Origin of the sequence: Tenacibaculum sp. L6, assembly GCF_028823685.1 — a bacterium.
Taxonomy (GTDB): domain Bacteria; phylum Bacteroidota; class Bacteroidia; order Flavobacteriales; family Flavobacteriaceae; genus Polaribacter.
The window spans coordinates 1-57,671 of sequence record NZ_JAPEHZ010000004.1 but is presented as its reverse complement, the minus strand read 5'-3'; the positions used below and the strand labels follow the sequence as shown (position 1 = coordinate 57,671).

Below are 57,671 nucleotides of genomic sequence, written 5' to 3'. Positions count from 1 at the left end.
AGTTCAAAAAACTTCCGAAATCATTTTATGATTTAAAAAATTTAAAAAGAGTCGAAATACAAGGAAGTAATATAATAAGTATTGATAATGAAATAGATAAACTATCTAGTTTAAACACTTTAAAACTTTATTACAATAGAATAAAAACCCTTCCTAAGAGTATTGGAAAATTAAAGCTTCTTAAGCATTTTTCAATTAATAACAATCAACTCAAAAGTTTGCCTAAAGAAATAGGGGATTTAAAAAACATTACGTTTTTTAAAATTAACAATAATAAGTTAACTTCTGTTCCTAGATCCATAACAAATCTTAAAAATCTAGACACTTTATTTTTAGAGGATAACTACATAAAAGAACTACCTAAAAATATCGGGAATCTTAGTTCTTTAACTTACTTAAATCTTTCTCAAAACCTACTATACAAATTACCTAGCTCTTTTTCTAAACTTCATAATTTACAAACTTTAAATATTACTGCAAACGACATTACTTATCTTCCAAAAAAGTTTGGAAATTTAAAAAAGCTATCTACCCTACAAGGAAACTCGAACTTTTTAACCACACTACCTGATAGTTTTGGTGACTTATCTTCTTTGGAAAGGCTAGAACTCTCTCATAACAACCTTACAAGTTTACCTGATAGTTTTGGTGGACTAAATAGCTTAAAAAAGTTATACTTAAATAACAAGAAAAATCATGCTTTTAGAGTTGAAAAGTACAATCATCTTAAAGGTAAATTTATTAAGGATACAACTTATACTAGACTAGCTAGAAAGAAAAATATGTTAACTACACTTCCAGATAGTTTTTCTAAGCTAAACAAACTTGAATTTATTGATTTATCTAACAACACTATAGACTTCAATAATGTTGTTAACATATTAGAAAATAGTAACTCTTACAACTACACTTTAGATGTTTCGAATTGTTCCATAAAGAAGTTACCTGTCCATAACTGGAATACTTTTAAAGTAAAAGATTTAAATCTTTCTGATAATTTAATCACTGAATTACCTAAAGACATTAAAAATGCTCAATACTTAACTTCTCTCAATATAAGTAGGAACTCAAAAAATTTAAATACTTATAGAAATAATAAAAATCAGATTAGTTTACTACTGTTAGAACACAATATAATTTCTGAAAATGATTTACCTAAAACGGACGAAATGGCAATTGCTTTTGCTAAAGTTGCTAATAAGAAAAGCTACTCAAGTAAAAAAAATAAATATGAAGAATATATTACCTATGCAAACAAAGCTATTGAAATAAATAAAGAAGCTGCTTTAAAAACCTTGTATGATGATAGCTATATAGAGGCTTTATACAAAACAAAAAACTATAAAGACTGTATTCATTACGCAGATATCACCATTAAAAAAGACACAAGCCAAAACATTCGATTTTTAAACTCAGTTGTTCCTAACTTTAGATTTAAAGCTTTAAGTCACCTACGATTAAAAGACACTATCAGTGCTATCAAAACATTTAAAACATTAGCTGATAAATTCTCTCCTCAATACTGGTCAAGAACCGCTCTATTGGCAAAAAAAATCAACGATTCAAATTATAAGTTATACTTTGATAACCAAATAGCTTTTTATAATAAGCAAACTCAACAAAACCCTAAATCTTGGGGAACTCATTTAAGTTTACTTGAAGTTTACATCATCGCAGGAAAACATAAAGAGTTTGATGAATTCAACAAAGAATTGTCAACCTTAATTCCTAAAAACTCCAATTACTTACTACTAAAAGAATATCTTGAATTTGTAGAAAAGATATCAGTAAATAATTATTCTAATGAAAACCTTGAAGAACTAAAGCAAAAAATTCAAGCTAAAAAAACCAAGCTTAAAACTTGGTCTTTTGAGTTATTGCTCCTTTGGAATGATTTAAGTGATCTTTCGAATAAACAAAAAAATGATATTAGAACTATCACCTATTTATTTTCTATTTAAAAAACGAGTCTACAAATTCATGCTTGTTAAACACTTGTAAATCGTCGATACCTTCTCCTACTCCAATATATTTTACAGGAATTTGAAATTGGTCAGAAATACCTATAACTACTCCTCCTTTGGCAGTACCATCTAATTTGGTTACTGCTAACGAAGTTACTTCCGTTGCTTTGGTAAATTGTTTCGCTTGCTCAAAGGCATTTTGACCTGTAGAACCATCTAAAACCAACAATACATCATGCGGTGCATCTGGTACTACTTTTTGCATTACTCGTTTAATCTTTGTCAACTCATTCATTAAGTTAACTTTATTATGTAAACGACCTGCGGTGTCAATAATAATTACATCTGCATCTTGATTAACTCCTGACTGAACAGTATCGAAAGCTACAGAAGCTGGATCAGACCCCATTTCTTGACGTACAATTGGCACATCTGTTCTGTCTGCCCAAACTTGTAATTGATCAATCGCAGCTGCTCTAAACGTGTCAGCAGCTCCTAAAACCACTTTTAAACCTTTCTTTTTAAACTGTGAAGCTAACTTACCAATCGTAGTTGTTTTACCTACTCCGTTTACTCCAACCACCATTAACACATACGGTTTCGTGTTTGCTGGAATCGTAAAATCGGTTTCATCACCAGTATTGGTTTCTGATAATAAACCTGCAATTTCTTCGCGTAGAATTTGATTTAACTCATCGGTACCCAAATACTTATCACGAGATACTCTTTCTTCAATTCTATCAATAATTTTTAAGGTAGTTTCTACTCCTACATCAGACGACACGAGTACTTCTTCTAAATTATCTAACACATCATCATCTACCTTTGCTTTTCCTGCAACTGCTTTTGATAATTTAGAGAAAAAACTTGATTTGGTTTTTTCTAATCCCTTATCTAAGGTTTCTTTTTTCTCTTTTGAGAAGATTTTCTTAAAAAAACTCATTGTTAAATTTTATAATGGCTATTATAGGTTAAAAACTATACCATTTTATTAATACAGTCAAATTGTCATTAAACGGTTACTCTTGCGTTAGGGATTGAGGCATTTTTTGGAGCTCTCCCGATGCTTCGGGAAGCGACTGCCGAAAGCCCGACCCTTTAGGGTAACGCCCAAATTTTTAACTACACACAGAGTACTAATTTGTAAATATAAAAAAAAAAAGCTACTCTCTAACGAAAGTAGCTTTTCTTTAAACTGTATACAAGAATTACTTTTTTGCAAAAAAGTCGTTTACTTGTGTTGGATCCATAATAGCCTCAACAAATGTGTAAGCTCCTGATTTTGGAGATTTTACCATTTTGATAGCTTTGGTTAATCTTTTCGAACCTGTTTGTAACGTTGCTACTGATTTCTTTGCCATTTTATATAAAATTTACGCCGTAGCTAATTATTTAATTTCTTTATGAACTGTCATCTTCTTTAAGATTGGATTAAATTTCTTTAATTCCATTCTATCAGGAGTATTCTTTTTGTTCTTAGTTGTAATATAACGAGAAGTTCCTGGTTGCCCAGATGCTTTGTGCTCAGTACATTCTAAAATTACTTGAACTCTGTTTCCTTTTTTTGCCATCTCTCTAAAATTTTATCTAAGTAAGGAATTATTTAGTTAAGAAACCGTTAGCTCTTGCTTCTTTGATAACCGCAGAGATTCCTTTTTTATTAATATTTTTTAATGCAGAAGCAGATACTTTTAAAGTAATCCATTTATCTTCTTCTGGAATATAAAAACGCTTAGTCATTAAATTAGCGTTAAATCTTCTTTTAGTTCTATTTAAAGCGTGAGATACATTGTTACCTACCATCGCTTTTTTTCCTGTTAATTCACAAACTCTAGACATCTTCTTGACAGTTTTTAGTGTTATTTCTAAACGAGGTGCAAATTTATGCAATTTAATTTATTGCACAAAAATATTCTCGATTAAATTTTAAATTATTTTAATCCATTCAAAACTTAGGTTCAGCATCTAACCTATTTGGAAGCGTAACGGCGGCAAAAATACTAATTATTTTAATATGATTGACTGTAAAAGTTCTAAAGATTTAGTTACCGTTCTATTGATTACTTTTTCTCTAGGTTGCCCAAAGTTAAACTCTTGCACTTCTACTCCGTTTTTACTAGCAATGGCAATATACACCAAGCCTACACTCTTATCATTATGATCGGTAGTTGGTCCTGCATTTCCTGTAACTGCTATGGCATAATCCGTTTTTAATTTACCTAAACATCCTTTTGCCATTGCTTCAGCAACTTCTTTACTTACTACAGTAAACTCATTAATTATTTCTTTTGAAACTCCTAATAGTTGTTGTTTTAAATCAGCTGTATAGGTTATAAATCCGCCCGTAAAATAATTAGAAGCCCCTGAAACGGAAACAATAGTGGATGCAATTTTTCCTCCTGTCAAACTTTCAGCAGTTGAAACTGTTTTTCCGTATTGTTGCAGCAACTTCCCTACTTCTTTTTCTAATGAAGTTTCATTATCATCGCCAACAATAATCTCTGGAATCAGAGTATACAGCGTTGCAACTTGCTTCTCCATCTCTTGGGTTAGTAATTCTTTATCATTTCCTTTTGCTGACAAACGCAAACGAACACTACCAAAAGATGGTAAATAGGCTAGTTTTATAAAATCAGGTAAATTATCTTCCCATTCAGAAATTCTTTCAGCAATAATGGTTTCACCTGTACCTGCCGTCATAATGGTTCTATGCAAAATAAAAGGTAACTTAAAAGTTGATTGAAGTCTTGGTAATACTTCTTCTTTCATCAATCCTTTCATTTCATAGGGAACTCCTGGTAGCGATACAAAAACCGTATTATTTTCATAAAACCACATTCCAGGTGCCGTTCCAAAACGATTCATTAACAAGGTTGCTTTTGAGGGAAGCTGCGCTTGATATTTTTGAACTTCATTAAATGGATGATTGACCTTCTTGAATAAATGTTTAATATGGTTGATTACCTCTGGATATTCAACAACCTTTTCATCTTGAAAATATTCAGCAATTGTTTTTTTTGTGATGTCATCTTTGGTAGGTCCTAACCCTCCAGTAATAATGACTATATCTACCCTACTTTCTGCTTCTTTTAACGCATTTAATATGTGCTGTTTTTCGTCCTGGATAGAAGATATTTGATAAACCGAAACTCCAATTTTATTGAGTTCCTGACCAATCCATTGTGAATTGGTATCCACTATTTGCCCGATAAGAATTTCATCTCCTATCGTTATAATTTCTGCATTCATTTGGTTATCTCTAAAAAAGAATCCCGCCGAAGCGGGATATTTTATTTTACTTTTATTTCAAAAGCTTGTCTTCCTTCAATAGTTCCTGTTAATATGTCGTTTTCTACTACTTTACCAACACCTGCTGGGGTACCTGTAAAAATAATATCTCCTTTTTTTAAGGTGAAATACTGCGACACATAACTTACCAACTCATCAATCTTCCATAACATACTAGACGTGTTTCCATCTTGAACCACCTCATCATTCTTTTGTAGTTGAAAAGAAATATTTTCTAAATCAAACTCTTCTTTCGGATAAAACTCTCCAACAATGGCACTGCCATCAAAAGCTTTCGCCTTTTCCCATGGCAACCCTTTTTCTTTACACTCTGCTTGTACATCTCGTGCAGTAAAGTCGATTCCTAATCCGACAGTATCGTAATATTTATGAGCAAATTTTGGAGAAATATGTTTTCCTACTTTGTTTATTTTTACCAATACTTCTACCTCATAATGTACATCATTTGAAAATGGTGGGATAAAAAATGGCATTTTCTTTGGAAGAATAGCCGAATCTGGTTTTAAGAAAACTACAGGGTTTTCTGGTTTTTCATTCGCTAATTCTTCTATATGTTTTGCGTAATTGCGACCAATACAAATTATTTTCATAAGCCCCTTTTAATTTCCCCAAAGGGAAAAATAATACTCTTTTATTTTTATAATTTACTCAAACTAACGCCCTCCCTTTGGGAGGGTTAGGGTAGGCTTTTAAGGTATCCAAGTTTTTGGGAAGTTAGGCTTACGTTTTTCTAAAAACGCATCACGTCCTTCTTTAGCTTCATCGGTCATATAAGCTAAACGTGTTACTTCTCCTGCAAATACTTGTTGTCCAACCATTCCATCGTCTGTTAAGTTCATTGCAAACTTTAACATTTTTATTGAAGTTGGTGACTTTGCTAAAATTTCTTGTGCCCAATCAAAAGCTGTTTGCTCTAATTCGTCATGAGGAATAACAGCATTTACCATTCCCATTTCATACGCTTCTTGCGCTGAGTAATTTCTTCCTAAGAAAAAGATTTCACGCGCTTTCTTTTGTCCTACCATTTTAGCTAAATATGCTGATCCATACCCTGCATCAAACGAAGTTACATCGGCATCTGTTTGTTTAAAAATCGCATGCTCTTTACTTGCTAACGTTAAATCACAAGTTACATGTAAACTATGTCCACCACCTACTGCCCAACCAGGAACCACACAGATTACTGCTTTAGGCATAAAACGGATTAAACGTTGTACTTCTAAAATATTTAATCGGTGGTAACCATCATCTCCTACATAACCTTGATGTCCACGTGCATTTTGATCTCCTCCAGAGCAAAAACTCCAAACCCCGTCTTTGGTTGATGGTCCTTCTGCTGATAATAATACAACTCCAATATTGGTGTCTTCATGCGCATCTTGGAAAGCATCTAATAGTTCAGATGTAGTTTTAGGACGAAATGCATTACGCACATTTGGTCTGTTAAATGCTATTCTTGCTACATTATGTGATTTTTTATAGGTAATATCTTCGTATTCTTTGGCAACTTTCCAATCTGGTTGTATCATAATTTTAAAATATTGTCGTTATTTAGATGTACAAAAATAACATAATAACTTTATTTTTCTTTTCTATATTTGAACGATCTAATTTACCCCTAATATGAGACAACTATATTTATTATTCGCCCTTTTAATTAGTACCACTCTTTTCTCTCAAAAAATAATTTCTCAGAAAGTTAATTCTGATGAGTTAATTGGAAGCAGAAATGTTAAAATTTATCTTCCTCAAGGTTATGATGCCAACGAAACTACTAATTATCCGTTAGCAATTGTATTAGGAGATGAGTACCTTTTTGATTTATATGTAGGAAACGCAAAACTGTATGCTAATGTAGATAAAGCGCCTAGACAAATTGTTGTTGGAATTGACATGAAAGAAACCTACGGAAAGGATGTTTCAATAATACCTGCTAACAATGCTTTAACTACTTCTGGGGCACATTTTTTCAACTTTATAAAACACGAGTTAATTCCTTTTATGGAAGGTAATTTTAGAACTTCTCCTTTTATGACAATTGTTGGTGAAGGTAAAGCAGCTAACTTTATAACTCATTACTTAAAAGATGAGCAACCTGTTTTTAACTCACTTATTTGCATTACCCCAGAGTTTCCTCAATTTGCTCCTGCTATTATAGAATCTTATTCTTTAAACAGATTAGGTTCTATAGATAACACTTACTTTTTATACACTAGTAATAACAAGAAATATATAGACTCTAAGCAATACAATTTGTTCAGTGAAATCAAAACATTAGTAACTTCTTACGAAGCTAAAAACTTACATGTTAATTTTGATGAATTCCCTAATGCTCCTAACCACCTAGCGGTTATTGCCGAAACAATTCCAAGGGCATTCAATCAAATGTTTGCTTTGTATTCAAAAATCACTAAAGAGGAATTTGAAGCGAATGTTAAAGACTTAGCTCCGCTAGACGCTATTAAATATGTTGAGAAAAAATACTTAGATATTCAATATTTATATGGATCAAATTTAAATGTTCGTTTGGATGATATTTTTGTTATTGAAGATATCGTTATTGACAGACAAGATGGTGATTATCTTAGAGTTTTAGGCGACTTTGTTATGATAAAATACCCAGACTCACACATGGGAGATTTTTACATTGGTAAGTATTATGAGTTAGGAAAAGAATATGAAAAAGCAGATTTTTACTATAAAGCTGCTTACGGAAAAATGGATCCTTCAAACCCTAATGCGGATGCTTTTTATGAAAATATTAAACGTGTAAACGATTTAATGAAAACGGAAAAGAAAGAAAATCCTACTGAAGAAATAATCGAAAATGAAAACATAGAACAACAAGAAGAAGAAGGTCAAGAATAGGTTATTTTAACACTATTCTATCCTCTTCTAATTCTATCTTTTTGTCTTTATACAAACTGCCAATAGCTCTCTTGAATGCTTTTTTACTCATTTGCAAGTGAAATTTAATTGATTCGGGAGAGCTTTTATCTGTCAATAATAAAAAGCCTTTCTCTTCTAGCTTTCGTAATACTTTATCTACATCAGAATCAATTACATTCTTAAAACCTTGCGGACGTAACGATACATCTATCTTTTCATCTTCACGTATCTTTTTTACGTAACCCACGGTACGCATTCCTTCTTCTACATCGCTAAAAACCTCGTTATTATACAACAAACCTTCATACGATTCATTAATTAAAACCGTATAACCTAAAGCTGTTTGAACTCCAATAACTAAATCTACCTTATCACCTTCTTTTAATTCCATCTTATAAGTTTTTAAAATAGTTCTTTAAAACTACATCATTTATTTCTTTTGGAGTAAATATCTCCATTATTTTTGGTTGTTCAGTTTCTGAATAAAACTCATTTAACTCTGCATTCAACTCTTTTAAATCTGCTACCTGAACATATTCAAAGCCATACATTTTTGCCAAATGTTCTGCCGTTAAGTTATGAGGAGTTTCAAAATAATCTGCCGCATTCGTCTTCAATGGCCCAGGAATAAACCTAAAAATGCCACCTCCTGCATTGTTTAATATTATAATTCTAAAATTCTTCGGAATATTTGTATTCCACAAAGCATTACTATCGTAAAAGAAGCTTAAATCTCCTGTAATAAACGTTGTTGGTTTCTCATCGGAAAACGCTGCACCAACAGCAGTACTTGTACTACCATCTATACCACTTGTTCCTCTGTTACAAAATACTCTTAAAGTAGAATTCACATCAAATAATTGAGAATATCGAATCGTTGAACTGTTACTAATTTGCAACTGTGATTCGTTAGGCAATTTTTCTAAGATTGCTTCAAAGACTTTTAAATCTGAATACTCACATTTTTGCATGTACGCTTCATGTTTCTCAGCCCTTCTACCCTTTTCTTCTAACCATTTTTGCTGATAATCGCTTTCAACATTTTCGTTCGTTTCAAACAAGCTTGTTAAAAATTCAGCAGAATTAGTTTGTACAAATTCTGACAAACAATGATAAGTATCCATTGCTCCAAGCTCATCAATATGCCAATGATGTTTTGGCGGTGATTTTCGTAAGAGCTGTTTAATTTTCTTTGAAATCACCATTCCTCCTAAAGTTACCAATATTTCAGGTTTAAATTCCTCAAACTCCTCAGAAGACACAGGAAAAATTACCTTATCAATACTATTAATAAACTTCGGATGATATATATTAGAAGTCGTTTCAGTTAAAATTATTACGGAATCATCTTCTGCATACTTCGATAAAACCTTTTGTAATTCAACATTAGGAAAACTACTTCCTACTAAAATCATTTTTCTAGTTGAAGCATTCCAAATTGAAGCTAATTTTTCTAAATCAAAAGATGATTAGTTCTTCTACTGTTTCATATAAAGGCTCATCAAACGGAACATTGATATGAACTGGCCCTTTTTGAGTGATAGCCGTTTGCATCGCTTTTGTCAATAAGTCAGCGTTATTTTTTAACTGCTCATCTTCTTCTATCAAATTCGCTGAAAACAAAATATGATTTTCAAACACATTCTCTTGGCGAATGGTTTGTCCATCACCAATATCAATTAAATGTTTTGGTCTATCCGCAGAAATTACTATTAACGGAATTTGACTATAATACGCCTCAGCAATTGCTGGATAATAGTTTAATAAAGCCGAACCTGAAGAACATGTAATTACCACAGGTTTTTGAGTTTGTTGCGCTATTCCTAACGCAAAAAAAGCAGCACAACGTTCATCTACTACACTTAATGCATTTATTTTTGGATGATTTGAAAATCCGACAGTAAGTGGTGCATTACGAGAACCTGGAGAAATAACTACATTATCAACATCAAATTCATGACATGCAGTAATAACAAGTTGTGCGAGTTCCTTTTTTGGGTACATATCTTTTAAAAAATGAGATTCCCGCTTTCGCGGGAATGACAAAATACTAAAACCAACTTTGTTGGTTAGTTTCCTTTTTTATAATCTTCTAAAAACTTAGCTAAACCAATATCTGTTAATGGATGTTTTAATAATCCTTCAATTGCACTTAAAGGACCTGTCATAACATCGGCTCCTAATTTAGCACAATCGATAATATGCATTGTGTGACGTACAGATGCCGCTAAGATTTGTGTATCAAATAAATAGTTATCATAAATTTGACGGATTTCTGAAATTAAATTCAATCCATCTGTAGAAATATCATCTAAACGACCAATAAATGGAGACACATAAGTTGCTCCTGCTTTTGCCGCTAACAATGCTTGACCTGCAGAAAACACTAAAGTTACGTTTGTTTTAATTCCTTTATCAGAGAAATATTTACATGCTTTAACACCATCTGCAATCATAGGTAATTTTACCACAATTTGTGGATGTAATGCAGCTAACGCTTCACCTTCTTTTATCATTCCATCAAAATCAGTAGAAATTACTTCAGCAGAAACATCTCCATCAACAATTTCGCAAATAGCTTTGTAATGGTTGATAATGTTTTCTTCACCTGTAATTCCTTCTTTTGCCATTAATGAAGGATTGGTTGTTACTCCGTCTAAAATACCTAAAGCTTGCGCTTCTCTAATTTGGTCTAAGTTAGCCGTGTCAATAAAAAATTTCATCTTGTATATATTTATCTAGTTGTGTTCAAAAATTTATATAAAAAACAAAGATAGTTATGAAAAATCAATCCGCAATTTTATTTAGTTTGAAACGATAAGGTTTTTTTATAAAACCAGATAAGATTATGCTTTCAGAATCTACTTCGTCTATTAGTAAAATTAACTCACGCTTCCCATTACCATAAGAAGACACTACAAAAGTATCATCTAACTTCTCTATAAAGAACTCATTTTTTAAATAATTTAAAGATTTGCTTTCTTTCTTAACTTCAGCTAAATACTCTTCTATTTTTCTACGAAACTTAATCTCTATTTTTTTATTATTAAAATTACCAGAATAAATAACCTCCTCTATCTCTTCCTTCTTTAAAGTAGTTTTTGTTGGTAAAACTCTCACATAAAAAGATGGAAGAACAGTATCTCTTTCATTATAAATAACATTGTGATAAATTTTAAGAACGTTTTCCTCTAAGAATTCAAACCTCTCTTTTTCCTCTTTTGCATTCCTTTTAATTTCGATGTAATCCCCCTTTACCACATATGTATTTTGATTAATTTCATAATCCGGCTCATCAAAATCATAGAAATTAATAGTGTTATTAGTAAATTCTAGAATTGGGATGGTAGGTACAGAATAGGTATCACCATCTTTCATCATTAACCACTTACCTTTTAATTCTTGCGACATAGAAATTGATGAATAAAAGATTAAAATAGTAATTGTAATTACTTTTCTCATAGCTTATAATGATTCATTAAGAGTTTTTCGTAAACTTTATCAGGCAATACTCTTTTTAAAACTATCGAGAATTTCTCCATAAACCCACCCACTTTATAATGAATCTTCGGATTTTTATTTTGTATAATTTGATGAATTGCTTTCGCCATTACTTTTGGGTCTGCGCCAGAATCAACATGGGCATCCATCAACGCTAAGTTTTCAGCATATTTTTCTTTGTATGCAGAGTTTTCAAAAACTGGCGTATGATATCTTCCTGCCGCAATATTCGTAGCAAAATCACCTGGAGCTACATTTACCACTTTAATTCCGAAGCTTTTAACCTCCATACTCAATGCTTCTGTTACCAATTCTAAAGCTCCTTTACTCGAAGAATAAATTCCTCTAAAAGGTAATCCCATATAACCAGCAATCGATGTAGTGTTAATAATCATTCCAGATTTCTGCTCGCGCATATAAGGTAACACAGCTTTAATCACATCAATAACTCCGAAGAAATTCGTATTAAAATTCTCTTTCATTTCTTCTGTCGGTGTATCTTCAATAGGGCCAGTAATTCCTTTTCCTGCATTATTAATCAACACATCAATTTTTCCTACTTTCGTTACTACTTCTAATACCGCATTTTTAATCGACTCTTCATTCGTAACATCTAAAGCTACCATTTGAAATGGGACATTAACCTTATCAGGATTCCTGCTTGTTCCAAACACCGTATATCCTTTGTCATGCAGATATAAAGCGATAGATTTCCCTATTCCTGAAGAAGCTCCTGTAATGAAAACTGTTTTTGACATGCTTGTAATTTTAAGCAAATATCTTAAAGTTAGTTCCAATAAAAAAACTTTAAAACTTATCTTAGCGTTTTATCTCTCAAGAACAAACACTATGTATAAAAAAACATTTTCCTTATCTGTTTTTATGACATCTTTGGCTTTTTTAATTGCTGGATGCTCTTCTACAACCGCTCAAAAAAGCACTTCATTATTTTCAAAAAGTGAAACATTTACACGTCAAGATTCTTTACGTGGATCTATTACACCAGAAAGATCTTGGTGGGACTTAACCTACTATCATTTGAATGTTACTGTTAATCCTGATAAAAAATTCATTGAAGGAAAAAACACCGTACAATACAAAGTTTTAAAACCTCATCAAGTTTTACAGATAGACTTACAATCTCCTTTAAAGATTACTAAAGTTACCCAAAACAATAAAGAATTAAAAGTTGTTTCTGAAGGAAATGCGCATTTCATTCAGTTACAAGATTCTCAAAAGACAGGAGAAATTCAATCAATTGATATTTATTATGAAGGAAATCCTAAAGAAGCGATTAGAGCTCCTTGGGATGGAGGTTTTTCTTGGAAAAAAGATAATAATGGAAAACATTTTGTTGCTACTTCTTGCCAAGGTTTAGGAGCTAGTGTTTGGTGGCCTAACAAAGACCACATGTACGATGAAGTAGATAGTATGGCAATTAGTGTTCGCGTACCTAAAAACTTAATGGATGTTTCTAATGGTCGCTTACGCAATATTGAACAACACAATGACAACACAACTACATACCACTGGTTTGTAGACAATCCTATTAATAACTACGGAGTAAATGTGAATATTGGAGATTATGTTCACTTTTCTGAGAAATATCAAGGAGAAGATGGTGAATTAGATATGAACTACTATGTACTTAGAGACAATTTAGAAAAAGCAAAAGAGCAATTTAAAGATGCTCCTAAAATGATGAAAGCTTTTGAGCATTGGTTTGGTAAATACCCTTTTTATGAAGATGGATTTAAACTTGTAGAAGTTCCGTATTTAGGAATGGAACATCAAAGTTCTGTAACTTACGGAAACCAATACAAAAATGGATATTTAGGTAGAGATTTATCAGGAACTGGTTGGGGATTAAAGTTTGACTTCATCATAATTCATGAAGCAGGTCATGAATGGTTTGCCAACAACATTACTAATGTAGATATTGCGGACATGTGGATTCATGAGAGTTTTACTGCCTATTCTGAAAACTTATTTTTAGATTATTACTACGGAAAAAAAGCAGCTTCGGAATATGTTATAGGAACTCGTGATGCTATTCAAAATGACAAACCAATTATAGGTCATTATGATGTTAATAACGAAGGTTCTGGCGACATGTATTACAAAGGAGCTAACATGTTGCACACCATTCGTCAACTAGTAAATAATGATGAAAAATGGCGACAAATTTTACGCGGATTAAACTCAGATTTTTATCATCAAACAGTTACCACTCAAGAAATTGAAAAATATATGATTGAAAAATCAGGAATTGATTTAAGTAAAATTTTTGACCAATACTTACGTACGGTTGATATTCCTGAATTTGAATATCATATTGAAAACAACAAGTTAAAATATCGTTGGACTAATGTTGTTAAAGGATTCAACATGCCTTTACGAATAACTATTAATGGAAAGTCTGAATTATTATATCCAACAGAAGACTGGCAAACAAAAACGATGAAAGGAACTTCCATTGAAGTTGATGAAAACTTTTATGTGTATTCTAAATCTGTTTAACAACAGTTAAACAAAACAAAAAAACTCGAATCAATTTGATTCGAGTTTTTTTGTTTTGTAAAATTACATCTGATTAGTAATCTAATCTTTTTAAGTAGTCTAGTTTTTCTTGCCAAAGGTCTAATTGGTCTTTAAACTCTTGGATTCCCTTACGAACATTTTTTACTAAAGGATTATCTTCTGTGGCGTTAGAAATAAAGCTTAAATTATTTTCTAACTGCTGCATTTCCCTTACAGTTTCATCAATCTTCTTACGGATAAAGAACTGCTCGCTATCTAACTTTCTGTAATCTTCTTGTGATAAATATGAATCTACTACATTCTTAAACTTCATCATTTCAACATCTACTCTATTCAGATCCAATTTTTCTAAATGAGCATCCATCGCCTTGTTGAATTTCTCGTCTAAATGACGAGCGTTTCTAGGTAAAGCTCCTAAATCTCTCCACTCTCCTAACACTCTTTCAACATCTTCTTCTGTTTTAATGTCTTGAGATTTTACTTGCTCAATATAATCTTTCTTAGCTTCTACAGTAGCTAATTGTTCTTTGTTTTGCTCATTTTTTAAAGCATGTAACCTATCAAAATAATGATTACACGCATTTTTAAAACGTTTCCAGATATCATCAGAAAATTTTCTAGGCACGTGTCCTATCTTTTTCCAATCTGATTGAATACGCTTCATGGTATTAGTTGTTTCATTCCAGTCTTCACTGTCTTTTAAACTTTCAGCAAGTTCAACCAATTCCATTTTTCTTTTTAAGTTGTCATTCTGCGCACTTTTTTCATTTTTATAAAAAGCATTTTTCGCAGTATTAAACTTTTTCGTCGCAGCTTTAAACTCTTGCCAAACAGCTTCGCTCTTGCTATATGGAAGTTTTCCTATATCGAAGTATTTCTTACGTAGTTTTTCTATTTCTACTATACTCTTTTGCCAATCGTTATGCGTTTTATTTTTAGAAGTATCATAAGCTTTAATTTCAGCTGCTACTGCCAATTTAATATCAATCATTTCTTGATATTTTGATTTTAGCTCTCTAAAATACTGATGACGTTTATCGTGTATTTTCTTGGTGGCTTCGCTAAACTTACCCCAAACTTCTTCTCTATTTTCTTTTGCAACAGGTCCTACTTCTTCCTTCCATAAACGGTGTAATTCTTGTAACTCTTTAAAAGCTACATTTACATCTTCAATCTCATTTAAAGCCTCTGCTCTTTCAATTAATCGTAGCTTTTCTTCTAAATTATGCTTAAAATCAAGCTCTCTAAAATCTTTATTTAGGTGTAATAAATCGTAAAAACGCTCTACGTGATGGTGATAAGTTCTCCAAGTATCGTTATACTTTGTTTTAGGAACTGGACCAATGCTCTTCCAACGATTTTGAATTTCTTGAAAATCGTTATACATTGTTTTTGGATCAGCGTTTTCGATTAAATTCTTTAACTCTTCAATTAAATTATTTCTTCTTTCTAAATTCTCTTTTAATTGCTTTTCTAATTGAGAATAATACGCGTCTCTTCTGGTTTTATATTCTCCAAGTAATTTGTTGTACTCTGTTTTAACAGGACTAGAAAACTGAAAATCAATAGAATTACCTCCTTCAGCTAAAAAAGCTTCTTTTTTACTAGCAAGTAAAGCTCCAAACTTTGAGTTGAATGCTGTTTTTAAAGCATCTACATTTGATTTTAATTGTTGTACTGGATGATCTTTTAACAACTTTTTTAATTCATCAACCAATTTTTCTAATTCCATCGAAGCATAATCAAGCATTGGGATTTCGTGCTTTTCATCTGCCTTTTCAGATTCATTAGCCACTTCATTTTCTACTTCATTAACTGCGTTTTCAGTTTCCTTACTTGCGTTGATTTGTTCTTCTGTAATTGGGTTTTCTACTTTCTCTTCGTTATTTTCTAACATATCTACAATGTTTAAGTTCCTTTGATTTAGATTATAAAGATACGGATTCTAATATAATAGCAAATTTTATTTTCGATTTTAAAGGATTAGTCCTCATTCCATATTTTCCAAGCTTTTTCGGCTTGAAGCTCTAACATTTCTAATCCGTTTTTTATAATTGCTCCTTTTTCTTTTCCTTTCTTCAAAAAGGTAGTTTCTGCCGGATTGTATATTAAATCGTATAACAAGTGTTTTTCTGAAATAAACTCGTAAGGAATATCAGGACAATTTTCTACATTCGGATGTGTTCCTAATGGTGTACAGTTTACAATTAGATGATATGAGTTCATCATTTCTTCAGTAATATCACTATAAGAAATTTGCTTTTTACCTTCTGGAGCTCTAGAAACTTGTTTGTATTTAATTTCTAACATTTCAAGCACAAAGGCTACAGCTTTAGCTGCTCCGCCTGTTCCTAGAATCAATGCTTTTTTATGATTCTTTTTCAGTAATGGTTTTAGTGATTTTTTAAACCCGTATACGTCGGTATTGTATCCTTTTAATCTTCCCTTTTTAGAAATTTTTATAGTGTTTACTGCACCAACCTTCAACGCTTTTTTATCAATCCTATCTAAAAAATTAAAAACTTCTAGTTTATAAGGAATGGTAACATTCATTCCTTTTAACCTTTTTTTATTTTCTTTTATCTTTTGAGGAAGTTCATGTATTGATTGAATATCAAAATTGATGTACTTATGATCTTCTAAGTCTAATTTTTCAAATTTTTCTGTAAAATATCCACGAGAAAATGAGTAGGAAATATTTCTTCCTACTAAAGCATACAAATGCTTATTTTCTTTTTCTGTCATAAAAATCAATAATTAAGATTAATGAGATTCCAATAATAATGAATCCTGTTGAAATCCATGTTTCTTGATTGTTAAAATTAGGAATAAATCTTTGGTAGTTTTCGATGATCTTATTTCCGTTCTGATCTAACAAAAAAGAAGCTCCATCCGTTTTATATATTGTTTTTTTCCAAGGCCAAACAACCCCTAGAGATCCTGTTATAAATCCGATAATAATTGCTGTTACAATCTGGTGCCATCTTTTTAAAACGTATCCTAACACATGTGAAATAGAAACCAATCCGAATGCTGAACCCGCAGTAAAAACTGCTATTATTTTTAAGTATTTTACTTTAACCTCATCTTGCAACACTTCAAAATTACCCGAAATTAAGTTCGTAATTACGTTTCCTAAAACGTTTACACTATCCACCAACAACAACACATAATTCCCTAGTAATATCAGAATAAAGGATCCTGACAATCCCGGTAATGTCATTCCTGAAACACCAATAATTCCGCACACAAACACAAACCATAAGTTATCGTTTTCTGTTGCTGGCGTCATAAAACTAATAGACATACCTACTGTAGCACCAATGAGTAAACCAATTACTGTTTTAAGCTTCCAATCACCAAAGTCTTTTGAAATGTAATAAATTGAGCCTATGATCATTCCAAAGAACCATGACCAAACATATAACTCGTAATTTTTTAGAAAATAATCTAGTACCAAAGAAACGCTAAAGTAGCTAAACATACTTCCAGCCATTACCCATACTAAAAACTGTAAGTTGGTATAATCTGCAAAGCTTTTAAACCTACCATTAAAAAGCAGTTTAAAAGCTTTACCGTTTATTCTTTGAAATGTATAAATAAGCTCTTCATAAAACCCCATAACAAAGGCTACCATACCACCAGAAACCCCTGGTACTTTGTTGGCACCTCCCATGATTAAGCCTTTTAAAAAAAGATGGATTTTTTGTAGTAGCGTACGCTCTTTATACATATTATTTGATTAGAACGCTAAGTTACTTATTTTCTATTGCTTTTCTACTGCTAATTTTTCGAGTAATAATATCAATCCGAAACCTATTAACGCTAATAAAACTGAATACATTAATTGCGGATCTCCTTCAAAAGAAAATGGCGAAATTGACAATTCATTAAGCGGAACTTGCTCTCCATGTGAGTTTGTACGATAGGTCAACACTTTTTTCCATGGCCAAATCTTATTTAATGAACCAATAATAAAGCCTGTCAATACGACCAACGTGTAGTTTTTATAATTAGCAAATAAATATTTTAAAACCCTTGAAAAAGATAATAATCCAACAATTGCTCCAACCCCTACAACTGCTATCGTTGTTAAATCTCGATTATTTACAGCTGCTAAAACAGGTTTATACGCTCCTAAAAGCACCAAAATAAAGGATCCTGAAATACCTGGTAAAATCATCGCACAAATTGCTATTGCTCCTGCTAAGAACATAAACGACATAGAAGAATGTTCAGAAACTAACGGATTTAATGTAGTGATATAGTAAGCTACAATTGCTCCCACAATTAGTAAAACTCCTGATAAAACGTTCCATTGTGTTACTTGCTTTGCAATATAAATAACACTTGCTAATACCAATCCGAAGAAAAAAGACCACACTAAAATTGGATGGTTCGTTAATAACCAAGATAATACTTTCGCTAATGAAACAATACTAATAAAAACCCCTGTTAAAAGTGCTGCTAAAAAGTTTCCATTAGCTTGTTTCCATGCCGCTTTTAATCCTTCTCCTTTTAACGTTTTTAATAATTTTAGATTGATGTTACTGATAGTTCCCAGCAGTTCTTCATAAATACCCGAAATAAATGCAATTGTACCTCCTGAAACTCCAGGAACAACATCAGCAGCTCCCATGGCAATTCCTTTCAACATGATTACCATGTAATCTTTTACTGTTCTACTCATAAAATTGTTTGGTTATTTTTCTTCTTTAGACTTAAAGTTGATCAATCCTTTTTTCTTTTTTGGTTGAATACTGTCTTTTATAGTGTCTTTCTTTTCTCTTTTTTTGTTCAACCCTAGTTTTCTTCCTAACTGGCGCAAGTTATTAAAATTAACTTGATACGAAATACCTACTCCTTGCGTATATCCTTCTTCTTCGGTAGAATATTGTACTTCATTTTGACGGTTAAAAACGGTACCTCTTAAATTTCCTTCTTCATTTAACAACACCTCAATTTTTACCTCACCTACAACACTAGTTTGGGTATTTGTTCCTACTGGTACACCAACCTTACCATTTACTAAAACTCCATCACTTAATTGCGTAGAAACAGAAATATCAACTTGATCATCTGAATTAAGATTATCTACCTCACCTCTATCTCCTTGTGTATACCCTACTCCTAATTGGAACTTATTTCCATCACTATTTAACATATTTGTTAATATACTCGAGGCAATTCCTGATGCTGTTCCTGCTATTCCTGCACTTGCACTATTTCCAATTGCATCCGCATTATAGAATGTTCCAAAAGCTAGTAAGAATGAAAAATGCTGCATTTTAGTGTTCAAGTCATTTTCATTTAGAATAAACTCTAACTCTGAAGTTACCGTTGAATTCGCATTAGGTATTTTAATATCGAACTCTTGTGTTGAGCTAAATAAACCACCAGTAATTTTTGTGTATAAATCGATAGGAATTTTACGGTTGGAATTGATATTATCTAACAATTGGGCTGGATTCGCCTTAGTTCTATATACTGCAGTAATATCTAATTCTGCATCATAAGGATCTCCATTCCATGAAATCGTTCCTCCTTTTTGTACTATAAATGGCTTGGTGATTCCTGCGTACTTAAAGTTATAAAAACCATTATCTACCGTGAAGTCTCCAAACATATTAAACTTACCTCGGGTATCAATATCTATAAATAAATTCCCTTCTCCACTACCTTTTAACTCACTTCCAGAAACTTTATCTATTACTACTTGCGCAACAGCATCTTTCGTTACCGCTAAATTTAAGTTTAAATCTAACCCTTTAATATCTTTAATTATTCTTCCTTTGGTTTCTTCTCCTTCTTCTCCTGTTTTAAATCGAATTAGCTTATAATTATCTATCGTTTTAACATCACTTAAAGGTATTACGAATAAGGTTCCTTTGTTGGTTCTACCATTTACGTCAATATTTAAATTACTTGTAAGTCCTCTAATTTTAGCTTCTCCATCTAAAAAACCTGTTCCGTAGTATTGAGACTCTTCTTTTTCTTGTGTGTCTAGCACTAATAAATTTCTGGTATTGATATCAAAATTCAAATACCATTCTTTAAAATTTTGATGCGCTATACTTCCTGATAAATCTCCTTGTGTTAGATATTTTGTATCTTCAAGAATAATATCTTTGAAAACAAATTCTTGTCCTTCTAAGACAACATTAGAGTTTCCTTTTAAGTCAAAATCTACGTTTAAATAAGGAAATGCCAATCCTGCATTTTCAAAATTAAGTTCTCCTTGTAAATCTGGACTCCCTAAATAACCCCTCGCTGTAAAATCTCCTGTTACTTTTCCTCTCAACTTAGATAAAACATCTTCTCCTAAAGGGCTAAAAGCTGCTATATCATATTCTTTTAGATAGATTTCTAAATCTATCGTTGGTCTTTCTCCTGAAAAATCTACCCCTCCCGTTGCTGAAATACTTTTAGCATTGTCATTTTCTAAAGTAAGATCAACATTATATTTTTCATACGAGTTGTTTCCTATAACATTTAAAGCTAGATTTCCTTGGGAGTAATCATTAATAAAAAAGTCTTCTATATATAGATTTCCTTTAGGTGTTATCGTTTCTTGATCTTGTTTGTACTCTAGGTTTCCGTTTAACTTTCCATCTAACTTCAAACTATCTATAGGTTGTAAAAAACTACCTAATTTTACTTTATCAAAGTTGGCGTGTAAATCTTTATAAGTACTATCCTTTACAATTCCTTTGAAATCTATTCGTTGCTCTCCTGATTTAAATACAAATGGACTAATGTTAAAATCGTCTTTTCGTAAATCAAAAGTTACTTTGTTATTTTTATCATCGTTTGGATTCACAACCCAATCAAACCCTCTATAGTGTAAGGTTGATTTTTGAATTCCTACAACCGATTTTTGAAGTTCATTAATCGTGTAAAAGAAATCTAAATTAAAACTCTCTGCATAATCTTTACCTCCTTTAAAAACCGATTTAAAAAACAGTGTATCGTTTTGAGTACGGTTTAACAAGTTGAGCTTTTCAATATTATAATACTTTGTATTAATTTTATTGGCTGTTAGGTGGGTATTATATAATGGATTTTTATTGTCTAACCTTAAAACAACTCCTTCAATTATATTCTTGTAAGCGTTAATTTCAGGCGATTCAAATGTAAGTTTTAAGGAGTTTTTATCAGAATTGATTCTTCCTTTTAATCGCGTATTGCTACCTATTGAAATGCTAGGTAAAAAGATATCGATAATTTGATTATAAATAGTAAAATCAAAATCTAAAAATTGATTTGGAGCTACTTCGTGCGGACGATAGTTCGTATACACACTACCCAATGCATTTTGAGTTATCGGTAATAATTCTTCAAAAGAAAATTTTCCTCTTAACTCTCCTTTTACAATATCTTCAGAATTTACTTCTATCGTTTTAATACTATCTTTTACCGATGAATTTACTTCAAAACTCTTAAAAGGATAACTCTGTTTTTGATTTGTATACACCAAGTTTTTAAACGTTGCCTTACCTACAATATCATCAAAAGTGTTTCCTGAAATATTCAAATTGATATTTCCTTTTAACACAGCAATACTATCTCTTGTAAACAGATTTGTTTTTTTCAAATCAACCCTATCGACATTTGCTATAAAATCAAACTTATTTATTTCTGATGAAAAATCTGCCAATCCTTCAAAATTCAATTTAAAATTATCGTCCTCAGCATTTAATAATCCATCAAACTTTTTATTTTGAAACTGTCCGTTCACCAGTAAATTCTTGTATTCATAATTATTAAAATACAAGCTAGTTACTTTTCCTATGATAATAGTATTTACATTCTCTACATTAAATCCACTTCCATTTACATCAGCTTTTAATGATACCGTTCCTAGCACAGGATCGTTTGCAAAAACTCCTAAATCAAAGTTCTTAAACTCAATTTCACCGGTGTATTCAGCATTATCTATATTATCTATATTGGTTAATTGAAGGTCTGAGATAGCAGTTCCTATTTCAGATTTTACCGACAAAGTAGCATCCATTTGATCTGGAGTTACTTTTACCAAACCATTCATTGTAAAAGCGCCTAATCGCTGAAATTCTGTTGGTAATGTCTTACCTAATAAATTCGGAAGTACATTTCTTAATTGATGATAATTTGCTGTAAGGTTTTCTAAATCTGCATCAAAAACAAAACCTCTATCAGTATTAAAGGAATTAACAAATCCCATATCGCCAATAATTCGCATACCTCCTTTAGAATGTATTCGAACACTATGTGCACTAAAATTATTAAGAACCCCATTAATACTTCCGCTCAGATACAGAAAATCATTCCCACCAATTTCATTATAGAGTTTATTCAAGTCTTTAACCGATATCGTACTTTCTTGAAACTTCGCTTTAATTTTTACTTTGTCGTTAAAGTTCACGAAGTCTTTTCTGTCATAGGTAAATTTTATCCCTGCTTGTAACTTGGTTTCATTATCTGTTTCAAGTACTGTTTCTGCAAAATCCATTGATGATTTTGTGTACGTAAAATCCGTGGATAGATTAGATATATTTATTCCTCTATTCTCTGTAAAATGTAGATTTCTAATTTTTGCAGAAACATCTGGTCCTATAATAGAAAAATCTTGTAATTCTCCTCCTCCATCATACGCTGCAAATTGAAGTAATTCGCTTTTATTTTCATCCATCAGTTTAAAAGTCAAATCTTCCAAAGCGATTTTTTCACTTTTAAGAATAAAAGGAGTTGCTAAACTGTCTCTAGGCTTACCATCTTCAAAGCTTTCAATAAAAATAGACATGTTATCATTTTTCTCTCCTTTATAGGTTTTCATATAAAAATGAACTCCCGTTAAAGACGCTTCACCTAAGTCTACTTTATTATCTAATATCCGCTTTACATTCGACAGAGAAGTACTTAGTTTATTAACAAAAATGAGGGTATCTTTATGATGGTCTCTAATTTCAATTTCTTTTAATTGAACTTTACCTAACCAAGATAAATCTATTCGTTTTACTACAATATTCGTATTAAACTCTTTGTTTACCCAATTTGTAGCTTGCTTGGCTATTTTACTTTGCACAAAAGGAAGCGATAACAAAATAAAAAGCAAGAGTAGAAAAAGCAGCGTGTACTTTAGTATTCTACCTATTATGTTACCTACTCTTTTAATGATTTCCCTTTTTATAATCTTAATAAACAAAAGTAATCAGCAAACTGCAAAAATGTTGCCTTATTTTAAAGAAATATTGATTTTAACGAAAATCTAACGTAATATCAATATTTTTGTAGTCTAAATCCGAAATAATTTGAGTAACAAAACTGTTTATATTTTAGGAATTGAAAGCTCTTGTGACGATACAAGTGCCTCAGTAATTTGCAACGGAAAAGTACTAAGTAATGTTGTTGCTAACCAAGAAGTACACGCTAAATACGGCGGTGTAGTTCCTGAATTAGCTTCAAGAGCACATCAACAAAATATCGTTCCTGTAGTTCAACAGGCTATTGAGCAAGCAGGTATTACAAAACATGACTTAAATGCTATTGCTTTTACTCGTGGCCCTGGGCTTATGGGTTCATTACTTGTCGGAACTTCTTTTGCTAAATCTTTAGCTTTAGGATTAAACATTCCTTTAATAGATGTAAACCACATGCAAGCGCATATTTTAGCACATTTTATTGAAGAAGAAGGTAGTAAGATTCCTCCTTTTCCTTTTGTTTGCTTAACTATTAGTGGAGGTCACACTCAAATCGTAAAAATCACCAATCATTTTGAAATGGAAATTTTAGGAGAAACGATTGATGACGCTGTTGGTGAAGCTTTTGATAAGTCTGCAAAAATATTAGGCTTACCTTACCCTGGTGGTCCTTTAATTGATAAATACGCGCAATTAGGAAACCCTAAAGCTTTCAAATTTACCAAACCAAAAGTTGGGGATTTAGAATTTAGTTTTAGTGGATTGAAAACAGGAATCTTATACTTCATTCAAAAAAACACAAAAGAAAATCCTGATTTCATTAAAGAAAATCTACACGATGTTTGTGCGTCTATTCAACATACCATTATTGAAATTTTAATGGATAAACTAAAAAATACTGTAAAACAAACAGGCATAAAACACATAGCTATAGCTGGTGGTGTTTCTGCTAATTCTGAAATTAGAAAACGATTAACTACAGCTCAAAAACATTGGGGATGGACAACCTATATCCCTAAATTCGAATACACCACAGACAATGCAGCTATGATTGCTATTGCTGGATATTTAAAATATTTAAACAATGATTATTCTGATATTTCAGTAACCGCTCAAGCACGTTTAAAAGTCACAGAATAACTCCCCTTTTACCCTCACTCTATGAAATGGATTTTAACTTTTTTACTACTATCTTCTTTAGGAGTTCAATCACAAAACCTACCTAAAGGTTTTTCATACATAAACGATATTTCTCCCACAATACAAGCTGATTTAAGATATTGCCATAACAACAACTTTATGGGGGTTCCAGTTAATGGATACGAAGAAAATATATTGATTACTACCACTCCTACTGCTCAAGCTTTGAAAAAAGTACAAGATGAGTTAGCTACCAAAAACTTAGGCTTAAAAATTTACGATGCGTATCGCCCACAAACAGCTGTTAATCATTTTGTAAAATGGGCTCGAATAGTAAACGACACTTTAATGAAACAGCAATACTATCCAAAAATAAACAAGCGCCATCTGTTTAAAAAAGGATATATTTCTTCTAAATCTGGACATTCAAGAGGTAGTACTGTTGACCTTACCATCATCAATTTAGAAACTGGAGAAGAATTAGACATGGGAAGTCCGTATGATTTCTTTGGAATTTCATCTCATATCGCTTATGATAGTCTTTCTGATCAACAAAAAAAGAACAGACAATTACTACAAAAAGTTATGAATAAACATGGATTCAGGTCTTACAGTAAAGAATGGTGGCATTTTACTCTTAGAGGTGAACCTTTCCCTAAAACTTTTTTTGATTTCCCTGTAAAATAATTAATTTTAACTCTTTATTAAAAGAATCTCTTAAAAATCGGCATTATATTTGTTTAGTTTTTTTGCAATGATGAAAATTATACCAACACTCGCTATCATTTTTTTATTCAGCATAACATCTAATGTTGTTGCTCAAATGGATGGTACAATAGGCGGTAAAGAAAAAAGAAATACTTCCTTCGGAATTATTACTGCGCCTGCAAAAGAAGTTACTAAACCTAAGAGCTTAGAATTTAATAGTGATAGTGGTTTTAAAACTGCACATAACGACCTACAAAAAGAACTTGAAAAACAACGAGCTAAAAGTGAGTTTGAGAATAAAGGAATTTTAACAAGAGCTAAAATTGCCGAAGAACGACACCTAAACGCTTTTAAACAAGTAAACGGAATGTATCAATACCCTGTTATTGATCAAGATTTAGGAAGTTTCAGAACAAAAAGTGGTAGTGTAAATATTATTTGTAGAGATTACCAATATCCTGATGGAGACAGAGTAACCATCTATATAAATGACGTACCTGTTGTAAGTAACCTAACACTTCAACAACGTTATCAGTCTTTCAACCTTCCTTTAGATGAAGGTATCAACACCATAAAAATTGTTGCCCTAAACCAAGGAACTTCTGGTCCTAATACTGCTGCTTTTAAAATTTACAATGATGCTGGCATGCTAATTTCATCAAATGAATGGAACTTAGCTACAGGAGCAAAAGCTACAATCATTGTTGCAAAAGAAAAATAAATCGTAAAAGTTCTAAAAAACTTATCATAACTTTTATGAATAACCCTTTTTTAAATTACTAAAAACTACTTACTTTTGTAGCTACGTTTTTTAATAAACAAACTTTAAAATAAACAACTAATATATAATGAAGAAAATCACCAAAGAAACCTATATCAACTGGTATAGAGATATGCTATTTTGGAGAAAGTTTGAAGATAAACTAGCAGCTGTTTACATTCAACAAAAAGTAAGAGGTTTTTTACACTTATATAACGGTCAAGAGGCTGTTTTAGCAGGTTCATTACATGCAATGGATTTGACTAAGGATAAAATGATTACTGCATACCGTAACCACGTACAACCAATTGGTATGGGTGAAGATCCAAAACGTGTTATGGCAGAGTTATATGGTAAAGCTACTGGTACTTCACATGGTATGGGTGGTTCAATGCATATTTTCTCTAAAGAGTACCGTTTTTATGGTGGTCACGGAATTGTAGGTGGACAAATTCCTTTAGGTGCTGGTATTGCTTTTGGAGATAAATACAAAGGTAGCGATGCTGTTACTTTATGTTATTTTGGTGATGGAGCTGCTCGTCAAGGTTCTTTACATGAAACTTTTAACATGGCAATGAACTGGAAGTTACCTGTAATATTTATTGTTGAAAACAATGGATATGCTATGGGTACTTCAGTTGAAAGAACTGCAAACCACACAGATATTTGGAAATTAGGTTTAGGGTACGAAATGCCTTGTGGACCTGTTGACGGAATGAATCCTATTAAAGTTGCTGAAGCAGTTGACGAAGCTATTCAAAGAGCACGTCGTGGTGACGGACCAACTTTCTTAGAAATGAAAACGTATCGTTATAGAGGTCACTCTATGTCTGATGCGCAACATTACCGTACTAAAGAAGAAGTTGAAGAGTACAAAAAAATAGATCCTATCACTCAAGTTTTAGATATCATCAAAGAAAAGGAGTATGCTACTGAAGATGAAATCAAAGCGATTGATAAAGAAGTAAAAGATTTAGTAAAGGAATGTGAAAAGTTCGCTGAAGAATCTCCATATCCAGAATTAAATCAATTATACGATATGGTATACGAACAAGAAGATTATCCATTCATAAAATCTAAGTAAACTATGGCTACAATTATAAACATGCCTCGCTTAAGCGATACGATGGAAGAAGGAGTAGTAGCTTCTTGGTTAAAAAATGTTGGAGATAAAGTTGAAGAGGGTGATATTTTAGCTGAAATCGAAACGGATAAAGCTACGATGGAGTTTGAATCTTTTCACGAAGGTACTTTATTACATATCGGAGTTCAAGAAGGTGAAACAGCCCCTGTTGATAGCCTATTAGCTATTATTGGCGAAGAAGGTGAAGATATTTCTGGATTATTAAACGGAGGAAATACTTCGGCTCCTGCAGAAGCAAAAACAGAAGAAGCTCCTAAAGTTGAAGAGCCTAAAGCAGCAAGTTCAAACACAACTATTCCTGAAGGAGTAAAAGTTGTTACGATGCCTCGTTTAAGTGATACGATGACTGAAGGTACTGTTGCTTCTTGGTTGAAAAAAGTAGGAGACAAAGTTGAAGAAGGTGATATTCTAGCTGAAATCGAAACTGATAAAGCTACCATGGAATTCGAGTCTTTCAACGAAGGAACTTTATTACATATCGGTGTTCAAGAAGGTGAAAGCGCTCCTGTAGACAGTTTATTAGCTATTATTGGTGAAGCTGGAACTGATGTTTCTTCATTAGTAGATGCACATAAAGCAGGTACTTTAACAAATTCTACTTCTGCTGAAACACAAGAGGAGGCTCCTAAATCTGTAACAGAAAACAAAACAGAAACAGTAGCTGCTCCTGTAGCAACTGAATCAAATACTAGTGGAGGAAGAATTTTTGCATCTCCTTTAGCTAAGAAAATAGCAAAAGACAAAGGAATCAATTTAGCAGATGTTAAAGGTTCTGGAGAAAACGGTCGTATCGTTAAAAAAGATGTAGAAAATTATACGCCAGCAGCTAAAGTTGAAGCTCCTATAGCTACAAGTACTGCTTCTACTCCATCAGCTGTAACTAATTTTGCAATTGCAGGAGAAGAAAATACTTCAGAAGTTAAGAATTCTCAAATGCGTAAAGCGATTGCTAAGGCATTAAGCAACTCTAAATTCTCTGCTCCTCACTTCTACTTAAATATTGAAGTAGATATGGACAATGCAATGGCTTCTCGTAAAACCATTAATGCAATTCCTGATACTAAAATATCTTTCAACGATATGGTAGTAAAGGCATGTGCAATGGCATTGAAAAAGCACCCACAAGTAAATACTAGCTGGACAGATAACGATACGTTATTCCACAGCCACATTAACGTAGGTGTTGCAGTTGCTGTAGATGAAGGCTTAGTAGTACCAGTAGTAAAACATACTGATGCTTTAAGTTTAACTCAAATTGGGGCTGCAGTACGTGATTTAGCTGGTAAGGCTAGAACTAAGAAAATTACTCCTGCAGAAATGCAAGGAAGTACATTTACGGTTTCTAACTTAGGAATGTTTGGTATTGAAAGTTTCACTTCAATCATTAACCAACCTAACTCTGCTATTTTATCAGTAGGTGCAATTGTACAAAAACCAGTAGTTAAAAACGGAGAAATCGTTGTAGGTAACACAATGAAATTAACCTTAGCATGTGACCACAGAACGGTTGACGGTGCTGTTGGGGCTCAGTTTTTACAAACTTTAAAAACGTATATTGAAAACCCTGTTACGATGTTAGCATAGTTTTCAATAAAATTATAACTAAAAAAGCTCACCAATGGTGAGCAAAGCTCACCAATGGTGAGCTTTTTTTTATTAAAACAAAATTGTTAGATTGATTTGATATTTGTCAACTTTAGAAGTTCAGCTTAAAATTATCCATAAACATTTAATCATAATTAAAGAAAAGGTTTGATAAACAAAAAAACTGAACAATGCCCATCTTTAATTTATATTCTTCTAGTTCTGTCTAACAACCAAAAATCCGCTAGTACCAAAGCTGTCAACGCTTCTACAATAGGCACCGCTCTCGGCACCACACAAGGATCGTGGCGTCCTTTTCCATGAATATCGGTAGCTTCTCCTTTTGAGTTTATTGTTGCTTGATTTTGCATGATGGTAGCCACAGGTTTGAACGCTACGCGGAAGTAAATATCCATTCCGTTAGAAATTCCTCCTTGAATACCTCCTGATAAATTAGATTGAGTTGTTCCGTCTGGATTAAAAATATCGTTATGTTCAGAACCTTGCATTTTCGCTCCGCAGAAACCGCTTCCAAACTCAAATCCTTTTACTGCATTGATAGATAACATTGCCTTCCCTAACTCAGCATGTAACTTATGAAAGATAGGTTCTCCTAAACCTACAGGTACATTTTGTGCCACACAAGTAATAGTTCCTCCAATAGTATCACCAGCTTTACGTATTTCATTGATTTTATCAATCATGATTTCAGCAGATTGTTCATCAGGACAACGAACTATATTACTTTCTGTCTTTGAAAAATCTAAATCTTGGTATGGTTTCATCATAAATACATCACCTACAGACGAGGTAAATGCATTAATATTTATATGATTGATTAACTGTTTTGCCAACGCTCCAGCTACTACCCAATTGGCAGTTTCACGCGCAGAGGTTCTTCCTCCACCTCTATGATCTCTAATACCATATTTTTTGTCGTAGGTATAATCAGCATGTGAAGGGCGGTACACGTCGGTATTATGATTGTAATCTTTACTTTTCTGATTGGTATTCTTAATTACAAAACCAATAGAAGCTCCTGTAGTAACACCTTCAAAAACCCCTGATAAAAACTCAACTGTATCTGGTTCTTTACGTTGAGTTACAATTTTTGACTGACCTGGCTTACGACGATCTAATTCATACTGAATTGCTTCAAAATCTACTTTCATTCCTGCGGGGAATCCATCAATAACACCTCCTATTGCCACTCCGTGAGATTCTCCGTAAGTAGTCACTTTTAAAATATTTCCAAACGAATTAAACATACTTATTAAATTTAAGAACGAAGGTAGAATTATTTTATAAAAAATCTACATTTAAAGGTCTATTATTTCCTTACAAAGCTACTGTTTTACCTAACCCATCATTAGATTCAATAAAAAAAACAGTATTTTTTTTCTTCTTCAAGTTAAAGCAAACTAACTGATTGCAAAAGTGTTATAATTACCTTTACTTTTTGATTGAAAAAAAACTTAAAAAAAGTAGGTAAAAACTTTTTTAGAATTGAAAAAAGGTCATATATTTGCACCCGCAATCAGGGAATACCTGATGAGACGCTCAGGAGAAATGGCAGAGTGGTCGAATGCGGCGGTCTTGAAAACCGTTGACTGTAACAGGTCCGGGGGTTCGAATCCCTCTTTCTCCGCTAGTCCGAAGCGAAAGCTTCGGATTTTTTTTTAGGGGATTAAAGAAAAAAAAGCTTACAATTACGTAAGCTTTTTTTGATTTTAATAAGTATTTAAAGTCTTATACTACTCTTGTTCTTTTACTAATCCTAATTTCTTTTCTAAGGCTGAATATCCGAAGTAAAACAATGTTCCTAATATGATTCCTGTAACATACCCTGTTGTTACATCTACAGGGAAATGCACTCCTAAATAGATACGACTGTACCCAAATATTAAAGGAAATAAAATCATTAAGTAAATCATCTTAAAATGCTTTCTTAACAATAAAATCATAAACGTTGTTACTGTGGTTGACAATGACGCGTGTCCTGACCAAAAGCTATACCCGCCAGATCTGTATTTTATTTGGCGTAAATACTCTTTTATACCCTCTGCATTGCAAGGCCTTACTCTTTCGGTAGTGTTTTTTATTAAGTTGGTAAACTGATCTGAAAAAGCTACAATAACAGCTATAAATAAGACTGTAAACAAACCTTTCTTCCACCCAAATTGCTTAAACACTAAAAAGAGCACAAAAACAAATAAAGGAGTCCAAGTAAACTGATTGGTTATTGTTATCCAAAAACCGTCCCATTGTTCACTTCCTAAATTATTAAGATAAATTAAAAGCTCTTTATCTTTTTGTATAATATTCTCTATCAAAACTACTTTCCTACTTTTAAAACTTCTATTTCAAAAATTAAATCTGATTTAGGAGGAATTGGCCCCATTCTTTGGTCTCCATATCCTAAATAATAAGGAATAAATAAACGTACTTTATCTCCTTCTCTCATCGTTTTTACCCCTTCTTTCCAACCAGCTATTAACGGAAAATTTTCATCGTCAACTGTAAAAACAAAAGCTTCACCTTTATCTAAACTAGAATCTATTTTTCTTCCGTCTGTTAAATATAATGTATAATGTGCAGTGGTAGGCAAAGCTGGATTTACTTTTTTCCCATTTCCTTTTTGTAACGATAAAATTTTCAATCCTGAATTAGTAGTAATTGCATCGTTAATTCCTTGCTCTTCTTGGTATTTCTTTTTTAGCTCTTCTAATTTTTGTTTACGCTCTACCTCCATCTTCTCTGCATTTGCTAACTCTTGCTCAAACACTAATGGTGCATCGAATTTTTTTGCATTCTCTCCTATTCTTAGAATCTCTACTTTATTAATAACATCCCCTTTTTGGATAGTATCTACCACCATTTGACCTTTTAAAACACGTCCGAAAACAGAATGTCCATTATCTAACCAAGGAGTCGCTTTATGTGTAATAAAAAACTGACTAGAGTTTGTTACTGGTCTTGAGTAGTTAGCCATAGATAAAACACCTGGCCCATCGTGCTTATGTAATAACTCCCCTTCTTCGTTCGTAGGAAACTCATCAGGAAACGTATACCCTGCATCTCCACTTCCTTTACCAGTTCTATCTCCTCCTTGTATCATAAAATCTTTAATCACCCTATGAAATATAACCCCGTCGTAAAAAGGAGTTCCTTTTAAAGAATCGGTCATTTTAGGGTGCGTTCCTTCACTTAAAGCTACAAAGTTAGCCACCGTCATAGGTACATCTTTATCAAACAATTTTACTAAAATATCACCTTGATTGGTTTGAATATCAGCATACAATCCATTTTCTAAATCAGAATATTTTGTTGTTTTACATGACACAAACAACACTGACACAAACAACACTGACACGAATAGTAGAATTTTAAATAGTTTCATTAATTTGTTTTTAAAAAATTACTTTTATAAACAATTAATTAGGTTAACAACCAGTGCTAACCTAATTAATTATCAACCTTTTGAGTTTAATTTTATTTTACCTCTAATAACTCAACTTCAAAAACTAAAGCTGAAAAAGGTTTAATATGCTGCCCTCTTTGTTGTGCTCCGTAAGCTAAATCTTGAGGGATGAAAAACTTGTATTTTGCTCCTGGTTTCATTAACTGTAAACCTTCTGTCCATCCTTTAATTACCTGACCTACTCCAAACTCACTTGGCTCTCCTCTTTCAACTGAACTATCAAAAACAGTTCCGTCAGTTAAAGTACCATGATAATGAACCTTAACTCTAGAACTTGCAGTAGGAGCCTCTCCTTCACCTTCTTTTAAAACGATGTATTGTAAGCCACTTTCAGTAGTTTGTACTCCGTCTTTAGTTTTGTTTTCTGCTAAAAACTCTTCTCCTGCTTTTTTGTTATCTCCAAACTCAGCTTCTGCTTTTTTAGCTTGCTCTTCTTGCATTTCTTTCATTCTTTCTTGTTGTTTCTTTTGAAAGAATGTTCTTAAAATATTGTTGATGTCTTTTGACTCTATTAATAAGTTGGTAGAATCCATTCCGTTTTTAAAACCTTGAACGAATAAACCTTGATCCATATCATCAAAGTTTACTTTAATTTTATTTGCCATATCTAACCCTAAAGCATAGCTTACAGAATCTACTTCTGTTGCTAATGAACTTTTTTGTTGGAATTGGCCGTTGCTACAAGATACAACTGATAAACCTACTACCGTAGCTGCTAAAATATTAGTTAATTTCATTGTCTTTTTTTGATTTAATATCGATTAGTGTTACTGTACTCTGTATTGGCTGATTAACAGCGATTTTATTTCCATCACCTGTAACCCCAAAAGCTCTATATGATGGAATTACAAATGTAATAGTTTCTCCTTTTTTCATCAACTTTACTCCTTCTTGTAATGCAGGAATAAAATCTTCTTTATCTACTTTATAAGTTTTTTCTCTTCTTTCATAAATAAGTCCGTTGCTCATATCTGAAATACTATATGATAATAAAACTACATCTTCTGGTTCAGGGCTACTTAACCCTAAGGTATCTTTTGTAACATAAGTATACCAAAAACCATGAGGCGACGCTAATAATTTTTTATTCTCTTTAAGAACTTCATTATAAAAATTTGTTGTACCGTGTTGCTTAGGTCTTCTTGCTTCAGGTTTTTCACACGCAACAACCACCACTAAAGTTATAAGAATAAAAAGTATTGTTTTATGCTTCATACGAATTCTGTAATTCTTGTTGATACGAAGTTAATAACGTTTTAAATCTTACTATCGTATCCTCTAAACTTTCATCACTTCTTCCACCTGCAGCATTGTCATGCCCTCCTCCATTAAAATAGTTACGAGCAAACTGATTTACTGAAAAATTCCCTTTAGATCTGAAAGATATTTTTATAATTCCTTGCTCTTCATCTTCAATAAAAATAGCAGCAAATACAATTCCTTTCAAAGATAGTGCATAATTCACAACTCCTTCCGTATCTCCTTTTTCGTAATTAAACCTTCTCTTTTCTTCCTCTGTAAGTGTTATAAATGCTGTTTTATATTCTGGCAACACCTTCATATTGCTCAAAGCTTGCCCTAACAACAACAACCTATTGTACGAGTTCGAATCATGCACATTGCTGTGAATTCTATCATTTTCAGCTCCTTTATCTATTAAGTCAGCTATAATTCTGTGGGTTGTACTCGTTGTAGAACGAAAACGGAAAGAACCAGTATCCGTCATAATACCCGTATACAAACAAGTAGCAATATTTTTATCTATCAACTCAACATCACCCATCATTTCTATGAAATTATAGACCATTTGACAAGTAGAAGACATTGAAGTATCTGAATACATGTACATAAATTCATCTGGTTGTTGATGATGATCTATCAATGCAAATTCATTTTCATATTGCTCTAAGGTATTTTGCATATCATCTCCAACCCTATGCAAAGCATTAAAATCTAATAAAAAAACGATCTCTGATTTTGCTAAAGCTTTAACAGATTGCTTGTTTTGTCTATCAAAACGCTTAACTGTTTCTGAACCCGGAATCCAATGTAAAAAATCAGGATATTCATTTGGCATCAACACTTGAGTAGTATGTCCTTTTTTATCTAAATAATGTTTTAACCCTAAGGTTGAGCCAATTGCATCTCCATCAGGATTTCTATGTCCTATAATCACAATATTTCTAGATTGTGATAAAAATTGCTTTAGTTCTGTAAAGTGCTTTAAAATCATAAGTGGCGAAGATACAAATTAATGCTTTATTAACCTTTTTAAGCTTTTCTTTTTGTTTCTTCGTATAAAATTTAAAACATCATGACATTTATGAAATCTATAATTTCATTTGTACTCTTAGTTACTTTTTCTATCACCTCATTTGGACAAGAAAATTTCACCATTGCTTTTGGATCATGTAACAACCAAAAACTTGACAATCCTTTTTGGCAAGATATCGTTTCATTACAACCCGATGTATGGATTTGGGGGGGTGATAATATTTATGCCGACACCAACAATATGCGTAAAATGAAACGCATGTATAAAACTCAAAAAAACATAAAAGGTTACAAAGAATTAAGTTCTGCAACTCCTATACTTGCTACTTGGGATGATCATGATTATGGTAAAAACGATGCTGGAGTAGAATTTGTGATGAAAGATGAAAGTCAGCAGTTATTTTTAGATTTTTTAGATGTACCTAATGACTCTCCAAGAAGAAAACAAAAAGGCGTATATCACTCCGAAACATTTAATACCAAAAATGGAGATGTTAAAGTAATTGTACTTGACACACGCTACTTCAGAACCGCTTTAACTAAGGGAACTAACGGACAACGTTTTCAACCAAACAACTATAACGAAGGTACTGTTTTAGGGGACATACAATGGAAATGGCTCAAAGACGAACTTACCAACTCTACCGCTACTTTCACAGTAGTTGTAAGCAGTATTCAAATATTATCAAAAGAACACGGTTTTGAAAAATGGGGTAACTTCCCTCATGAAGTAGATAAGTTATTCAACTTAATTAAAGAAGCTAAAAACACAAATGTAATCCTTCTTTCAGGAGATAGACATATTTCTGAATTCTCTAAAACAACTGTCGAAGGATTAAAATACCCTGTTATTGATTTCACTTCAAGCGGTTTAACACATGCGTATTCTTCTTTTACTTCTGAAAAAAATGACTACCGAATTGGAAAAGTTGTAAACTCTTTAAGCTATGGCACGTTACTTTTAAATTTAAAAACTAAAAAAGCTACCTTACAAATGCGCGGTAAAGATGGAGCTATCTTGCAAGAAATCAACGAAATATACCCTTAACTTGTAGATAACATTAAAAAGTGTATTTTTGCGCCGATTTATACAAAGTTTGTATAAACAACAACAATTAAGGAATTTATCATTTTATTGATAATTATTACATTTAATAATGGCAACAAATAGAACTTTTACAATGATTAAACCAGATGCTGTTGAAAACGGACACACTGGTGCAATTTTAGAAAAAATTAATGCTGCAGGATTTAGAATCGTAGCTATGAAGAAAACTCAAATGACTAAGCGTGATGCTGAAACTTTTTACGGAGTACACAGCGAACGTCCTTTCTTTGGTGAATTAGTTGAGTTTATGACTCGTGGACCAATCATCGCTGCTATTTTAGAAAAAGATAACGCTGTTGAAGATTTTAGAACTTTAATCGGTGCTACTAACCCAGCTGAAGCTGCGGAAGGAACTATCCGTCAGTTATACGCTACTTCTATCGGTGAAAATGCAGTACACGGTTCTGATTCTGATGAGAACGCAGCTATCGAAGGTGCTTTCCATTTTTCAGGAAGAGAAATGTTTTAATCTGTTTAGATTACTAGATTTTTAGATCGTTAGATTCTTAGAATTATAGATATTAAAAACTCGTTACAAAAATTGTAACGATATTTTTTTTTTACGCTTAATTCCCAACACAATTCCTTCAAAATGCTATACCTTAGTCTTCAATAGTTTCTTAAAAAGAAAACCGAAAAAGATGAATTCAAAAGTTGATGATTATATAAAAAATCTTGAAAAATGGCAGAAAGAAATAAAACTATTAAGAAAAATAGCTCTTGAATGTAACCTTATAGAAGATTATAAATGGATGCACCCTTGCTATACTTTTCAAAAAAAGAATATTGTGTTACTACAAGATTTTAAAAATTATTGTGCTTTAGGTTTTGTTAAAGGCGCTTTATTATCAGACTCTCATAAAGTACTGGTGAAAATAACAGAAAATGTTCAAGCTGCTCGTCAAATAAGATTTACAAATCTTACAGAAATTGCAAATCAAAAAACCATTATAAAACAATATATTTTTGAAGCAATAGAAATTGAAAAAGCTGGCTTAGAAGTTGCCATGAAAAAAACTACTGACTTTGAGGTTCCTAAAGAACTAACAGAGGCCTTTGAAGAAGATGTAACTTTAAAAAATGCTTTTAACAATTTAACTCCAGGAAGACAAAGAGGTTACCTCTTACATTTCTCTAAACCTAAGCAAGCTAAAACACGAACAGCAAGAATTAAAAGCTGTACTAATAGAATTTTAAATGGTAAAGGGTTGAATGATTGCGTTTGCGGACTTTCTAAAAGAATGCCTAACTGCGATGGCTCTCACAAGCAACTTAACTCTTAAAAAAGTAAAACTACACCAACATTAACTTTTTAACAAGCTCTTCTCCCATTTCTTCGTTAATCATACGAACAATTTTGTCTTTTCCGTAACTTAACTCTTCTCGTAACACAGAGGAAGATAAACGAACAATTAAGGTTCCGTTTTGTAGCTTTACCTCACTTGTATATGAAGCAACTCCTGCACCCATCAATTTCGCCCAAGCCTCGTCTATTTGAATTTTTTGAAATCCCTTTTTTAAATTATTCTCCTCAATAAAACTTCCCATTAAGTCTTTTAACGAAAAACTATCGTTTTCTCTTTTAGCCATTTATTCTACTTTGTGCCTTGCTCCTAGCAACGCCTTTATAATTTAAAAATCTGATATTCTTGATTACTCTGTTTAATCACATCCTCTGTGCGTTCTGCATGGGTGTCAGTAATAAAAATCTGACCAAACTCATCACTATTCACCAAATCTACAATCTGAGCTACCCTATTTTCATCTAACTTATCAAAAATATCATCTAACAACAAAATTGGTGTTACGTTAGATTGCTGTTTGATAAACTCAAATTGCGCTAACTTTAACGCTATTAAATATGATTTTTGTTGTCCTTGCGACCCAAATTTCTTAATCGGATGCTCTCCTATTTCAAAACTTAGATCATCTTTATGAATTCCTGCCGATGTGTACTGCAAAATTTTATCTTTCTCTAAATTTTGTTGCAATAACAACTCTAAAGACATATCATGCAACTGACTTTTATAACGCAAATTCACCTCTTCTTTCGCTCCTGAAATAATTTGATGCTTTGCATTAAAAATAGGTACAAATGCTTCTAAAAATACTTTTCGTTTATTATAAATAATCGTTCCATATTCAATCAACTGTTCATCGTACACCTTAAGGTTCAGTGCATCAAACGTTCTGTTTGCAGCAAAGTATTTCAACAAGGCATTTCGTTGACTTACAATCTTTGTGTACGATATTAAAGCTTGTAAATACTGTTTGTCTTGTTGCGAAATTACACCATCAATAAACTTACGACGCGTTTCGCTTCCTTCAACAATTAAATCTCTATCAGCAGGAGAAATAATTACAAGTGGTAATTGCCCAATATGTTCAGAAAACTTTTCGTAGGCTTTACCGTTACGCTTTAACACCTTTTTTTGCCCTCTTTTTAAAGAACAAATAATCTTCTCTTGTCTATCATGCAGTAAATAATCGCCTTCAATCATAAAAAATTCTTGACCATGACGAATATTCTGTCCAGCTATCGAATTAAAGTAACTTTTAGCAAAAGACAGGTAATAAATTGCATCTAATATATTGGTTTTACCAATACCATTATTTCCCACAAAACAGTTTATTTTCTTTTGAAAATCAAAAGTTTGCGATTCGATATTCTTAAAGTTAACCAATGATATTTTCTGCAAATACATGAATAAGCGTTGTTTCAAAAAAGAATGCGCAAATTATCGAAAATTTACGAAAAAACGACTTTTAAAATCCAATTAAAAAAACTATTTTTGTCGCCACTAATTTTTTAAGCAACTATGGCTACATACAAGAAAAGAGGTTATAAACCTAAGAAAGAAAAGGTTACACAAGAAGTAGAAGAAACATTTGATGAAACGCAAAGTACTACCGCTGAAGTATTTAATACTTTAGACGAAACTGCAAACAAATCAGAGGAATGGATTGAGAAAAACAGCAAGCCATTATTTTACGGATTGGTAGCTATTGCAGCTTTAATTTTAGTGTACTTAGCTTATAGCAAGTTTATTGCTGAACCTAAGCAACAAGAAGCTTCAAATGAATTAGCTTATCCAAGAGCTTTATTTGATGAAGCTGCTACTTTTGCTGGTACTAAAGCAGATTCTATCTACAACTTAGCTTTAATAGGAGGAGTTGATGGTAAATACGGTTTTATTGATATTGCTGATCAATTTAGCGGTACAAAAGCAGGTAACTTAGCAAACTATTATGCTGGTATTTCTTACTTAAAAATGAAAAAGTATGAAGAAGCTATAGACTATTTAAGCAGCTTTAAATCTGACGACGAATTATTAGGCCCTACTGCTTTAGGTGCTATTGGTGATGCTTTTGCAGACATCAACCAACCAAAAGAAGCTTTAGATTACTACCAACAAGCAGCCAACAAAAAAGACAATCAATTTACAACTCCTTTATTCTTATTCAAAGCAGCTCAAATCGCTATGGATTTAAAAGAGTACAGTAAAGCTGAAAAATTATACACAACCATTAAAGAAAAATACGCTGATTCTGATCAAGGAAGAGATATTGAAAAATATATCAACAGCGCAAAATACGCTCAGTAATGGCAACAACAAATTTATCTTATTACGATAAAGCTTCAATCCCAAATGCGAAATCTTTTCGATTTGGGATTGTTGTTTCAGAATGGAATCCTGAAATCACTCAAAACCTTCATAAAGGCGCTATTGAAACTTTAGTAGACTGTGGCGCTGAACAAGAAAACATTATTTCTTGGGACGTTCCTGGTAGTTTTGAATTAGTGTACGGATGCAAAAAAATGATTGAAACTCAAAAATTAGATGCTATTATCGCAATTGGAAACGTTATTCAAGGTGAAACAAAGCATTTTGATTTTGTATGTGAAGGAGTAACACAAGGAATTGTAGATTTAAACATTAAGTACGATGTTCCTGTAATTTTCTGTGTGTTGACTGACAACACCAAGCAACAATCACTTGATCGTTCTGGTGGAAAATTAGGAAACAAAGGAATTGAATGCGCTGTAGCTGCTATTAAAATGGCTGCTATTAAAAACCAAGAGCGCACCTCTAACTCATTAGGATTTTAATTTCTTAAAAAAGAACAGCATAAAAAAGCGAGAAATCTTAAAAAGGTTTCTCGCTTCTTTTTTAACTTTAATTTATCCACAATTTTTGACCACCTCTCTATAATTCAGTAACTTTGAATTTCGACTTATTTGGTGTGATTTTTGTTCCACATAAGCTATTAATGAAGCAACATTTTTATGGGATTTATCAAAAGAGAAAATAAAAAGTTCGATTACAAACCTCGTTATTATCAAGGAGAAGGGAATCCTTATGAGATAAAACAAAAGTTTGATCAGTATAGAACTACTATTGGAAAGAAGAAGAATTTAAAAGGAAAATTCAACGCTGCTTTAGACGATCTTAAAGAGTCAGGATACCGATTTAATAAAACAATCGTAATTATCGCATTGATTTTAACGCTTATTTTCTTATTCATTATCGATTTTGATCTTTCAATCTTTTTCCCTAAAAAATAACTAAATGTCAGATATCATACAGTTACTTCCTGATCATGTTGCCAATCAAATTGCTGCTGGTGAAGTGGTACAACGTCCCGCTTCTGTAGTAAAAGAATTGATTGAAAACGCTATTGATGCAGGTGCTACTTCAATCACTTTATTATTAAAAGATGCTGGAAAAACTTTAATTCAGGTAATTGATGATGGTAAAGGAATGAGTCCTACTGATGCTCGTTTAAGTTTTGAACGTCACGCTACTTCTAAAATTAAAGACGCACAAGATTTATTCAACCTAAACACTAAAGGATTCCGTGGTGAAGCTTTAGCCTCAATAGCTGCTATTGCACATGTTGAGCTAAAAACCAAACAGGAAGAAGATGAATTAGGTACACAAATAAAAATTGAAGGTAGTGAAATCGTTTCTCAAGAAGTAGTTTCGACAGCAAAAGGAACAAGCATTGCTGTTAAAAATTTATTTTTTAACATTCCTGCCCGTCGAAATTTTTTAAAGTCAGACACCATTGAAACACGCCATATTATTGATGAATTTCAGCGTGTTGCTTTAGCGCATCCGAATATTACTTTTTTACTACACCATAACAATAACGAAGTTTACCATTTAAAAAAGAGTAATCTTCGTAAACGCATCGTAGCTAGTTTTGGAACTAAAATGAATGAAAAATTAGTTCCTATTAACGAGCAAACCGATATTATTACCGTAAACGGATTTGTAGCTAAACCTGAATTTGCTAAGAAAAAACGTGGTGAACAATTCTTTTTTGTCAACAATCGTTTTATCAAAAGTTCGTATTTGAATCATGCAGTTGTGAATGCGTTTGAAGGCTTGTTGGAAGGAGGAGCGCATCCGTCGTATTTCTTGTATTTAGAAGTACCACCAAACACAATTGATATCAATATCCATCCAACAAAAACGGAGATTAAATTTGACAACGAAAAGGCTCTTTATGCTATTTTACGTGCTACGGTAAAACATAGTTTAGGGCAATACAATGTTGCTCCTGTATTGGATTTCGATAGAGATGCCACTTTAGATACTCCGTATGATTATAGTAAAAAAAGCGGTTCTTCTATTCCTCCGATAACAGTAGATCCTACTTTTAACCCGTTTAAAACAGAAACTAGCTACAAAGAACCTTCTACCAATGGTTCTTCTATAAGCGTTAGTACACACAGCTATCAATCAAACTTTAAAAAAGATACAGGTAGTTGGGAAGCTTTATACACAAATATAGATACTGTTGAACCTATTCAACAAGAACAGCTTTTTGAAACTCAACAAGAAACTGAGACAGGAAAAACTTTTCAAATTCAAAAGAAATATTTGTTGAGCTCTATAAAATCAGGAGTGGTATTAATTCATCAATCTTTAGCACATCAACGTGTTTTGTATGAAGAATTTTTAGAGAATATTACCGTTAAAGAAGCTAGCAGTCAGCAATTACTATTTCCTGTAAATATTTCATTTTCTTCATCAGATATTGAAATGATTTACAGTATAAAATCTGATTTAGAAAGTGCTGGTTTTATGTTTGATGAATTCACAAAAGAAAGTGTGGTTATTGCAGGAATTCCAACTTCAATAACTGAAAGTCAAATAACGCTAATTTTAGAACAGTTATTAGACGATATAAAATTAGAAGTGCCCGATACTAGCTTTAGCCACTTTGATGTAATGGCTAAATCTTTTGCTAAATCATTAGCTATAAAAACTGGTACTTCTTTAAATATGAAAGAGCAAGAAAATTTAGTTAACAATCTGTTTTCTTGTAAAGAACCGACTATTTCACCATTTGGCAAACCAACTTTTAAGACCTTGTCTTTAAATGAAATTGATGCCGTTTTCAATAAATAAAAAATTGTATGCCTAGATTAACACAAGCCATAAAGCATTTAATAATCATTAACGTGATTCTATTTTTTGCTCCGCAGTTATTAAATATGGATTTAACCAATCTGTTTGCTTTGCACTATCCTGCAAATGAGCATTTTGGTTTTTGGCAATATATTACACATATGTTTATGCATGGAGGTCCTGCACATTTACTTTTTAACATGTATGGTTTATGGGCTTTTGGTACCCCATTAGAACAAATGTGGGGTAGAAATAAGTTCATTTTCTTCTATTTTTCTGCTGGAATTGGAGCTGGATTAATTTATACACTTGCCAATTACTATCAGTTTAATGGAATTTATGAGCAATTAATCGGTATGGGAGTATCGCCTGCTGAAATACAACAAATTTTAGATATGGGAAGGTATAACGATAGCTTAATCACACTTTCTAACAAAGAAATGAGTGAATTTTACAGCTTATACAATTCTCCAGCTGTTGGTGCCTCAGGTGCAGTTTACGGTGTCTTGGTAGCTTTTGGATTAACCTATCCTAACGCTAAACTAGCTTTGATCTTCTTCCCTGTTCCAATAGCAGCAAAATACTTTATTCCCTTAATTATTTTGAGTGATTTATTCTTTGGTATGACGAGTTACTCTATTGGTAATATTGCACATTTTGCCCATGTTGGTGGGGCTATTATCGGTTTTATTATAGCATGGTACTGGAAGAAAAATCAATTCAGATTTCATTAATTTAGTATATTTATAAAAAGGAGCTATATATAATGAATATACTAGATAACTTAAAATATAGATTTAAACACGCAGGTGTAGTTGAAAAACTTATTTATGTAAACCTTGCCGTATTTTTATTGGTACACGTAACAAATGTTTTCAATTTTTTCTTTAAATCAAGAACTAATTTTTTAGTAAAGTGGTTTGCTTTACCTGCCAACTTTGATGACTTTTTAACCAAACCTTGGACGATTATTACCTATGGTTTTTTACATACTAGTTTTTTACATATTTTATTTAACCTGATAGCTTTATTCTATATAGGTCATTTATTCAAACAATATTTTACTTCTAAACAACTACTTAGTTTTTATTTATTAGGAACTCTCTTTGGAGGTATTGTTTTTATAGCTAGCTATAATTTTTTTCCTGTATTCGCTGAAGAGATTGACATAAATATCTTGTTAGGTGCTTCGGCCGGTATCTCTGCCATCTTTATTGGTATTGCTACCTACATGCCTAATTACGAATTAAAGTTTCCACTAATAGGTTTTGTAAAACTATGGGTATTGGCATGTATTTGGGTAGCTATTGATATTATTCAAATTCCTGCTGGTAATGCTGGTGGACATTTAGCACACATTGGCGGTGCTTCATTTGGTTTTTTCTACGTTCGTAGTGCCAGCAATAAAGAGTTGGATATTTTTGAATCGATTAAAAAATTCTTTGCTAAAAAAGAACCAAAACTTAAAACAGTATATAAATCGGGTAACAAAACTCCTAAAAAAAGCGCTAATAAAACACAAAATCAACAAGATATTGATGCTATTTTAGATAAAATAAGCAAGTCTGGTTACGATACACTTAGTAAAAGTGAAAAAGAATTTTTATTCAAACAAGGAAAAAACTAAATGAGAAAGTATTCGATAGCTCATAAATTTTTATTTTTCATTAATTCAGTTTTTGCAACTGTTTTATTGCTTTCGTATGCGCTTCCATATATTTCTCCAAAAACAATTCCTTTTCTTTCAGTTTTTAGTTTAACTGTTCCATTACTAGTTGTTACTAATATTTGCTTTTTTATTTATTGGTTGATTAAAATTCATAAGAATACTTTATTATCATTTCTTGTTTTAATTATAGGATGGTTTATTTCTACTCCCCTAATTAAGTTTACGAACAAGGAAATTATACTTAATAATGATTTAAAAATAATGAGTTATAATGTTCGTTTGTTTAATCATTACAAACATGAAAATGATGCTACAACCGAGCAAAAAATATACAAGTTCATTAATGACAAAACTCCCGATGTCATTGCTTTTCAAGAGTTTTACAACTCAAAACTTTTAGACATAAAACTTCCTTACAAGTACATAAAAACTAAAACCAAAACAAATAAGTTCGGGCTAGCGATTTACTCAAGATACCCTATCATTAACTCCGGTTCTCTTAATTTTAAAAGCAGTGCCAACAACACTATTTTTGTTGATATTGTCGTAAAGAAAGACACCGTTCGTGTATACAATGTACATTTAGAATCGTTAAAACTTAATCCGAAAAAAGGAAAATTTTGGCGAAAAAAGTTCTGAACGTTTATTTAAACGCTTAGAAAATGGTTTTTTGAAACAAGTTGATCAGGTTGATTTGATAACTCAACACGAAGCCACTTGGAAAGGCAAAAAAGTAATTTGCGGAGATTTTAACAACACTGCCTATTCATGGGCATACAACCAACTAGCCACCGATAAAAAAGATGCTTTTATTGAAGCTGGTATGGGTATGGGTAAATCTTTTCGTTACATCTATCCTATGCGAATCGACTTTATTTTGGCTGACAAAAACACAACTATCAACCATTTTAAAACGTATACCGATTTAGAATTGTCTGATCATCATCCTATTATGACTCGTTTACACTGGTAGATTTATTATTTTGTACGGAATAAAAATGTATTTTTATCCGAATTAAAAATAAATCTATGAAACAACACTACGATGTTGCTGTTATTGGTAGCGGACCATCAGGAGCTTCAACAGCTTTTTACTTAGCTCAAAAAGGAATTTCAACAGTTATTATTGAAAAAGAAACTTTACCCCGTTATAAAACGTGCGGTGGAGGTTTTGTTTTTAGAGGTCGTAAAAACTTACCTTTTGATATTAAAGAGGTAGTAGAAAAAGAGTTCCATACTGTTGATATTTATTTGGGAGAGAAACTTCACTTTAAAACACATAGAGAAGAGCCTACAATTTCTATGATCATGCGTGATTCTTTTGACAATCTTATTACCCAAAAAGCAAAAGAATTTGGAGCTACTTTACTAGAAAATCACAAATTAAAAGGTTTAACTTTTTCTGATGATATTATTACTCTAGAAACTTCTCAAGGTAATTTTACTGCTAATTTTGTTATTGCTGCAGATGGAGCGTTGAGTCCAACAGCTAAAATGGCTGGATGGAAAGAAGATACCCGTAAATTAATTCCTGCTCTAGAATATGAAGTAGAAGTTTCTGACGAAGATTTTGAACGTTTATCAAAAGAAGTTCGTTTTGATATTGATGCCATTCCTAATGGCTATGCTTGGAATTTTCCGAAGAAAAAACATTTATCTATTGGAGTTGCTTCCGCTAGAAGGACTAAAATTAACTTGAAAGAATATTATCAAGAATATTTAAAAACATTAGGGATTACAAATATTGTTAGCGAATCACAACATGGTTTTCAAATCCCTGTTGCCCCTCGTACAGATGGTTTTGTTAAAAATAATGTGTTTTTAATTGGTGATGCTGCTGGTTTTGCTGATCCTATTACAGCTGAAGGAATTTCTAACGCTATTTACAGTGGTAAATTGGCTGCTGAAGCTATCATTGAGAGTGAAAAAAAGTCTGAATTAGCTGAAAAATTATATTTAGAAAAAATATCGGAAAACTTACTTCCTGAAATAAAAACTGGTTTATGGCTTTCTAAATGGTTTTACGAACAAAAAAGTATTCGAAATATTGTATTAAAAAAATACGGCCAACAGTTTAGCGAAGCTATGGCAGATGTTTTTCACGGAGATAGAAGTTATCCTAAAGACATTAAAAAAACCATTGCGAAACGAATTAAAAATTTAGTTTCTTAAAGATGAAAAGCAACCTCAAAAGGGTTGCTTTTTTTAAACAAACTTCAACTTTACTCCTTTCTTCTCTGCATAAATTTTAGCCGCTTCATCTAGTTTAAGGTTTTTCTCTTTAAACTCTTGAAAACTTTTAGCTTCAAACTCATTGATTAAGATATAAATTTCTTGCTGAGTTTTTCCTTCGTCGTACATGTAGGCTATTTCTGCATAATCTTTTTTATAAAAACCGATACAAAACTCGAACAATTCAATAGAAGTATTTATCAACTCTTTTGAGTCTTCGTTTACTTCTAACTTTTGAACATCTTTTAAACTTTTTTCTAAATCTGGAATTGTTACCTTATGAAGATATTGAGAGAATGTTGCAGCGTATTCTTCTCCATCATTATCATAATACTTTAAATATTCATTTTTTTGTAATTCTTTCAGTTGTTCAAAATATCCTATACCATAGTTAGCCGTTAACAAATTGGCTTTTAACACTGTTTTTTCAACAACTTTTTGCGGAGTTTCTTTCTGGCAGCTTACTAATAATACAAACGCTACCATGATTGTTAAAACATTTTTTATCTTTTTCATTTTCGACAATTTTTTATCGGATTATAAAAGTAAACTTTCCTTTTGTTTTAAAAAAACATTGCAAACAAGGCTTTTGATTTTTTGATAGAAACCCCACACCCCTACCTATATTTTACCTCAGTTTGCAATGCTATAAATATTTTTCTTTTTCTTTCTTTTTTAGGTTATATGAATAAGAATGAAGCAACAATCATCCAAACTCCTACAATAATACCTAATATTCCAAACTTTCCTTGTTTCGGCGCAATCTTCCCTCTCAACTGTTCTGCTTTTTCTTTAGCTTCAGCATTTTTTGATAAAAATAATTTGTTTATCATTCCGTATCCTAACATAAATCCTAAAACAGCTTCAACTACGCTACCAGCTAATAAAGTTACCCACCAAATTGGCGCAGTAGTTAACCAACCTAAGTTTAAAATAGCTGAAATTACCCCCCAAATTCCCCAGATACAAAAAATAAGACCGATCCATCCTTGGTAAGGCTCTATTTTTTCAAGTAACTCTTTTGCATTAGGTTTTTTCGCTAAAATTAATGACGGTACTGCCACTATACTTAGAAATACTAATGAAATTCCGTAAATCATGTTTAATTAAAATTTAAATGGTTTATATATTTGTTTTATTTATGAATTAAAAGTGCTGAAGAAAACACAAACAGCATTAATGAAGTTATGATTATAAGCCCTAAGAACATCCACCAAGGTGTTTTACTTATTTGCTTAAAATCCTTTGCTTTTTTTTGTAAATCTGGAGGCATTTGACTTTTACTCATCTCTAATTTACAATGTCCGCAAATACTATATGTTTTTTTGAATAATGGAAAAAAAGGAATCCAAAATATATGCGCATACAATCTATTTACCTGAATAAATAAACGCTCTGGTGTATTACAATAACTACAACTATGATTGTTTACAGGTTGTATGTTTATTTTGGCTTCACGCCATCCAAAAATGACCATAACTTTATTGCTTAATAATTACGGTACAAAGATGCGTTGGAAGTGTTTCTTAAAATAGACTGAAACTAGCGAAAGTTAATACCCTGTTTTCAGGGGTAGAGGTAAAAACTACTCTACTAAGCCCAGTTTTATTGCGTATTTAGTTAGACCTGCTAAGTTTTTCACATTTAATTTCGATATCAAATTTTTCCTATAACTCTCTATCGTGTGTTTGCTTAAAAAAAGTTTATCAGCTATTTCTTGTGTAGTATATTCTTCAGCAATAAGTTTAAGTACATCTTTTTCTCGTTTGGTAAGTGTTACCATTGTGTCCTTTCCTTTATTAAAGACATTATTCATGTAAGCTTGTTTCACCGATTCTGAAAAGTACTTATCGTTACCAAGTATTGTTTTTACAGCCAAAAGTAACTCTGATTGAGTAGCGTTTTTTGACAAGTAACCATCAACATCACTTTTTATTAATGTATCTATCATACCTGTATCGGTATGCATACTAACAATCAATGTTTTTATTTCAGAACGAGCTTTCTTTATATAATCGTTTAATGTAATACCATCAATATCTGGCATAGATATGTCACTAATTACAATATCTATTGGTTGATTGGGGTTTGTATCTATATACTTAATAACATTTTCACCACTATTTGCTGTTAACAAAATATTGTAAGCGTCTTCATTATTAAAAATGCTTAACAAGCCGTCTAAAAACATTTTGTGGTCATCTACCAGAATAATATTATATGCCATACTTCATTAATTTAAAGGTACATCTATGTCTATTACCGTTCCTCTATCAGGAAAAGCATTTATAAACATTTCTCCTTTAATGATTTTTAATCTATCTTTTAAGTTTTGAAAGCCAAGTCCGTACTTTACTTTTTCTTGATCAAATCCTACTCCATCATCTTCAAAAAGTAACTTTACACTATTATTAAATACGGAAAGCTGAATATCTATCTGAGCTGCTTTCGCATGCTTTAAAGCATTCGTCAACAATTCTTGAATTATTTTGTACAACTCTACTTTTAAATTTTCTTCAATTTTATCAATCTCCTCTTTTGGATGAATTTGTAATGTTATTTCTTCGTTAGATAAATTCTTCACATTATCTATATATTCTGAAACTATTGATGTAAATGCAGAATCTTTAAATTTCTTAGGCATTAAATTATGAGACAGTTCTCTTACTTGATTGTAAGTGTCATCAACCTGCTGAATAAGATTTTCTTTTTCTGGTTTAATATCGTTTGATAACTGTAATTTTATGGTTGCTAAATTTCCTCCAATACTATCATGAAGCTCTCTCGCAATACGTTGTCTTTCATTATTCTGACCTTCTAACGATGCTTTTACCAATTTTAACTCTTGATTTTTTAATAGTGTTGTTATTTTTTGTTGACTAACCTCTTCTAAGGTTTTGGTAAGTTTACTTTGTGTTTGAAGTTTTTGATAATACATATACAACAAGCCTAGTACAGGAATTAAAACAATTAGAAAACCTATTAATATATTTGTTTTTATTGTTCTCTGTCGTTCTATCTCTTGTTTCTGCTCTAGTGTTTTGTATTGTACTTCAAGTTCATTAACCTGCTGTTTGTTTTGACTAGTTAATATTTTATGATTTATACTGTTTAGTTGAGTCATTAAAGCATGAGCATTTTTATAATCTCCTGTTTCAGCATAGGCATTTTGAAGTCCTAAAACAACTCTTCTCTCTATATCTAAATTTCCCCATTGAATAGAGTTTATATAAACCGTAGACAGTATTTTTTTCGCTGCATCATAGTCTTTCTTTTTCAAATAAAAACCACCAAGTACATTCCCAGTCTTTGCGTAAAGTGTATAAAAACCGTTTGACAAAGATTCGTTAAAAACATTAAAACAAACATTTAATGCTTCTTCAATATTGCCCTCTTTCTCTAATATTCTACTAAGCCATAAATCAACCTCTAAAGCTTTTTTTAAATATCCTTCAGAAACATAAAACATCTTTGCTTTGTTATAGTTTTCTTTTGCTTTTTCTAAGACATCTTTTGTATAATAAATAAACCCTACCTCAAAAAAAGCATCGTGTTTTAGTTTTTCATTAGGAGCGTTTTCTGAGCATTCTTCTATTATTGCTTTTCCTTCTTCTTCGTTCCCTCTAACATATTTTACAACCCCTAATCCAATTCTGTTTTTAACATAGAGTTCGTCATCAAAATTCTTTTTAGAATGTTCTATTCCTTTTAAAAACCACTTTAACGCTTCATCAAACAACCCTTTTTCTAGTTTACCTTCAGCAATAGCACAAGAAACCTTAGATAAGTGCTCTTCTTTCTTCGGTAAAAGCTTTTCATTAGTTGTTTCAGCATACAATTCGTGACCATAATGTATAATTGAATCTAAATTCCCTTTTTGTTGATGGAATTCAATAAGATCGTAGATGCCGACATACTTTGCCTTAAAATCTTTTGCTTGTTTGATATTTTTAAAAAGAGAATCATTAGGTATTGTTGGATTTACCCCAAAAGCCTTGAAACTTTGCATTTCAGACTGAGCCAACATTTTATAATTAAGTAATAAAAAGACTCCTAAAACTAGTTGTTTTAAGACATTCTTTTTCATTTCATTTTTTCCAAAACAATTTTTATATCCTTTCAATTATGAGTTCTTTTTTCTGAAACAATTATCACTGTCAAAATTACAGAAGTTTTTTCCTTCAAAAAACACCTACTTTCTTTTTTTATTTCATCTTAAGATTCTCTTAAATCTAACGTTCTCTTTCTTGTTCTTGATAGCTCTTAGTATATTTGCTAATCAAAAAAACAAACAACAAAAATGGCTATACACGACTTTATTCTTCATTCGAATGAAACAACTATTGACTTACATAAAATTCATTTAAGTAAGGAAAACAGAAGTTCTTTAAACCAACTTTTAAAAGAGTTTAAACATGTTGCTGTTTTAAACCAATACAAATTACCTGTAGACAACAAATTATTATTATTTGGGCATACCGGATGTGGAAAAACAACCACAGCAAAAGCCATTGCAAAAACATTAAACAAGAAAATAATCACCTTAAATTTAGGTAGTATTGTTTCTTCTAAACTTGGCGAAACTGCTAAAAATATTTCTGATGTTTTTAAAAAAGCGACTCGTGAAAGTGCTGTATTATTTTTAGATGAATTTGACTACATAGGTAAAGCTCGTGATTACGACAGTAAAGATTCTGCTGAAATGAAACGATTGGTCAACACTGTTATTCAATTAATAGATCAATTACCTAACGATGTTTTATTGATTGCTGCTACCAATCACTCTGGTGTTATTGATACTGCTTTGTTAAGACGTTTTCAATTAAGATTACAATTTGAGGCTCCTAGTGATGCTGATTTAGATATTTATTATCAAGCTTTGTTACAAGAATTCCCTGAAGAATTTAGAGATATAAATCCTGTATACGGGATTTCTTATGCTGAAGCCAAAGACATCACCTTCAGAACTTTGAAAAATAAAATTATAGAAAAAGAAGAATTGAAAAGTCAACTAGTAAATGGATAATATTCAAAAATAACTTACACATTATTCATCAGCGAATACAATTTGCCTGTGAAAAAGCTAACAGAAATCCTAAAGATGTTCGTTTATTATTAGCGACCAAAACCGTAACCCCTGAGAGAATTAACTTCGCTCTTACTCAAGGAGAAACTCTTATCGGGGAAAATAAGGTTCAGGAGTTAAAACAAAAATGTGATGCTGTAAAAGAACTAAAACCAGAAGTTCATTTTATTGGTCATTTACAAAGTAATAAAATTAAAGAGACACTTAAATGGACTAGTTGTATAGAATCAATCGATCGATTTTCTATAGCTGAAAAACTACATGAACGTTTAACTTTTGAAGAAAAAGAAATTGATGTATACATTCAAGTAAACACGTCTTTTGAAGAAAGTAAATTTGGCGCAAAACCAGAAGAGACTATCGAATTGGTTAAAAAAATATCCGAATTTAAAAGCATTCATATCAAAGGATTGATGACAATAGGTTTATTAAGTTCAGAATCGACTGAAATTAGAAAATGTTTTCAACTTTTAAAACAACTTCAAGAAGAAATTAAAGCGCTTCAAATCCCCAATGTAGAAATGAATGAACTTTCTATGGGAATGAGTGGCGATTTAGAAATTGTTATTGAAGAAGGTGCTACTATTGTACGAGTAGGAACAGCTGTATTTGGAGAACGAGTGTATCCTGACAGCTATTACTGGAATGAAGCAAGTAACGTTTAGTTTTTCTTTACTCTCCTCAAATCCAACAAATCAATAGGATTGATACCTAAACCGTGTACATTTTTTTGCGTAAATCGAATCACCTCATCGTAATATAACGGAACTACAGGAGCTTCTTCAATAATGATGCTATCCATTTGTTGATAGAGTTTTCGACGATTTAACACATCAATTTCTTTGATAGATTGCTCATATAAAGTATCAAAAAGTTCGTTTTTAAAATGTGTATAATTCGGTCCGTTAGGTGTAAAGTTTTTGCTGTAAAATAAGGATACATAATTTTCTGCATCTGGATAATCAGCAATCCAACTCGCTCTAAAAACAGGAAGCTTACCACTCGCCTTACCTTGACGTAAAGTTGATGGTGGTATTACATCTACGTTGGTTTGCAAACCTATTTTTTGCAGTTCTCGCTGAATAAACTCACATAAATCCAAATAATTACTATTGGTGGTAATTGTAATTTGTGGATTCTCATCTCCTGTCTCTTCTTTGTATTGTGATACTAACCTCTTCGCCTTTTCTGGTTGATATGAATATCCTTGTTGATTATTAAAAGACGGTAATCCCTTCGGAATAAATCCACTTGTAGCAGGTGTACCAATTCCATTTCGCAAAAACTTGATCATCTTCTCCTTATCAAAGCCATAATTCATGGCTTGTCGTATCAGTTTTGATTTTGTTGGATGTTCCTCTTCTCCATCCTGATAAATTCCTAAATATTCTGTATTTAAATATGCTCCTGTTTGCATGCGTACCTTATCCGCATATTTCTCTTTTAAGGTTCCGTCAGTATTTAAAATATCATCTTTATACGAAGCGTCTAAACTCTTCATAAAATCTATATTTCCTTGAATAAACTGTAAAAACTCACTTTGTTTATCTGGTAAAAAAGTAACTGCTACTGCTTCTAAATACGGGAGCTGTTTTCCATTTTCATCCTTTTCAAAATAGAGTGGATTTTTCCTCAATACCAACTTTGTATTTTCAACCCAAAGTTTAAAATGAAAAGGTCCTGTACCTATCGGATTTGCTCTAAACTCATTCCCAAAATAATCAATAGCTTCTCTTGGTACAACCGAGCAATATTTCATAGCCAGCAGCCCTAAAAAAGGTGGAAAAGGTTGCTTTAAATTAATCGTAAAAGTTGAATCATTTTCAGCTTTAAAATTAGCAACATTTTGCAATACCCAACCACCTGGAGATGCTACATTTTTATCAAGTAATCGATTAAAAGAATATTCAAAATCCTTTGCTACAACGTTTCTTGTAGAGTCTTTTCCAAATAAAATATGTTTGTGAAATTGCACATCATTTCTTAACTCAAACTGATACCTCTTTCCATCTTCAGAAATTGTCCATTTTTTCGCTATTGCTGGTTTTACTTGCAAACTATCATCAAATTGTACCAATCCATTATACAATTGATTTACCGCCCAAATATTTCGCTGGTCTTTTGCAAAAGCAGGATCAAGAGAAGTAATATTAGAATGTTCGTTGTAACGGAAAACTTGTTTGTCTGTATATTTTGATTTCCTTTTAGCACATGAAAAAAGAATCAATAAGCTTAATAATACGACAACTTTATTTCTTCTTACGTTTATTTTTATAGTAGGTTTTATCTGCAATGTAAATGGTTTTAGATACTTCAGCAAAAACAACAGATTCGTCTTTGTTGGTTATTTTAATCTCTTTAATCAGATCGATTTTTTGTTCGTTTTTAACCTGTTCTTTTATTTGCTTTATTTCATTTTCAGAAAAAATAAAATCAACATAAGCATCTTGTTTTACAGGTCTTTTAAATTTTATGCTCGCTTCTTTATCCCAAACTACATAGTCATTTCCAAGAATATTCATTAATTGAATCATAAAAACAGGATCTGTAGCAGAAAATAAACTCCCTCCAAAAATAGACCCTACATAATTCTTATTCTTGTATGTAATGGGAATTTTCACTTGTGCTTTCAACAAGTCTTCAGAAACATAATTTATTTTCCCAGTAGATCTTCTATACATGGGAGAAATATTGAATCCGTACTTAAAAATAGTACTCTGTTTTAGGTACTTCTTTAAAAAATTAGAAATTGTCACGTACATACCTATTTATTGTTTAAAACCATAGTCTCTTTCCGTTTTGTGGTAATAATTACTGTATAATATGGAAATTGTTGTGTCTACTATCATAAAATCAATTCATATTTTGTTTCTGGCAAACCAATATCTTCACTGATAAATTTCTCTATTGCCACAAAATTAAATCGCTGTAAAATTTTTGCCGATGCTACATTTTCATCTACAACGCATCCAATCAATTTCTTCATTCCTATGGATTTACAATATTGTATTAATCCTTCACAAAGTTCAGTTGCAAAACCATTTCCCCAAAAACGTTCAATAAATCGATAACCTATTTCATCATTTCCCTCTTCATCTTTTATTAATGCAATTGTACCAATAAAATCTTCATTTTGTTCATTCTCTACGGCATAAATCCAAAAATCATTCGTTGGATCGTCATACCTTTTTATCAACTGTTCTAAATCTTCCTTACTTTCTTCTAAATTTTTAGGCTCACCTGTAGCGTATTGCAATACTTTCGGATTGCTTTCCAACTCATAAAACGCCTCTAAATCAGAATGTTTTAATTTTCTAACTAATAGTCTTTTAGTTTCAAAAATCATGAATATTATCGTACTTTTGCAAACCTTAAACTGTTAAAAACAGTAGCAGATTAAATAAACTATACGAACTTCTAAAAAATTGAAGACTTGTACAAGACTTTTATTTTTTATTTAGGATAGAGAAAAGATGAATGCAGATAAAAAAGTAGCTTTTTATACGTTAGGTTGTAAATTAAATTTTTCTGAAACCTCAACTATTGCAAGAAACTTTGTTAACGAAGGTTTTGAACGTGTTGAATTTGAAGAAAAAGCAGATGTATATGTGATTAATACGTGCTCAGTAACTGACAATGCTGATAAACGTTTTAAATCCATAGTAAAATCTGCCTTAAAACAAAACGAAAACGCTTTTGTAATTGGTGTTGGATGTTATGCACAATTGAAACCAGAAGAGTTAGCTGCTGTTGATGGTGTTGATTTAGTATTAGGAGCTACTGAAAAATTTAATGTAACTAGTTACATTAACGACTTAACCAAAAATGAAATTGGTGAAGTGCATTCTTGCGAAATTGAAGAAGCTGATTTTTATGTAGGTTCGTATTCTATTGGCGATCGTACCCGTGCCTTTTTAAAAGTACAAGATGGTTGCGATTACAAATGTACCTATTGTACTATTCCTCTAGCTCGCGGAATTTCTCGTAGTGATACGTTGGAAAATGTATTGAAAAATGCCAAAGAGATTTCAGAAAAAGGAATCAAAGAAATTGTATTAACTGGAGTTAATATTGGTGACTATGGAAAAGGTGAATTTGGAAATAAAAAACACGAACACACCTTTTTAGAATTGGTACAAGCATTAGATAATGTTGAAGGAATTCATCGTTTACGAATCTCTTCAATAGAACCTAACTTATTGAAAGATGAAACGATTGATTTTGTTTCTAACTCAGATACTTTTGTTCCGCATTTTCACATTCCATTACAATCAGGAAGCGACACGCTTTTAAAGAAAATGAAGCGTCGTTATTTACGCAAAGTCTATACCGATAGAGTATCAAAAATTAAAGAAGTAATGCCTAATGCTTGTATTGGTGTTGATGTTATTGTTGGTTTTCCAGGAGAAACAGATGAACTTTTCTTAGAAACTTACAACTACCTAAGTGAAATGGACATTTCTTATTTACACGTTTTCACCTATTCTGAAAGACCGAATACAGAAGCGGTTGAAATGGATGGTGTCGTACCTAAAAATGTACGTACAAAACGTAGTAAAATGTTACGCGGGTTGTCTGTTAAAAAACGTAGAGCTTTCTACGAAAGTCAAATAGGAAACACACTTACTGTTTTATTTGAAGGTGAAAATAAAGAAGGCTACATTCACGGATTTACCGAAAACTACGTTAAAGTAAAAGCCGCTTGGAATCCAGACTTGGTAAACACTCTACATAAGGTTACTTTAACTAAGATTGATGAAGATGGTTTAGTGCGTTTTGATTTTGTAGATGCTGAAGTTATTGCTTAACTTGTCAACTAGTTTACAAAATCAGCAAAAACAACCTATGAAACACGTATTATACTCTTTTTTAGCCTTAGGAATCTCTTGTGGGATGCCTAAAAAAAGTTCTGAAACCAACTTAACAGAACCAACAGAAAAAGAAATAATCGTAGAAGAAAAAAAAGCTACAAAACCTGTTGCGCCTCAAAACGAACTAATCATTGTTCTTAACAATGCTAAAAGCATTGACGATGTTAAATCTCTTGTGAAAAATAGCGGTTTAACTTGGAACAAAATGGCTTTTGAAACTGATGCTTCTAAAGTTGGGATTGTTAAAGTTCCTGAAGGAAAACGTGAGTTTTGGGTAGGGAAATTACAAGAGAGCGGAGAGTTTAGAACTGTTGACATCAATACTGAAGAAAAGTTAGCGAAGATCATTTCCGAAGAAAAAAACTCATTACTAAGAATTAGAAAAACACCGTGTTTTGGCGAGTGTCCTACCTATAGCGTTTCGATTGATAAAGATGGAAACGTAATATATAACGGTATTGATTATGTACTCATAAAAGGAACTCAAAGTTTTACTCTTACCGATAATCAATTACAAGAGCTTTCTGAAAAACTCAATAAAAAAGATTTCGCTAGTTTTAAAGAAGTGTACGATAATCCTAAAGTTTTAGATTTAGGCAGCACTTATATTATTCATAACGGAAAGCAAATTCAAATTCGTTTATGGAACAACATTCCTGACGAATTAATTGATATTAATGAATACGTAGCTGACATTTTATTCGACAAAAAATTCATAGAATAATGCCAAAAACTCACCTATATTTTGTTCCTGGTTTAGCTGCCAACACCAAAATATTTGAGCGTATTTCTTTACCAGAAGAACAGTTTGAATTGCATTTTTTAGATTGGTTGATGCCAACTTCTATTAATGAAACTATTCAAGAATATGCGCAACGATTGTGTGCTAAAATTCAACATAAAAACCCTATCTTAGTGGGAGTTTCTTTTGGTGGAGTTATGGTGCAAGAAATGAGTAAAATTATCGATTGTAAAAAGGTAATTATTATTTCTAGTATAAAAAGCAATAAAGAACTTCCAAAACGTTTAAAACTAGCTCAACTAACAAAAGCCTATAAACTTTTCCCTTCAAAAGTTATTGCTAATATTGAAAATTACGAACACTATTTTTTCAATGATTATTTTAAAAAAAGAGCAGAACTTTATAAAATATATTTATCGATAAGAGATAAAGATTATTTGCAATGGGCTATATACAACGTGCTACATTGGCAGCAAAAAGAACCACTAAAAGATATAACTCATATTCATGGAAAAAAAGACGAAGTTTTTCCTATTAAACATATTAAGAATTCTATTGAAATTGAGAATGGTACGCATGTAATGATACTGAACAAAGCAAAAACTATTTCTAAAATCTTAGAAAAGGAATGTTTTTTGATGGATTAAATACCACACCCAATTTCAACAAAAACTAAAGAAAAAAATGAATAAGTCAATCCGCTTTTTATCAATCATAACTATAGTATTCGTAGGAATTTTATTTACCAATACTATTAGTAAATCTAACGAACCAACTATTAAAAGTGTAGCTGAAACCTACGAAGTAAAAGCTTTAAAATTACCTGAGAATTTAAATTTAGCAGGTGAGCGTGTTCCGTTAGAGAAACCAGACATTAAAGAACGAATGGATCGTGAATTATTAGTAAACACCTATTGGCAATCAAACGGATTACTTTTAATAAAACGCGCCAACAAGTACTTTCCTATCTTAGAACCATTGTTAAAAAAACATGGCTTACCTGATGATTTTAAATTTTTAGCCTTAGCTGAAAGCGGTTTTATCGATGAAACTTCTCATGCGGGCGC

The 57,671-nt window shown here is 31.9% G+C and carries 57 protein-coding genes, 1 tRNA gene and 2 pseudogenes (1 of these 60 running past the window's edge); 27 read left to right on the top strand and 33 right to left on the bottom strand.

What is annotated here, in order from left to right; genetic code table 11:
* Window positions 1-1,961, top strand: partial view of a leucine-rich repeat domain-containing protein gene (locus OU788_RS01750; RefSeq protein WP_274633567.1) — the 3' portion only. Its footprint begins 916 nt before the window's first position; the window shows 1,961 of its 2,877 coding nt (coding positions 917-2,877); its start codon lies off the left edge, out of view; its stop codon occupies window positions 1,959-1,961.
* Here OU788_RS01750 and ftsY read toward each other — a convergent pair.
* The 7 genes from ftsY to OU788_RS01715 form a co-directional block, all read right to left on the bottom strand.
* Complete coding sequence (gene ftsY, locus OU788_RS01745; RefSeq protein WP_274633566.1) at window positions 1,954-2,907, bottom strand: signal recognition particle-docking protein FtsY; 954 nt, start codon at window positions 2,905-2,907, stop codon at window positions 1,954-1,956. The genes OU788_RS01750 and ftsY overlap by 8 nt on opposite strands.
* Window positions 2,908-3,172: 265 nt before the next feature.
* The gene (locus tag OU788_RS01740) at window positions 3,173-3,325 is read right to left on the bottom strand and encodes a DUF4295 domain-containing protein (RefSeq protein WP_081728324.1); all 153 of its coding nucleotides are present in this window, start codon (window positions 3,323-3,325) and stop codon (window positions 3,173-3,175) included.
* A gap of 27 nt (window positions 3,326-3,352) precedes the next feature.
* Window positions 3,353-3,535 (bottom strand): 50S ribosomal protein L33, encoded by a 183-nt coding sequence (rpmG, locus tag OU788_RS01735; protein ID WP_013070733.1) that lies wholly within the window; start codon window positions 3,533-3,535, stop codon window positions 3,353-3,355.
* Window positions 3,536-3,563: 28 nt separating this feature from the next.
* A complete protein-coding gene (rpmB, locus tag OU788_RS01730; RefSeq protein ID WP_028893013.1) occupies window positions 3,564-3,803 on the bottom strand; it encodes a 50S ribosomal protein L28 in 240 nt (79 codons plus the stop codon).
* Window positions 3,804-3,968: 165 nt separating this feature from the next.
* Entirely contained in the window at window positions 3,969-5,213 is a 1,245-nt protein-coding gene (locus OU788_RS01725; protein ID WP_274633565.1) for a competence/damage-inducible protein A, read from the bottom strand.
* 41 nt (window positions 5,214-5,254) lie between these two features.
* On the bottom strand, window positions 5,255-5,863 hold the full coding sequence (locus OU788_RS01720) for a fumarylacetoacetate hydrolase family protein (protein ID WP_274633564.1): 609 nt from the start codon (window positions 5,861-5,863) through the stop codon (window positions 5,255-5,257).
* A 99-nt stretch (window positions 5,864-5,962) separates the two neighbouring features.
* Window positions 5,963-6,802 carry a 1,4-dihydroxy-2-naphthoyl-CoA synthase gene (locus OU788_RS01715; protein WP_274633563.1) on the bottom strand — a complete coding sequence of 280 codons (840 nt, stop codon included), beginning with the start codon at window positions 6,800-6,802 and terminating at the stop codon, window positions 5,963-5,965.
* A gap of 94 nt (window positions 6,803-6,896) precedes the next feature.
* Here OU788_RS01715 and OU788_RS01710 point away from each other — a divergent pair, with 94 nt between their 5' ends.
* Window positions 6,897-8,141: an alpha/beta hydrolase-fold protein gene (locus OU788_RS01710; protein ID WP_274633562.1), complete on the top strand. Its 1,245-nt coding sequence runs from the start codon at window positions 6,897-6,899 to the stop codon at window positions 8,139-8,141.
* A gap of 1 nt (window position 8,142) precedes the next feature.
* Here the strand turns inward: OU788_RS01710 and OU788_RS01705 are convergent, their stop codons facing one another.
* The 5 genes and pseudogenes from OU788_RS01705 to OU788_RS01685 form a co-directional block, all read right to left on the bottom strand.
* Window positions 8,143-8,553 carry a DNA-binding protein gene (locus OU788_RS01705; protein WP_274633561.1) on the bottom strand — a complete coding sequence of 137 codons (411 nt, stop codon included), beginning with the start codon at window positions 8,551-8,553 and terminating at the stop codon, window positions 8,143-8,145.
* A 1-nt stretch (window position 8,554) separates the two neighbouring features.
* Window positions 8,555-10,166: pseudogene (gene menD, locus OU788_RS01700) on the bottom strand (2-succinyl-5-enolpyruvyl-6-hydroxy-3-cyclohexene-1-carboxylic-acid synthase).
* 65 nt (window positions 10,167-10,231) lie between these two features.
* Entirely contained in the window at window positions 10,232-10,885 is a 654-nt protein-coding gene (fsa, locus tag OU788_RS01695) for a fructose-6-phosphate aldolase (RefSeq protein WP_274633560.1), read from the bottom strand.
* A gap of 64 nt (window positions 10,886-10,949) precedes the next feature.
* Entirely contained in the window at window positions 10,950-11,624 is a 675-nt protein-coding gene (locus OU788_RS01690) for a hypothetical protein (RefSeq protein ID WP_274633559.1), read from the bottom strand.
* A complete protein-coding gene (locus OU788_RS01685; protein WP_274633558.1) occupies window positions 11,621-12,421 on the bottom strand; it encodes an SDR family oxidoreductase in 801 nt (266 codons plus the stop codon). The genes OU788_RS01690 and OU788_RS01685 overlap by 4 nt, the downstream gene beginning before the upstream one ends.
* 91 nt (window positions 12,422-12,512) lie before the next feature.
* Here OU788_RS01685 and OU788_RS01680 point away from each other — a divergent pair, with 91 nt between their 5' ends.
* Window positions 12,513-14,183 carry a M1 family metallopeptidase gene (locus tag OU788_RS01680; protein ID WP_274633557.1) on the top strand — a complete coding sequence of 557 codons (1,671 nt, stop codon included), beginning with the start codon at window positions 12,513-12,515 and terminating at the stop codon, window positions 14,181-14,183.
* A 73-nt stretch (window positions 14,184-14,256) separates the two neighbouring features.
* Here OU788_RS01680 and OU788_RS01675 read toward each other — a convergent pair whose 3' ends face one another.
* The 5 genes from OU788_RS01675 to OU788_RS01655 form a co-directional block, all read right to left on the bottom strand.
* Window positions 14,257-16,101: a DUF349 domain-containing protein gene (locus OU788_RS01675; protein WP_274633556.1), complete on the bottom strand. Its 1,845-nt coding sequence runs from the start codon at window positions 16,099-16,101 to the stop codon at window positions 14,257-14,259.
* Between the two features lie 86 nt (window positions 16,102-16,187).
* The gene (locus OU788_RS01670; protein ID WP_274633555.1) at window positions 16,188-16,949 is read right to left on the bottom strand and encodes a shikimate dehydrogenase family protein; all 762 of its coding nucleotides are present in this window, start codon (window positions 16,947-16,949) and stop codon (window positions 16,188-16,190) included.
* Window positions 16,930-17,937 carry a DUF368 domain-containing protein gene (locus OU788_RS01665; protein ID WP_274633554.1) on the bottom strand — a complete coding sequence of 336 codons (1,008 nt, stop codon included), beginning with the start codon at window positions 17,935-17,937 and terminating at the stop codon, window positions 16,930-16,932. The genes OU788_RS01670 and OU788_RS01665 overlap by 20 nt, the downstream gene beginning before the upstream one ends.
* Window positions 17,938-17,970: 33 nt before the next feature.
* Window positions 17,971-18,894 carry a DUF368 domain-containing protein gene (locus OU788_RS01660; protein ID WP_274633553.1) on the bottom strand — a complete coding sequence of 308 codons (924 nt, stop codon included), beginning with the start codon at window positions 18,892-18,894 and terminating at the stop codon, window positions 17,971-17,973.
* Window positions 18,895-18,906: 12 nt separating this feature from the next.
* Complete coding sequence (locus OU788_RS01655; protein WP_274633552.1) at window positions 18,907-23,268, bottom strand: translocation/assembly module TamB domain-containing protein; 4,362 nt, start codon at window positions 23,266-23,268, stop codon at window positions 18,907-18,909.
* A gap of 226 nt (window positions 23,269-23,494) precedes the next feature.
* Between OU788_RS01655 and tsaD the strand changes: the two genes are divergently transcribed.
* The 5 genes from tsaD to OU788_RS01630 all read left to right on the top strand — a co-directional run bounded on the left by tsaD (window position 23,495) and on the right by OU788_RS01630 (window position 28,719).
* A complete protein-coding gene (gene tsaD, locus OU788_RS01650) occupies window positions 23,495-24,523 on the top strand; it encodes a tRNA (adenosine(37)-N6)-threonylcarbamoyltransferase complex transferase subunit TsaD (protein ID WP_274633551.1) in 1,029 nt (342 codons plus the stop codon).
* Window positions 24,524-24,544: 21 nt separating this feature from the next.
* Entirely contained in the window at window positions 24,545-25,210 is a 666-nt protein-coding gene (locus tag OU788_RS01645; RefSeq protein WP_274633550.1) for a M15 family metallopeptidase, read from the top strand.
* Between the two features lie 67 nt (window positions 25,211-25,277).
* Entirely contained in the window at window positions 25,278-25,952 is a 675-nt protein-coding gene (locus OU788_RS01640) for a hypothetical protein (RefSeq protein ID WP_274633549.1), read from the top strand.
* Between the two features lie 127 nt (window positions 25,953-26,079).
* Complete coding sequence (gene pdhA, locus OU788_RS01635) at window positions 26,080-27,075, top strand: pyruvate dehydrogenase (acetyl-transferring) E1 component subunit alpha (RefSeq protein ID WP_274633548.1); 996 nt, start codon at window positions 26,080-26,082, stop codon at window positions 27,073-27,075.
* A 3-nt stretch (window positions 27,076-27,078) separates the two neighbouring features.
* Window positions 27,079-28,719, top strand: coding sequence for a pyruvate dehydrogenase complex dihydrolipoamide acetyltransferase (locus OU788_RS01630; protein ID WP_274633547.1), 1,641 nt, complete (start codon window positions 27,079-27,081; stop codon window positions 28,717-28,719).
* Between the two features lie 206 nt (window positions 28,720-28,925).
* Here OU788_RS01630 and aroC read toward each other — a convergent pair whose 3' ends face one another.
* Complete coding sequence (gene aroC / locus OU788_RS01625) at window positions 28,926-29,987, bottom strand: chorismate synthase (protein ID WP_274633546.1); 1,062 nt, start codon at window positions 29,985-29,987, stop codon at window positions 28,926-28,928.
* A 295-nt stretch (window positions 29,988-30,282) separates the two neighbouring features.
* Between aroC and OU788_RS01620 the strand changes: the two genes are divergently transcribed.
* Window positions 30,283-30,367 (top strand) — tRNA-Ser (locus OU788_RS01620).
* 106 nt (window positions 30,368-30,473) lie between these two features.
* Here OU788_RS01620 and OU788_RS01615 read toward each other — a convergent pair.
* The 5 genes from OU788_RS01615 to OU788_RS01595 form a co-directional block, all read right to left on the bottom strand.
* Window positions 30,474-31,052, bottom strand: coding sequence for a phosphatase PAP2 family protein (locus tag OU788_RS01615; RefSeq protein ID WP_274633545.1), 579 nt, complete (start codon window positions 31,050-31,052; stop codon window positions 30,474-30,476).
* A 2-nt stretch (window positions 31,053-31,054) separates the two neighbouring features.
* Window positions 31,055-32,119: a peptidylprolyl isomerase gene (locus tag OU788_RS01610; protein WP_274633544.1), complete on the bottom strand. Its 1,065-nt coding sequence runs from the start codon at window positions 32,117-32,119 to the stop codon at window positions 31,055-31,057.
* Between the two features lie 92 nt (window positions 32,120-32,211).
* Window positions 32,212-32,937 carry an FKBP-type peptidyl-prolyl cis-trans isomerase gene (locus OU788_RS01605; protein WP_274633543.1) on the bottom strand — a complete coding sequence of 242 codons (726 nt, stop codon included), beginning with the start codon at window positions 32,935-32,937 and terminating at the stop codon, window positions 32,212-32,214.
* Complete coding sequence (locus OU788_RS01600; protein WP_274633542.1) at window positions 32,924-33,415, bottom strand: FKBP-type peptidyl-prolyl cis-trans isomerase; 492 nt, start codon at window positions 33,413-33,415, stop codon at window positions 32,924-32,926. The genes OU788_RS01605 and OU788_RS01600 overlap by 14 nt, the downstream gene beginning before the upstream one ends.
* Complete coding sequence (locus OU788_RS01595) at window positions 33,405-34,433, bottom strand: DHH family phosphoesterase (RefSeq protein ID WP_274633541.1); 1,029 nt, start codon at window positions 34,431-34,433, stop codon at window positions 33,405-33,407. Before OU788_RS01595 ends, OU788_RS01600 begins: the two co-directional genes overlap by 11 nt.
* Window positions 34,434-34,523: 90 nt before the next feature.
* Between OU788_RS01595 and OU788_RS01590 the strand changes: the two genes are divergently transcribed.
* From OU788_RS01590 to OU788_RS01580, 3 genes are all read left to right on the top strand, one after another.
* Entirely contained in the window at window positions 34,524-35,522 is a 999-nt protein-coding gene (locus tag OU788_RS01590) for an alkaline phosphatase D family protein (RefSeq protein ID WP_274633540.1), read from the top strand.
* A gap of 109 nt (window positions 35,523-35,631) precedes the next feature.
* Complete coding sequence (locus OU788_RS01585; RefSeq protein ID WP_028892988.1) at window positions 35,632-36,051, top strand: nucleoside-diphosphate kinase; 420 nt, start codon at window positions 35,632-35,634, stop codon at window positions 36,049-36,051.
* A gap of 172 nt (window positions 36,052-36,223) precedes the next feature.
* A complete protein-coding gene (locus OU788_RS01580) occupies window positions 36,224-36,865 on the top strand; it encodes a DUF1801 domain-containing protein (RefSeq protein WP_274633539.1) in 642 nt (213 codons plus the stop codon).
* Window positions 36,866-36,875: 10 nt separating this feature from the next.
* Here the strand turns inward: OU788_RS01580 and OU788_RS01575 are convergent, their stop codons facing one another.
* Together OU788_RS01575 and recF are read right to left on the bottom strand one after the other, a co-directional pair.
* Window positions 36,876-37,172: a DUF721 domain-containing protein gene (locus OU788_RS01575; protein ID WP_028892985.1), complete on the bottom strand. Its 297-nt coding sequence runs from the start codon at window positions 37,170-37,172 to the stop codon at window positions 36,876-36,878.
* A gap of 35 nt (window positions 37,173-37,207) precedes the next feature.
* On the bottom strand, window positions 37,208-38,287 hold the full coding sequence (gene recF / locus OU788_RS01570) for a DNA replication/repair protein RecF (RefSeq protein WP_274633538.1): 1,080 nt from the start codon (window positions 38,285-38,287) through the stop codon (window positions 37,208-37,210).
* Window positions 38,288-38,401: 114 nt separating this feature from the next.
* Here recF and OU788_RS01565 point away from each other — a divergent pair, with 114 nt between their 5' ends.
* The 9 genes from OU788_RS01565 to OU788_RS01525 all read left to right on the top strand — a co-directional run bounded on the left by OU788_RS01565 (window position 38,402) and on the right by OU788_RS01525 (window position 45,845).
* The gene (locus tag OU788_RS01565; protein ID WP_274633537.1) at window positions 38,402-39,187 is read left to right on the top strand and encodes a tetratricopeptide repeat protein; all 786 of its coding nucleotides are present in this window, start codon (window positions 38,402-38,404) and stop codon (window positions 39,185-39,187) included.
* Window positions 39,187-39,693: a 6,7-dimethyl-8-ribityllumazine synthase gene (ribH, locus tag OU788_RS01560; protein ID WP_274633536.1), complete on the top strand. Its 507-nt coding sequence runs from the start codon at window positions 39,187-39,189 to the stop codon at window positions 39,691-39,693. The genes OU788_RS01565 and ribH overlap by 1 nt, the downstream gene beginning before the upstream one ends.
* A gap of 177 nt (window positions 39,694-39,870) precedes the next feature.
* Window positions 39,871-40,149 carry a riboflavin synthase subunit beta gene (locus OU788_RS01555; protein ID WP_274633535.1) on the top strand — a complete coding sequence of 93 codons (279 nt, stop codon included), beginning with the start codon at window positions 39,871-39,873 and terminating at the stop codon, window positions 40,147-40,149.
* A 4-nt stretch (window positions 40,150-40,153) separates the two neighbouring features.
* Window positions 40,154-42,004: a DNA mismatch repair endonuclease MutL gene (mutL, locus tag OU788_RS01550; protein WP_274633534.1), complete on the top strand. Its 1,851-nt coding sequence runs from the start codon at window positions 40,154-40,156 to the stop codon at window positions 42,002-42,004.
* Window positions 42,005-42,012: 8 nt separating this feature from the next.
* Window positions 42,013-42,738 (top strand): rhomboid family intramembrane serine protease, encoded by a 726-nt coding sequence (locus OU788_RS01545; protein ID WP_274633533.1) that lies wholly within the window; start codon window positions 42,013-42,015, stop codon window positions 42,736-42,738.
* Window positions 42,739-42,770: 32 nt separating this feature from the next.
* The gene (locus OU788_RS01540; protein WP_274633532.1) at window positions 42,771-43,631 is read left to right on the top strand and encodes a rhomboid family intramembrane serine protease; all 861 of its coding nucleotides are present in this window, start codon (window positions 42,771-42,773) and stop codon (window positions 43,629-43,631) included.
* A complete protein-coding gene (locus OU788_RS01535) occupies window positions 43,632-44,312 on the top strand; it encodes an endonuclease/exonuclease/phosphatase family protein (RefSeq protein ID WP_274633531.1) in 681 nt (226 codons plus the stop codon). It begins immediately after the preceding gene.
* Window positions 44,313-44,343: 31 nt separating this feature from the next.
* Window positions 44,344-44,646 carry an endonuclease/exonuclease/phosphatase family protein gene (locus tag OU788_RS01530; RefSeq protein ID WP_274633530.1) on the top strand — a complete coding sequence of 101 codons (303 nt, stop codon included), beginning with the start codon at window positions 44,344-44,346 and terminating at the stop codon, window positions 44,644-44,646.
* Between the two features lie 56 nt (window positions 44,647-44,702).
* A complete protein-coding gene (locus OU788_RS01525; RefSeq protein ID WP_274633529.1) occupies window positions 44,703-45,845 on the top strand; it encodes a geranylgeranyl reductase family protein in 1,143 nt (380 codons plus the stop codon).
* Between the two features lie 33 nt (window positions 45,846-45,878).
* On the opposite strand, the gene OU788_RS01520 is transcribed toward OU788_RS01525, so the two are convergent.
* The 5 genes from OU788_RS01520 to OU788_RS01500 all read right to left on the bottom strand — a co-directional run bounded on the left by OU788_RS01520 (window position 45,879) and on the right by OU788_RS01500 (window position 49,992).
* Window positions 45,879-46,421, bottom strand: coding sequence for a hypothetical protein (locus OU788_RS01520; protein WP_274633528.1), 543 nt, complete (start codon window positions 46,419-46,421; stop codon window positions 45,879-45,881).
* 164 nt (window positions 46,422-46,585) lie between these two features.
* Window positions 46,586-47,005: a hypothetical protein gene (locus tag OU788_RS01515; RefSeq protein WP_274633527.1), complete on the bottom strand. Its 420-nt coding sequence runs from the start codon at window positions 47,003-47,005 to the stop codon at window positions 46,586-46,588.
* A gap of 35 nt (window positions 47,006-47,040) precedes the next feature.
* Window positions 47,041-47,382, bottom strand: coding sequence for a hypothetical protein (locus OU788_RS01510; RefSeq protein ID WP_274633526.1), 342 nt, complete (start codon window positions 47,380-47,382; stop codon window positions 47,041-47,043).
* A gap of 108 nt (window positions 47,383-47,490) precedes the next feature.
* Complete coding sequence (locus OU788_RS01505; protein ID WP_274633525.1) at window positions 47,491-48,132, bottom strand: response regulator; 642 nt, start codon at window positions 48,130-48,132, stop codon at window positions 47,491-47,493.
* Window positions 48,133-48,138: 6 nt separating this feature from the next.
* Entirely contained in the window at window positions 48,139-49,992 is a 1,854-nt protein-coding gene (locus OU788_RS01500) for a tetratricopeptide repeat-containing sensor histidine kinase (protein WP_274633524.1), read from the bottom strand.
* Between the two features lie 213 nt (window positions 49,993-50,205).
* Between OU788_RS01500 and OU788_RS01495 the strand changes: the two genes are divergently transcribed.
* The gene (locus OU788_RS01495; RefSeq protein WP_274633523.1) at window positions 50,206-50,931 is read left to right on the top strand and encodes an AAA family ATPase; all 726 of its coding nucleotides are present in this window, start codon (window positions 50,206-50,208) and stop codon (window positions 50,929-50,931) included.
* Complete coding sequence (locus OU788_RS01490) at window positions 50,928-51,656, top strand: YggS family pyridoxal phosphate-dependent enzyme (protein WP_274633582.1); 729 nt, start codon at window positions 50,928-50,930, stop codon at window positions 51,654-51,656. The genes OU788_RS01495 and OU788_RS01490 overlap by 4 nt, the downstream gene beginning before the upstream one ends.
* Here OU788_RS01490 and OU788_RS01485 read toward each other — a convergent pair.
* From OU788_RS01485 to OU788_RS01475, 3 genes are all read right to left on the bottom strand, one after another.
* Window positions 51,653-53,284: an ABC transporter substrate-binding protein gene (locus tag OU788_RS01485; protein ID WP_446751470.1), complete on the bottom strand. Its 1,632-nt coding sequence runs from the start codon at window positions 53,282-53,284 to the stop codon at window positions 51,653-51,655. The two genes, OU788_RS01490 and OU788_RS01485, sit on opposite strands and share 4 nt — an antisense overlap.
* The gene (locus OU788_RS01480; protein ID WP_274633522.1) at window positions 53,241-53,753 is read right to left on the bottom strand and encodes a DUF4442 domain-containing protein; all 513 of its coding nucleotides are present in this window, start codon (window positions 53,751-53,753) and stop codon (window positions 53,241-53,243) included. Before OU788_RS01480 ends, OU788_RS01485 begins: the two co-directional genes overlap by 44 nt.
* An 83-nt stretch (window positions 53,754-53,836) precedes the next feature.
* Window positions 53,837-54,337 (bottom strand): GNAT family N-acetyltransferase, encoded by a 501-nt coding sequence (locus OU788_RS01475; protein WP_274633521.1) that lies wholly within the window; start codon window positions 54,335-54,337, stop codon window positions 53,837-53,839.
* A gap of 127 nt (window positions 54,338-54,464) precedes the next feature.
* Between OU788_RS01475 and mtaB the strand changes: the two genes are divergently transcribed.
* From mtaB to OU788_RS01455, 4 genes and pseudogenes are all read left to right on the top strand, one after another.
* Window positions 54,465-55,799: a tRNA (N(6)-L-threonylcarbamoyladenosine(37)-C(2))-methylthiotransferase MtaB gene (gene mtaB, locus OU788_RS01470; protein ID WP_274633520.1), complete on the top strand. Its 1,335-nt coding sequence runs from the start codon at window positions 54,465-54,467 to the stop codon at window positions 55,797-55,799.
* A gap of 37 nt (window positions 55,800-55,836) precedes the next feature.
* Window positions 55,837-56,586 (top strand): DUF6438 domain-containing protein, encoded by a 750-nt coding sequence (locus OU788_RS01465; RefSeq protein WP_274633519.1) that lies wholly within the window; start codon window positions 55,837-55,839, stop codon window positions 56,584-56,586.
* Entirely contained in the window at window positions 56,586-57,251 is a 666-nt protein-coding gene (locus tag OU788_RS01460) for an alpha/beta hydrolase (RefSeq protein WP_274633518.1), read from the top strand. Before OU788_RS01465 ends, OU788_RS01460 begins: the two co-directional genes overlap by 1 nt.
* A 37-nt stretch (window positions 57,252-57,288) precedes the next feature.
* Window positions 57,289-57,671 (top strand): annotated as a pseudogene (locus tag OU788_RS01455) (lytic transglycosylase domain-containing protein); the annotation flags it as partial.

Bases quoted from the DNA above. Each gene is read 5' to 3' on its own strand.
- OU788_RS01715 (WP_274633563.1), bottom strand. From the start codon at position 6,802: ATGATACAACCAGATTGGAAAGTTGCCAAAGAATACGAAGATATTACC.
- OU788_RS01465 (WP_274633519.1), top strand. From the start codon at position 55,837: ATGAAACACGTATTATACTCTTTTTTAGCCTTAGGAATCTCTTGTGGG.
- rpmG (WP_013070733.1), bottom strand. From the start codon at position 3,535: ATGGCAAAAAAAGGAAACAGAGTTCAAGTAATTTTAGAATGTACTGAG.
- OU788_RS01645 (WP_274633550.1), top strand. From the start codon at position 24,545: ATGAAATGGATTTTAACTTTTTTACTACTATCTTCTTTAGGAGTTCAA.
- OU788_RS01540 (WP_274633532.1), top strand. From the start codon at position 42,771: ATGAATATACTAGATAACTTAAAATATAGATTTAAACACGCAGGTGTA.
- pdhA (WP_274633548.1), top strand. From the start codon at position 26,080: ATGAAGAAAATCACCAAAGAAACCTATATCAACTGGTATAGAGATATG.
- ftsY (WP_274633566.1), bottom strand. From the start codon at position 2,907: ATGAGTTTTTTTAAGAAAATCTTCTCAAAAGAGAAAAAAGAAACCTTA.
- OU788_RS01580 (WP_274633539.1), top strand. From the start codon at position 36,224: ATGAATTCAAAAGTTGATGATTATATAAAAAATCTTGAAAAATGGCAG.
- OU788_RS01475 (WP_274633521.1), bottom strand. From the start codon at position 54,337: ATGATTTTTGAAACTAAAAGACTATTAGTTAGAAAATTAAAACATTCT.
- OU788_RS01555 (WP_274633535.1), top strand. From the start codon at position 39,871: ATGGGATTTATCAAAAGAGAAAATAAAAAGTTCGATTACAAACCTCGT.
- OU788_RS01535 (WP_274633531.1), top strand. From the start codon at position 43,632: ATGAGAAAGTATTCGATAGCTCATAAATTTTTATTTTTCATTAATTCA.
- OU788_RS01665 (WP_274633554.1), bottom strand. From the start codon at position 17,937: ATGTATAAAGAGCGTACGCTACTACAAAAAATCCATCTTTTTTTAAAA.
- OU788_RS01575 (WP_028892985.1), bottom strand. From the start codon at position 37,172: ATGGCTAAAAGAGAAAACGATAGTTTTTCGTTAAAAGACTTAATGGGA.
- OU788_RS01520 (WP_274633528.1), bottom strand. From the start codon at position 46,421: ATGAAAAAGATAAAAAATGTTTTAACAATCATGGTAGCGTTTGTATTA.
- OU788_RS01525 (WP_274633529.1), top strand. From the start codon at position 44,703: ATGAAACAACACTACGATGTTGCTGTTATTGGTAGCGGACCATCAGGA.
- OU788_RS01675 (WP_274633556.1), bottom strand. From the start codon at position 16,101: ATGTTAGAAAATAACGAAGAGAAAGTAGAAAACCCAATTACAGAAGAA.
- OU788_RS01505 (WP_274633525.1), bottom strand. From the start codon at position 48,132: ATGGCATATAATATTATTCTGGTAGATGACCACAAAATGTTTTTAGAC.
- fsa (WP_274633560.1), bottom strand. From the start codon at position 10,885: ATGAAATTTTTTATTGACACGGCTAACTTAGACCAAATTAGAGAAGCG.
- OU788_RS01495 (WP_274633523.1), top strand. From the start codon at position 50,206: ATGGCTATACACGACTTTATTCTTCATTCGAATGAAACAACTATTGAC.
- OU788_RS01705 (WP_274633561.1), bottom strand. From the start codon at position 8,553: ATGGAATTAAAAGAAGGTGATAAGGTAGATTTAGTTATTGGAGTTCAA.
- rpmB (WP_028893013.1), bottom strand. From the start codon at position 3,803: ATGTCTAGAGTTTGTGAATTAACAGGAAAAAAAGCGATGGTAGGTAAC.
- OU788_RS01480 (WP_274633522.1), bottom strand. From the start codon at position 53,753: ATGTACGTGACAATTTCTAATTTTTTAAAGAAGTACCTAAAACAGAGT.
- aroC (WP_274633546.1), bottom strand. From the start codon at position 29,987: ATGTTTAATTCGTTTGGAAATATTTTAAAAGTGACTACTTACGGAGAA.
- OU788_RS01515 (WP_274633527.1), bottom strand. From the start codon at position 47,005: ATGATTTACGGAATTTCATTAGTATTTCTAAGTATAGTGGCAGTACCG.
- mtaB (WP_274633520.1), top strand. From the start codon at position 54,465: ATGAATGCAGATAAAAAAGTAGCTTTTTATACGTTAGGTTGTAAATTA.
- OU788_RS01680 (WP_274633557.1), top strand. From the start codon at position 12,513: ATGTATAAAAAAACATTTTCCTTATCTGTTTTTATGACATCTTTGGCT.
- OU788_RS01500 (WP_274633524.1), bottom strand. From the start codon at position 49,992: ATGAAAAAGAATGTCTTAAAACAACTAGTTTTAGGAGTCTTTTTATTA.
- OU788_RS01565 (WP_274633537.1), top strand. From the start codon at position 38,402: ATGGCTACATACAAGAAAAGAGGTTATAAACCTAAGAAAGAAAAGGTT.
- OU788_RS01660 (WP_274633553.1), bottom strand. From the start codon at position 18,894: ATGAGTAGAACAGTAAAAGATTACATGGTAATCATGTTGAAAGGAATT.
- OU788_RS01685 (WP_274633558.1), bottom strand. From the start codon at position 12,421: ATGTCAAAAACAGTTTTCATTACAGGAGCTTCTTCAGGAATAGGGAAA.
- OU788_RS01640 (WP_274633549.1), top strand. From the start codon at position 25,278: ATGATGAAAATTATACCAACACTCGCTATCATTTTTTTATTCAGCATA.
- OU788_RS01590 (WP_274633540.1), top strand. From the start codon at position 34,524: ATGAAATCTATAATTTCATTTGTACTCTTAGTTACTTTTTCTATCACC.
- OU788_RS01610 (WP_274633544.1), bottom strand. From the start codon at position 32,119: ATGAAACTATTTAAAATTCTACTATTCGTGTCAGTGTTGTTTGTGTCA.
- OU788_RS01510 (WP_274633526.1), bottom strand. From the start codon at position 47,382: ATGGTCATTTTTGGATGGCGTGAAGCCAAAATAAACATACAACCTGTA.
- mutL (WP_274633534.1), top strand. From the start codon at position 40,154: ATGTCAGATATCATACAGTTACTTCCTGATCATGTTGCCAATCAAATT.
- OU788_RS01725 (WP_274633565.1), bottom strand. From the start codon at position 5,213: ATGAATGCAGAAATTATAACGATAGGAGATGAAATTCTTATCGGGCAA.
- OU788_RS01740 (WP_081728324.1), bottom strand. From the start codon at position 3,325: ATGGCAAAGAAATCAGTAGCAACGTTACAAACAGGTTCGAAAAGATTA.
- OU788_RS01690 (WP_274633559.1), bottom strand. From the start codon at position 11,624: ATGAGAAAAGTAATTACAATTACTATTTTAATCTTTTATTCATCAATT.
- OU788_RS01585 (WP_028892988.1), top strand. From the start codon at position 35,632: ATGGCAACAAATAGAACTTTTACAATGATTAAACCAGATGCTGTTGAA.
- OU788_RS01710 (WP_274633562.1), top strand. From the start codon at position 6,897: ATGAGACAACTATATTTATTATTCGCCCTTTTAATTAGTACCACTCTT.
- OU788_RS01460 (WP_274633518.1), top strand. From the start codon at position 56,586: ATGCCAAAAACTCACCTATATTTTGTTCCTGGTTTAGCTGCCAACACC.
- OU788_RS01630 (WP_274633547.1), top strand. From the start codon at position 27,079: ATGGCTACAATTATAAACATGCCTCGCTTAAGCGATACGATGGAAGAA.
- OU788_RS01720 (WP_274633564.1), bottom strand. From the start codon at position 5,863: ATGAAAATAATTTGTATTGGTCGCAATTACGCAAAACATATAGAAGAA.
- ribH (WP_274633536.1), top strand. From the start codon at position 39,187: ATGGCAACAACAAATTTATCTTATTACGATAAAGCTTCAATCCCAAAT.
- OU788_RS01605 (WP_274633543.1), bottom strand. From the start codon at position 32,937: ATGAAATTAACTAATATTTTAGCAGCTACGGTAGTAGGTTTATCAGTT.
- OU788_RS01600 (WP_274633542.1), bottom strand. From the start codon at position 33,415: ATGAAGCATAAAACAATACTTTTTATTCTTATAACTTTAGTGGTGGTT.
- OU788_RS01545 (WP_274633533.1), top strand. From the start codon at position 42,013: ATGCCTAGATTAACACAAGCCATAAAGCATTTAATAATCATTAACGTG.
- recF (WP_274633538.1), bottom strand. From the start codon at position 38,287: ATGTATTTGCAGAAAATATCATTGGTTAACTTTAAGAATATCGAATCG.
- OU788_RS01595 (WP_274633541.1), bottom strand. From the start codon at position 34,433: ATGATTTTAAAGCACTTTACAGAACTAAAGCAATTTTTATCACAATCT.
- OU788_RS01670 (WP_274633555.1), bottom strand. From the start codon at position 16,949: ATGACAGAAAAAGAAAATAAGCATTTGTATGCTTTAGTAGGAAGAAAT.